Below are 57,671 nucleotides of genomic sequence, written 5' to 3' on the forward strand. Positions count from 1 at the left end.
AGCAGAGGACTGAAAATCCTCGTGTCACTGGTTCGATTCCGGTTCGGGCCACCAGCAAAGAAGTTTGATTTTTATCAAACTTCTTTTTTTTTATACTTTAATATAATATTAAAGTAGAAAAAAAAGAAGGTGGATTTTGATAAATTTTCTTTTTTTTATACCTAAAAGTTAAAAAAAGACAAATAAAGACTATTTAATATATGATATTCTTTTTTTTATCTAAAATTAGCGTATATATGTTTTTGGTAGTAGGATGGTAGTTTTGAAAAATTATGATATTATTAATACTGTTATTACGAGAGAAGAATTACATGTTGGAGGAAACTTATGAAAAAAGGTCGTATAGTTAGTTTAATTATAGTTGTAGCTGTTATTGTTGGGATATCAGTAGTATCAGGATATGAGTATTATAAAAAAACTGATGGAAACAAAATGAATAGTATACAAGCTAGTAAGGTACCGGTAGAAGAAATTACAGTAACGAAAATTCTAAATAGTAAAGAGGTTATTGTTAATGTAACAGGCAATAAAAATATTAATAAGCTTATGATAGCAAAGGTTCTAGAATTAAATGGAATAACAGGTGTTAATGTTGATATTAAAATAAATAGTGAAGCGTATGGTGGAGTTAATGGTAGTGAAGTTTTAAAAGCGTGTGCAAAGAAATTAAATATTAAAGTTACAGCGGAAGATTGCAAACTTGCAAATATTTTAGTTGCAACAAGCACAGGTCTTGATATGCTTGATACTCACGAGAATGTTTATAAAGTGATTAATCTTACAAATGAACATTTTGAAGATCATTATTCAAATCAAGGATTATTTATGGGAGTTCCAGATAGAATACTTAATAAATATAGTCCAAAGATTAAAAATGATGACGGGGCAGATTCATTATATGTACAGATGTGTATATTCTTAAATCAGTATTATACAAATTTAAATAATACAAATAGTACAAGTAGTTCAGATAATACAAATAATTAAAAAATGAAAGCTATACTTTTAGACTAATCATTTAAAGTATAGTTTTTTAGATTTTAAATAGTTAGTCTAAAAGTAGTTGATTTAAAATAAAAAAAGAATTTTAAAAATTTAAAAAAAATGCTTTACAAAATTAGAGAAAGTATGTATACTTATAAAAGTAAGTTCGTCTTACACATGGCCCGATAGCTCAGTCGGTAGAGCAGAGGACTGAAAATCCTCGTGTCACTGGTTCGATTCCGGTTCGGGCCACCACAAAGAAGTTTGATTTTTATCAAACTTCTTTTTTTATACTTTAAAATAGAAAAGATAGGTTGAAATTTAAAGTAAATAAATTAGTTATGATATTTAAATTTTGAGAAAAATGAAGAAAAAGATAGAAAATAATAGATATATATTAGTTAAATTCTTTTAATAGCTATATTTATAAGAAAAGAAACTTTACAAAGTAGTCATATATTTATATAATAAATGAGTAAGTTAGTTCTTACATATGGCCCGATAGCTCAGTCGGTAGAGCAGAGGACTGAAAATCCTCGTGTCACTGGTTCGATTCCGGTTCGGGCCACCAGTAAAGAAGTTTGATTTTTATCAAACTTCTTTTTTTATGCCTAAATATAAATTTATAATTGAAATTATGAGAAATTTTATATATTGTAGATAGTAAGGAAGTTTTATGATGATTCTACGTATAAAGTTTTGTTTTATGCATAAAATTACTTTTATAGAAAACTTTTTTTAAATAATTTAATATGGTATTATATTATTAGTTTAATATAACAGAAAGAAGGAGAATTTTACTATGGAAAATAAAGTTTTAGCAGTAGTTGCTGGAAGAGAAATAACAGAAAATGATATAAACTCAATAATCGCTAAGTATCCTGAGCAGCAAAGAGCAATGTTTGCTAACCCTGATGCAAGAAAAGCTATATTAGAGCAAGCGATAGGATTTGAGCTTATGTTCCACAAAGGACAAGAGCTTAAAATAGATGAAACAGATGTTTATAAAACACAACTTGAAATCTTCAAAAAAGAATTATTAATTCAAAGAACAGTTGAAGATGTATTAGCAAAAGTAGTTCTTACAGATGCAGAAGCAGAAGATTACTACAATAATAATAAAGAAGAATTCCAAGAGCCTGCAAGAGTTGCTGCAAAGCATATCTTAATGGAATCAGAAGATGAAATTAAAGCTGTTAAAGCACAAATAGCTACTGGAGAAGTAACATTTGAAGAAGCTGCAAGAGCTAACTCAACATGTCCTTCAAAAGAGCAAGATGGAAATCTTGGTGAGTTCTCAAGAGGAATGATGGTTCCAGAATTTGAGAATGCTGCTTTCTCATTAGCGGTTGGAGAAGTAAGCGAGCCAGTTCAAACTCAGTTTGGATATCACTTAATCAAAGTTGAGAACAAGATGGAGTCATCAGTTCAAACTTTTGAAGATGTTAAAGAAGCTGTAATGGAAAAATTAATGGTAACAGCACAACAAGATAAATATCTTGGAATATTAACAGAGCTTGAAGCTAAATATGGTGTTGATAGAAAATAATATATTATATATTTAAATATAATATTTAGAAGAAAAAGAGGTGCGAAATATTGCACCTCTTTTTTGCGTTTAAAATAAGAAAATAAATAGACTAGATTTATGACTAGAAAGTCTAAATGTTTAGAGTTTATTAAGGATGCTAATTTTAAAGAATTGAGACCGAGTTTATGTTATAATAACATATGTTAATTTAAAACAAATTAAGTTATTAAAACAGATTAAATGTTAGGTAATGCCTAGGAATATTACTTAGTATTTAACGTTTAAATGATTAGAGGTGAATTTTTTGAGAAAATGGATTGAATTAGAAAAAAGTGTTTTTTCTAATTGGAAAATGATTCTAAACATATCAAAGAAAGAATTCAAGAAAGAATTCGCAGGTTCAAGACTTGGTATTGTTTGGGCTCTTTTAAGACCTATAGCAATGATACTTGTATTCTGGGTAGTATTTGGGATGGTATTCTCAGGTGGTGCACAAGATGGACCACTGCTTCCAAATGGTACATATGAAAAAGTACCTTATTTAGTTTGGCTTGTAGCAGGGTATGTACCATGGATATTTATTTCAGATTACATAGTAGCAGGAGCAAGTTCTATTAGGAATAGTGCTTTCTTAGTTAAAAAAGTTAAGTTTCCAGTACAGATATTACAGAGTATTAGGCTTATGCAAAGTTTTTATACTTTCCTGATATTTCTTGGAATTAACTTTATTATTATGGCGTTTAATGGTTGGCTTGGTAAGATAAACTATTTATTATTGATATATGCAATAATTGTTACAGTTATATTTATGTCAGCACTTGCAAGACTTTTATCAACTTGGGTTGTTATGTCTGTAGATTTTATGCATGCAATAGGAATTTCTATGCAATTTTTATTCTGGCTTAGTCCTGTAATGTGGGCTATGAATCAGATGGTTAAACCAATGATGGCAGGTGATTATGCACAGTATACACACCTTGCAGTAAGTTTGGTTAAGCTAAATCCTTTAACTTATCTAGTTTTAATGTTTAGAGATGCATATCTTGGAACAGACTGGGTTAGTATGGACTTCTTTGGAATGCCAGGATGGACATACACAGTGTATTTCTTTGTTATTACAATTATTTTATTTATAATTGGAACAAGAGTATTTAATAAGTTTAGACCAGAATTTGATGATGTTCTATAAAAGTGAGGTTAAAATATGTCAGTGGTTATAGAGGCCAAAAATCTTACAAAAATGTATAAGATGTATGGCGATCAAAATGAAAAATTATTTTCTTTTAAAAAGAGAAGACATGAAGAGTTTTATGCCTTAAATGGTGTTTCTTTTGAAATAAAGAGTGGAGAGTGTGTTGGGATTATTGGTCATAATGGGGCTGGTAAATCAACACTTCTTAAAATTTTAACAGGAGTTGCTTTTGCAACTACTGGGGAGCTTAATGTTAAAGGTAAAGTTTCATCTTTACTAGAACTTGGTTCTGGATTTAACCCAGAGCTTACAGGGGTAGAAAATATTTATTTTAATGGTACTTTAAATGGTTTAACAACGCAACAAATTGATGCTGTTAAAGATGGTATTATAGAATTTGCTGATATTGGAGATTTTGTATACCAACCAGTTAAGTGTTATTCAAGTGGTATGTTTGCAAGACTTGCATTTGCAGTTGCGATAAACATTGACCCAGATATTCTTATAGTAGATGAAATTTTATCTGTTGGAGATGTAGGTTTCCAAGTTAAGTGTATGGAGAAATTTGAAGAGTTTAAAAATTCAGAAAGAACTATTATCTATGTTTCACATGGACTTGGTACAGTTAAAAAGTTCTGTGATAGAGCTATTTGGCTTCAAAAAGGTGAAGTTATGGATGATGGTAATTCAGTTATTGTTGTTGAAAGGTATTATAATATAAACTTTAATCCTGCAACAATCGAAAACTTAGAGGATGGAGTAAGTGATAAGTTAAAAACTTTAACACTTACAGGTGAAAAAAATGTACTTTCTTATAGAGAAGATTTAAATCTTGAGTTCAATTATGAACTAGTAGAAGAACTCGAAGAGCCAAGAGTTATATTTGAACTTAGAAAAACAGATTATGAACCAGGTACAACAAGAGGTAGTGACCAATTTGTTTGTGCTTTTGATAGTGTGGATAATAGTCTTAATATAAGAGGTATGAAAGGTTCAAATAAATTTAAACTTAATCTTGAGGACATTAGTCTTGTAGCAGGAGTTTACTACCTTGATGTTGTTATAATGAACAAGGCGGAAACTGTATATAGAAAAGTTAATGCTTTTAGCTTTACTATGGAAGATAAATATAGAGGTGAGGGGTTCTTGATTCTAGAGCATTCTTGGAGTTAAGTAATTAGTTAGGAGGATCCTATACGTGGGAGTTGTGTTTGATAATTTTAAAAGAACTATAAAAGAAGAGGGCGTAATCGCTCTTCTTAAAAAAATATGTATGGATATTGGTTATAAGTTTTATTGTTTAAGAACTAGGTCAAGATTTACATACAATAGAAATTATAATAAGTATTATAGAGAATTTACAAGAATACTTAAAGAAGAAAAGTACGAGGCTATAGTTGTTTTTGATTCAAGAGTTGGGTGGAATATTCCACTTTTTCAAAGATCACAACATATGGCAAATGAACTTACAGATAAAGGACTATTATATTTTTACCGTTCATCAGAACAGTTTGATAAGGATATAACTGAGTTCAAAAAACTAAAGGATAGACTACATATAGTTAATATGGCAAACTATGCACTTAATAATGCTATGTTTGATGTTTTAAGAGAACACACAGGACCAAAATTCCTTTCACTATATTCAACAGATGTTTATCTTGATGAGCCTTATATAAAGGATAAATACACAGATGCAGGTTTCCATATTATTTATGAATATATTGATGAGATGTCAGACCAAATTTCAGGCTGGCTTCCAGAATTTGTTTATGCAAGACATCAGCATATTTTAGAAGATACAGAAAACTTTGCAGTTGGTTCAGCAGATAAGCTTATTGAAGAGATAAGAGAAGTTCGTGGTGATGAGAATGTAGCTATGATTACTAATGGAGTTCAGTATAAAGATTGGATTAAACATGAGATTGAAGTTCCAGAAAAGATTAAAAATATAGTTGCAAAAGGTAATCCTATAATGGGATACTTTGGTGCACTTGCAAAGTGGTTTGATTATGAATTATTAAGAGAAGTTGCAGTTCAAAGACCAAATATAGAAATTCTTCTTATTGGATTCTTATATGATGATGAGTTTAAAAAGAGTAAAGTAGAAGAGCTTCCAAACGTTCATTATATTGGAGTTATAGATTATAAAGAGCTTCCAAAGTACGGAAAATTCTTTGATTTATCAATTATTCCATTCCTGCTTAATGATATAACTGAGTCTACAAGTCCGGTTAAATTATTTGAGTATATGGCTATGGCTCATCCTATAGTTACAACTGATATGAGAGAATGTAGAAAATATAAGTCAGTTCTTATAGGAAAAGGTGCTGATGATTTTGTAGCTAAAGTTGATGAAGCACTTAAAATACCAAAAGATAGTGAGTATTATGAGTGGCTTGAAAAAGAAGCTTTAGAAAATACATGGACAGAGAAAGCAGAAGTTCTTTATGAATTAGTAAAGAAAAATATTAAGTAAAAGGTGATTTAATTTTATGAGTATATTAAAATCTATACAAAATTTCTTTAGACCAGTGGCACTTCCTTTATATCACTTAATGAGATCAAGAGGACATGAGAAGCACAAAGATGATTTCTTTAAAGAGATGAAAGAAGTTTTAAATAGCAAAAAATATGATGCAGTAGTTATTTTTGATGTGTACTTTGGGTTTAATGTTAAGATGTTCCAAAGACCACAACATATAGCTTTAAATATGGCTAAGGAGAATATATTATATCTTTACAAAGCATCACCTTATGTAGAGATAGACAAAGAGGTTAAAGTAAGTCAGAAGGTTAAAGATAATTTATACCTTGTGAATACAGATCTTTATTGGTTACAAGAGGGTCTTTTAGATATGATAAAAGAATCTGGAATACCTTGTTTTGGGCAAATATATTCTACAAGTTTTACAGAGTATGATAAGTACATGAAGAAATTTACTGATAGAGGACTTAAAGTTATTTATGAGTATGTTGATGATTTATCAGATGAGATAGCAGGATATAAAATACCTGATTCAGTTAAAAAAGCACATGATGGAATGCTTAAAAATTCTGAGGATGTTTATGTTGTTACAACAGCAACTAAACTTTATGATGAAGTTGTAAGTATAAGAGGAAAGAATAGAGTAGAGCTTGTTACTAATGGTGTTGAGTTTGAACATTTCTCTGATATCAAGTGTAAGGAAGTACCAGAGGAAATTAAAACAATAGTTGAGAGTGATAAAAAAATAATAGGATATTTTGGTGCTCTTGCTAAGTGGTTTGATTATGAGCTTATTACAAAGATGTCAAAGGAGCTTCCAGAGTATGAGATTATGCTTATAGGAATTAACTATGATAAATCTTTAGATAAAAGTGGAATATTAGAACTTTCAAATGTGCATTATTTAGGGACAAGGAATTATACGCAGCTGCCTACATATGCAAAATTCTTTGATGTAGCTACTATACCTTTTGTTATAAATGATATAACAGAGGCAACTAGCCCTGTTAAATTATTTGAGTATATGGCACTAGGTAAGCCAATAGTTACTACTGCACTTCCAGAGTGTAGAAAGTATGAGTCAGCATTAGTTAGTAATTCACATGATGAATTTATAGCTAATATAAAAAAAGCCAGTGAGCTTGAAAATGATGAAAAGTATTTAGAACTTTTAAGAAAAGAAGGACTTGATAATACTTGGAGACAAAAGGCAATAGATATGAAAGAGCTTATTTTAAACTCTTAATTGGAGGTAAGTAGAAATGTCTTATGCAGTTAAAGTAGAACATTTAACTAAAAAATATAAAATATATGGTTCAGGTGCTAGTAAAACATCTATGTTAGTAAATCCTTTTTCAAAGAAGAAACCAGATGAGTTTGTAGCTTTAAATGATGTTTCTTTTGAGATTAATAGAGGTGAGATAGTTGGTATTATAGGTAATAATGGGGCAGGTAAGTCTACATTATTAAAAATATTATCAGGTGTTGCATTTCAAAATGAAGGTGAGGTAGATGTTAAGGGGAGAATATCTTCTTTAATAGAACTTGGTGCAGGATTTAACCCAGAGCTTACTGGGATAAGTAATATATATTTCAATGGAAGTATTATGGGAATGGAGAAGGCAGAAATTGATGCAGTTTTAGATAAGATTATTGATTTTGCTGATATTGGAGATTTTATAAATCAGCCAGTTAAAAACTATTCAAGTGGTATGTATGCAAGACTTGCTTTTGCAGTTGCTATAAATATTAATCCAGATATTCTTATTGTAGATGAAATACTATCTGTTGGGGATGTAGGTTTCCAACAAAAATGTATGGCTAAGTTTGATGAGTTTAAAAAGCAAGGTAGAACTATTATCTATGTTTCTCATGGACTTTCAACAGTTCAAACATATTGCGAGAGGGCTATATGGCTTGAAAAAGGATGTGTGAGGGATATAGGTCCAGCATTTGATATAGTAGAAGACTATTATAGAACTATGATGGATAAAGGTGAAGAGGTAGAAGAAAAGAAGGCTTTTGTTGAACTTTCAAAGATAGAAGTAGCAAATGGAATTGAGGAAGTTTCATATGGTGAAAAAATAGAGTTTAACTTAGAATATGATGTTTTAAGGGATGATATAAAAAGTCCTGGAGTTAGTATAGAACTTAGAAAAGCTTATAGAGAGCCTTGTGAATTTAGACATGTTGACCAATTTATATGCTCAGTTAACAGTAATGTTGATGGAGTTAGTATACCTTGGGAAAAAGGAACTAATAAGATTAAGTTTTCATTTGATGATTTAAGAGTAATAGAGGGACTATACTACCTTGATGTTATTTTTTCAGAGAGTCAGGATTTAGTTTCGCTTAATTCAAATGAAAATGCTATCTCTTTTAAAGTGAATGGTGATAAAAAATCGCAGGGGTTTGTGTTCTTAAAGGATAAATGGGAGGATTAAAATGTTTTTTAATAGTCAAAAAAATAAGATGGAAAAACAACTAGCAGGGGATTTTAAAAATGCAGTTGATAAGGGGTATGAAAACTTAAGTGATGAGGAGAAAATTGCTATAAGTAATCAGCTTCTACAATGTTTTCCACAGGTAACACAGGATCCTCTTTATGGAGATTATAAGGGTGATTTTTCAGAGGGAGTTTTAAGTGGTGAGTTTTATCAAAGATATTTAGATATTATGAAATTACTAGATGGAGCTTTAAATACAGTAATTTATCAAACACAACATGATCAGTTTAGAATGGGAATTGAAAAAATCTTTGATACACAAGATTATGATTCAGTTGTTATATTCCATGCTGGTTTTGGTTGGAATATAGACTTAAAACAAAGACCACAGCATCTTGCAGAGGCTATGGCAGATAAAAAGATACTTTATATTTATAGAGCGAGTATTATTCAAGATGATGATGTATATGCAATTAAAAAGGTTAAGGATAATCTTTATATAGCAAATATTGATATGGCATTACTTAGAGATATATTATTTGAAGTAATGGATGCAAAACAAATCAAGAATAAGTTTGTTCATGTATATGCTACTTGTCTTTATGATGTAACATATAAGGATATAAAGAAATATATGGATAGGGGATTCAAGGTTATATATGACTTTGTTGATGAAATATCAGAAGAGATAAGCGGAGTTGAAGTAACTGAGGAACTTATAGAGGACCATAATAGAATTTTATCTAACACAGAGGATGTTTTAGTAGTTTCAACTGCTGATAAGCTTAAACAACTTGCTGACACGGCTAGAGGGTGTGAAAAATGGAGTGTACTTGCTCAAAATGGTGTAAACCTTAATGACTTTAACAATCTTGGCTCAGAAATCGGTAAAAAGATTAAGAAGATAGTTGAAATGAAAAAGCCTATAATAGGTTACTATGGTGCACTTGCTAGTTGGTTTGATTATAATAAAATGATAAAACTTGCAAAAGAAAGACCAAACTATGAGATTGTTCTTGTAGGAATTGACTATGATAAAACATTAAAGAAAAGTGGACTTCTTGATTTAGAAAATGTTCACTATCTTGGAATTGTTGAATACAAAAATCTTATAAAGCAATATGCTTGTCATTTTGATGTATGTCTTATACCATTTATAAAAAATGAGATAACTGATGCAACTTCACCAGTTAAATTATTTGAATATATGGCACTAGGTAAACCAGTTGTAACAACTGATATAAATGAGTGTAAAAAATATAAGAGCTGTAATATAGCATCAAGTGATGAAGAGTTTGTAGCACAAGTAGATTATGCTCTAACATTACAAGATAATGAAGAGTATAAAAAGCTTCTTAGAAAAGAAGCAGAAGAGAATACTTGGCTTAATAGAGCGCAGGTAATTAAAGATGCAATGATGAATAAATAATAAAAGGCTACACTAGAATTTAATTCTGGTGTAGTTTATTTTATTTATGCACGTGTTAAATAAGCTGTAAGTGCAGCTGTTGATGAGTTAAGAAGTATTAATTCTTCATTAGCAGCATTATAATAAGTTACGGTAAAGTCAAAAAGTCCATCAGAAGTTATTGGACCAGTTATATCAGTAATTAAGTTTATATATGCAACTTTTGTATCATTTATCATAAAGGAATTAGCAAGAGTAACTTCTTCAGAACTTATAGCAGTACCATCGGCAGACATAAGTCTTATGGTTAATTTATGCCCTGTACCAGCTTGGTCAGTACCAATACCAGCAAGCATTTTTGTAGGAGTAGTTGCTGTTGTACCATCGCCTTTTAAAGTTTCATCAATAGAAGCTGTATTTATTATTCCACTAAGAGGTGTTGCTTTAACTAAGGAACCTTGTTTTATATAAATAATATCAGTAGGAAGAAAAGCGGCTGAAAGAGTAATCAATAATTCTCCAGTACTACCATCACCAACTAAAGCATAACTTGAAATCACTAATGGAGCACGTGTTCCAGCAGTTGATTTTTCAATATATAACATATCAGTAAAATCATCATTGGTTAGACCTGTTATAACAATTGGAGCGGTGTTAGTATCATTTAAAAGCAAAAGGTTTATAGTTGTATAGTCACTAGCATAAGAATTAATTTTAATTAACATAAAAAATCTCCTTTAAAGATTATATTTTGAATGTGTTTATTCATTACTATATATTATGTTAACTTTGTATAACTTGTTACGTCTTTAGTAAAGCAGATTAGATACTAAAGCGTTTAGAGTTTAAAATGATGTTAGTTTGAGGTCTATCTGAAACAGTACGTTCCTTAGCTAAAGAAAACACACCTTTACCATTTTTGATTTTTACTTTAAGGAGTAATGATTTAAGTGGGACTACAATATTAGAATCTTTTTCAAGTGATTCTACAATTTCTTCAGATGCTATTACAGAATCAAAAGTTTCATCAGTTACATTTTTAAATTCATTTATTGTAGAACTTTCTGAAACTATTAAATTAACATGAGAACTTTCACCTATATCAAAGCTTTTAATATTAGCATCTATAATGATATTTTGTGTATTTGTAGATTTTAAATTAATAGGTAAGGGGATATTATTTTGTGTATCAATTGAATTTATTTTAAAAAAATCATTTGTATTAGTAATTGGATTAACTGATAAATTAATTACTTTATCAGTTTTATCAGTAGAAGATATTCCAAATGCTATAGATATATTATTATCAGATATTATATCTAAATCATTATTTATAAGGTGTAGAACACCTGAAAAAACAATTTCTTTTTCTTCATTATTATCATTAATCAAATTGATTTTAGCGGTGGTTAAAATAAAATTATCATCAAGGTTAAGGTGGCAATTATTGATGATATTGATTTGGGTTTCAAACTCACCTGAGAGTATAGATAGTGGTGTATCTAGATTTAATGTATCAATCTTAGCATCAATATTTATTAGCTTAGATGTAGTTTGAGATGTTGAGTTAATTTTTTTTAGATTACTATTTTTAAAAGTATAAGTGTTCAATTTCATTCTCCAATCATGATTTCTATTAAATATTCAGCATCAGGTACAGAATTTCCAAGAGAATCAAACAATGTTAGTTCAAATTCTTTTCCATCATTTGTTGATGATAAAAGTTGTATAGTTGAACTAGGGGAAATTCCATTACAAATTGTTATGGGGTAAGGTGGACTTGATAAGGGCGTATTATCAAGAGTTAAAAATGAAAAGTTATAGTTATAACTTTTAAGTTCACTAGGGAGATTTAAGGATAAAGCACTCATATTATTATTAAACTCAAGTAAATTTATTTCATAATAAATATATATAATTCCAGAAAAATGAGTAGTAGAGTCTATAAAAAAATAGAGTGAAGTAGTTAAGGGGAGAGGGGATAAGATAGTTAATGAATAATCTTGATTAGAATTTTCTAATGAAAAATTACTTTGTGGTATTTTTAAGTTATCTATATAAATAGAAAAATCGCTTTTATTCAAAGTAAGATTTTCAGATAGAGAGAATGTGATGAAGTTTGCATCAACTAGTAAGTTTTTAATTTCTATTGTTTTTTTCATTAGAAACCTCCTTATAAAATAATTGTATTTTCAAATTCACAAGTATCAAAGTTAAAAGAATAAGCATCATCAAGTGAGATATATAAAGTTTCACCTTTTAGATTTATAAAATTTATAGTTGCAGTATCAAATATTTTCTTGGTATCTGTATTTTTTATATATAAAGAATCTTGAAATATTGTCTTTTTTCCTAGCGAACCGTAATTAAAAGTTTGATATACCTTGTTAACTAGTAAAGTTGTGGGGAGAACTACTGTTTGTCCAAGTAGTGTCCATGAATTACCTTGATTTGTAGGGTCACAAATTATAGATTCTGAATCACTTGCTATAAGTGTTAGTGGGATTTCTATGCTAGTTATAGGAAGTGTATAGTTATGACTTTTAATTTTATGAAGTGGAATAACTTCAATATATTCAATAGTATCATGGATACTTGATAGAAAATTATCCATTTCAGCTACACATCTTTTTTCTGTTAGACTTACTTTTACATTGTAGGTATCATCAAATTCTGATGCTGAAATTATATTTAAAGGTGTATGAAGAAGTATAAGAACTAAATCATTTATATAAAAAGTAAGCAAAGTATCTTCAATAGAGCTTAAATATTCACTATGATTCAATATAGTAGGTAGAAAAAGTCCTTTTTTTAAGTCTTTCCATAGTGATAATTTACCAAATGTATCAAAGTTATCTTCAAGTAAATAATTGCTGAATTCAATATCTAAAATAGCTATATTAAATTTGTTTGTGCTTGTAGTATCAAGTATTCCACTGATACCATAGAGTGTATTAGAAGTAAGTTTAGTAGTCATTTGAATTGCTTTTAAATTCTTATCAAGAGTATAAGGCTTTTTAGGATTCTTATAGGTAATACTTACAGGGGTAGAGTAGCAGTCAAAATCATATAAATCATAAATAAAAAAATATATTATGTTACCTTTTATATATCTTTCACGCCCTTTAGCATTATATCTTTTGCCTTTTATAGAAAAATAAAAATCATTAGAATCATATCTTTTAATTTCATTACTAAAATCTAGTGCAATTCCTAAAATATCATCTACATATGAAAAAATACTAAGACTTATTGGTGTTGTAGGAAGAAAGTTTTCTATATTTAAGCATTCATCTGTACTTATAGTAATTCCAAGAGCATCAGTAGACTTACAAGTTTGAGTAGTACAAAGATATAAGCTTTCAGAAGCTTTTCTTATGATATCAGATTTAAATTTAAAGATATAAGTATCGGAAGTTTCTTCTTTAATTTCATAAGGTGAGTATGAAGTATTTTCATTTTTGATATAAAAATCACTTGGTATTAGTTTATGATACTTGATTAAGTTATTATTTTTTAGAGTTAGGTTTTTAGATTCATATAATGAAGCTGTACAAAACTCTAAGGAGGTTGAACTATTATGAGTAGTTATTAAAGTAGAACATGAAAAATCATGAATAATATCAGCTACATCAGTTATAAAATAAATATTTTCTTTATCTATATATCCACATTGTATAGTAGCATCTAAAAGTGAGATATTAATATTTTTATATTTGAAAGAAACAAAATCATCACCAAATGAATATATTTCACATGTTAAATTAGAAAGACATACAGTTGAGCAATTATTAGTAATTATAAGACCACTAAGTAAGTAGTTTTTTGTATTTAAAATGCTATGGGGTCCTGTTAAGGTCATAGGCCTATTAAATTTGATATAAATATATTTACTAGTAGTATAGCAAAATTCCACAAAGTGATTCTTCAAAATAAGTAGACCTCCTAAAGTATTCATTATATATAATATTAAGATATAGGTTAATATGTTATAAGATTTTGTGAAAAATATTAAGCACTTTTTACGAAAAAACAAAAAAGAAGAATCTCTAAGATAGAGAAACTTCTTTTGAAATTATATATTAACTAAAAGTTCTGTATAAGATTTTATAAATTTATCAGACTTGTCCATCATTTCTTGTTCGTGGTGAGCAGAGTATTCATCATAAACTCCAATTACCTTAAAGTCACCTTTTTTAGCACCTTCTACAGCCACAGGAATATCTTCAAAGACTATTATATCTTTTGGTTCTACTCCAAGTCTTTGTGCTGAAAGCAGGTAAACATCAGGGAAGTTCTTACCTCTAGAAACTTCACTAGTGATAGTTATACTATCAAAAAGGTCTAAGATACCATTAAATTCAAGTGAAGCTTTTGCAAGTTCTACAGAATTGCTAGTAGCTAGTCCAATTTTTACGCCAGAGCCTTTAAGTTCTGTTAAGAATTCAAAAACCCCTTCTTTAAGTTTTATATCTTTACTATATTTTTCATAAGCCATTTCGTGCCATCTAGCACAAATTTCATCAACTGAAAATTCAAGATTAAATCTATTTTTAAAATATTCAGCTGTACCTCTATAGCTAAGATGATTAATTTCTTCTTTTAATTTTTTTAAGTCAATGTTAGCATGTCCAATTTCTTTTATGTAGTCAATATCTATTTGAACCCATACTCCCATTGAATCAATTAAAGTTCCATCTAAATCAAAAATAGCTGCTTTTATATTATTTATCATAAATCCACCCCCTATTAAATTATTCTAACATAAGTGGATATAGAAATTCTAATGAAATGAATATTAACTTGAATTTAGAACAGATTAACACCTAAATGTAAAATAACTAATATATTATTAGAAGATAGATAGATAACATAATTAAAATAAAATAATTTATAGGTTAAAAATTAGCAAAAAAGTCAATGATTATATAGGAAGAATTTTTAAATTAAGGGGGAGCATAAATGAAAATAGCAATAATAGTAGGAATAGTATGGATAATAGGCATAATGTTCTTTTTAGCATTATTTAAAGCAGCAGCAAGAGGGGACAGGATGTTAGAAGAAGATTTTAAAGAAAAAGAGAATGATGAAGAATAACATATTTTTATAAAAATATATTTTAAATAAAATAAGTATTAATAAAAAGAATTATTTTACTTTACCTTTAATATATTAGACTGATAACAATTTTTAAAGGTTGAGGTAAGATGATAGATGTAATTTTAGATGCTAGTCATGGGGGAGATGATATAGGAATTGTAGGTCTTCTTGGAACTAAGGAAAAAGAATGTACTTTGTACATAGCTAAAGCTTGTAGAAATATATTAGAAGAGAGTGGAATAAGGGTTAAATTAACAAGAGAGAATGATGAGTGGGTTGAAGGTGCTAGAAGAAGTGATGTTGCAAATGAAAGTAATGCTAAATGTTTTGTTAGTATACATCTTAATTCTTCAGATGATAGAAGAGAAAGTGGAGTAGAAGTAGTATCTGCAAATAGCAGTAAAGATGTTTCAAGACTTTCATTTAGTCTTCTTAGTTCACTTAGCAATAGTACAAAGCTTAATAGTAGAGGGACAAAGTATAGTGATTTAATATTATTTAAAGAAGTGCGAATGCCATCAGCTATGGTTAAGGTATGTTTCCTTACAAATCCAAGAGAAGAAAAACTTTTATTAGACCAAAAGTTTAATAAAGAAGTTGCAGAGCTTATTGCAGAAGGAATAATAAAGTATATTTCAAATGAAAATGCTAATATGATAGTTGAGGATGGAGAAGCGGTGGAAAGTTTAATGAGAGAAGAAGAGGTAGAAGAAGTAGTGGAAATTCAAACACAAATAGAAACGTTAACAAATATTATTGGTGGGGAAATCCCAGATAGAAATCAAGCTAAGCAGTGGGCAAAGAACAGGAAGTGTTCAGATGAATTTATAGGACTAGTTGATTTATATTGGAATTTATATGAGAAAAAGGGTGGAGTAAATCCAGCTATTGCTTATTCACAAGCACTTATAGAAACTAATAGGGCAAGTCTTCTTATTGATATAAATGATAATTATTTTAATCCAAGTGGTTTAAAAGAAGATAAGAGTGAGAAATATAAGAAATTTACTTCTTGGAAAGAAGGAGTAGAGGTTCATCTAGATCATTTAGCGTTATATGCAGGTGGAAAAGGATATCCTAATAAGGAAAGCCAAGACCCAAGACATTTCTCTTATCTTTTTGGAGTTTGTAAGTACGTTGAGAACTTATCTGGAAAGTGGAATTCTGACCCAGAGTATGGAATAAACATATTGAAGTTTTATTATGAGATATTAGAAACTCAAACAAAAGATGTTTTTAGAGAAAGCATTGAGAGTATAGATGGATTAAAAACACAAATTAGTGATTTTAAGTCTAAAGTTGTATTGATGGGACGAACTCTTGAAGAGGTGTGTAAAGAGTATAATCAAATTTATAAAAGTTTAGAAGTTTTGAAAGATGAAATTGTAACATTAGAAGTTGATAAAAAAGATTTAGAAAGTAAGAATATAAAACTTAATAAAGATGTAGAAGATCAAAAAAGAGTTTTAAAAGATATTGTTAAAATAATTGGTGGAAGTGTAGAAAAAAAATAAAAAAATAAAAAATCCTAACTTGTAGCGTTTAAGTTAGGATTTTTTTATTAAGAATGTTTCTGCAAATAAAAAAAGAATTGCAATTGCAATTCTTAAATGGTCGGGGTGACAGGGCTTGAACCTGCGACCTCATGCTCCCAAAGCACGCGCGCTCCCATCTGCGCCACACCCCGTTGACATTTATTATTATACTATGAGATAGGGGGAGAAGTCAATAAAAAGTTCATAATTTATTTAAAAAGTTTAATAAGGTCAAATATTATGAATAAATTACGTAGAAATGTATTATAATATAGCTTTGGAGGTGGGGAGAATGAAGTCAATAAGTATAGTTTTAATAATTGCCAGTTTCCTTATGATAGTGATGGGAATATTTTTAATGGCAATGAGCAAAAGATATTCAGGGAGTAATGGAAAAATTTCAAAAGTAAACGGTATTAGTCAAATAGTATTAGGTATTTATGGTACAACACTAGGGATAATATATCAATTTGCATCAATGAGTAAAAATTTAATGCTAATATTATTTATAATAGGAATAGTTGGAATAAATATAGTACAAATTACATATAAAAGAAAAATACAAAAAAGTAGTTAATAGTAAAAAGTAAAAAAAAGTAAAAAGAATTTGAAAGTGAGTCGCAAGTGTTGTATAATATGACATAAAGATTAAGAATTTATTACAAATTTAAAAAATTAAAGTGTTTTATAAGAGAATTCGATAATTTAATTTTTAAGGAAGTCAATTTGTAATCTTAAATCAAAGTATGGGGAGGGACATCCTTTTAAACTTAGGTTAGGGAAAGCTAAAGTTTAGGATGAATTTTAATTATGAAAAAGAAAATAATATCACTAATATTAGCAGGTACCTTTGTAATGGGTACAAGTTATCAAGTATTTGCGACTCCTGTATCAGATGGACAGAAAGAAAAAATTGAAACTACAAGAAATCAATATAATGAACTTAATTCTAAAATTACAAAGCTAGAAAGTGAATTAAACACATTAACAGCTAGTATGAATCCAGTTTTCTTTGCAAAACAAGAGAATGATAAAAAAATAGCTGATGTAAAAGCACAAAGTGCAGAAATTGAGAAACAAATTCCAGAACTTAAAAATCAAATTGCAGAAAAGCAAGAGGCTTTAGGGAAAAGAATGAGTGGAGTTTACAAATCTGGTGGGCAAATGAATTATTTATCAATGCTTTTGACATCAGATAGCATAGGTGATTTCTTAGGGAATATGAATGCTATAAGTACAATAATGCAGTTAGATAATGAAGTTATAAAAGAGATAGAAGCTGATAAAGCAGTTTTAGATACTAAAATAAAAACTCTATCAGATCAAAAGGTGAAATTGGACAAGCTTAATGCTGACAATGAACTTAAGATAAAAGAGTTTAAAGAAATGGAAGCTAAACAAAAAACATTAATGACTGAGTTTGATAAAGAAATGAAAAATCTTAATGTTGACCTTACAGTACTTGAAAGACCTTTAGCTAAGCCTTTAATTGATGTTATCAATAGTTCAAGTAGTACAAAAGAACAACTTCAAAGAGCTGTAGATTCATTAAAAGGGTTAAGGAATCAGATAGTAAGCCCGGTTGTTGATAAAGAAATAGTATCAGCAATAGAGCAAGGAAAAAGTAGAATAGAAGAACTTTCTAGACCGGTTATAGTCCCAGAAATACCAGATGCAGGTGGTGGGAATAGTGGTGGAGGATCAGGCAGTCAGGGAGGCGGTAGCATAGTAACACCACCAGCACCATCTGGAAATGTTGTAGAGGCTGCAATTGCAGAAGCTTATAGACATGTTGGAAAACCTTATGTTCATGGAGCAACAGGACCAAATGCATTTGATTGCTCAGGTTTAACTCAATATGCTTTTAGAGCAGCAGGGGTTGGCTTAAATAGAACTACTGGTGGACAAGTAACTCAAGGTAGTTATGTTCCACAAAATCAACTTAGAAGAGGAGACCTTGTATTTACAGAGGGGTCACCATCAAATCCAAGTCATGTGGGTATTTATCTTGGAAATGGACAAATGCTACATGCTGCAAGACCAGGTGTTGGTGTTGTAGTTGGTTCAATGTATAGATATGTAACAGCTAGAAGAGTAGCTTAAAAATTATATGAATTAAGAGCAGACTAGGGGGAATAGTCTGCTCTTTTTATATTAAATAAAAGTTAGGGTTTTATGGTTTTTAATTAATGAAAAGGTTTTAATAAATAATATGATGGAATTGTAAAATGTGTTACACTATGGCATTATTTTTTAGTATTTTATATAATAGAGGTTAGAGTCTAAGAAAAGTGAGTGTGAACATATGAGTAATACTAAAGAAATGGATATGTCTTTATTAAAAGATGATGAAAGTTTAGATGATTTACAACTAGATGGAATTCATTTAATTCAAAAAAATGATGGGTTTAGATTTGGAGTAGATGCTGTCTTATTAGCTAATTTTGCTAATGTGAAAAATAAACATACAGTAGTTGATTTATGCACAGGTACAGGAATAATACCTTTTATTATTAAAGGAAAAAGAAATCCTAAGAAAATAATTGGTGTTGAGATACAGTCCGAGTTTGCAGAAATGGCAAATAGAAGTAAAATGATAAATGGGTTTGATGATGATATAGAGTTTATAGAAGGAGATTTAAAAGATATAAATCTTATAAAAAAACTTCCAAGGGCAGATGTATTAACAGTAAACCCTCCATATAAGCTTAGAAATGCCGGAATAGTAAATGAAACTGATAAGCTATCAATAGCAAGACATGAAATAATGTGTACACTTGAGGATGTTATAGCCTCATCAAGAAAAATATTAAATGATAATGGTAGAATGTTTATAGTACATAGACCAGAGCGATTAGCAGATATATTTACAATTATGAGAAAATATAAAATAGAACCTAAAAGAGTTCAAATGATTCATCCAAATACTAAAAAAGCAGCTAATATTGTTTTAGTTGAAGGTCAAAGAGATGGAGGGGCATTCTTAAAATGGGAGGCACCACTATTTGTTTATGATGAGAATGGAAATTATTCAGATGAGATAAATAAAATCTATGGAAAATAGATTTTTAGGAGGATTTAATTATGACAGGAACTATTTACTTAGTACCTACACCGATAGGTAATTTAGGAGATATAACACTAAGAGCACTTGAAACTTTAAAAAAGGTTGATATTGTTGCAGCAGAGGATACAAGACAAAGTTTAAAACTTTTAAATCATTTTGAAATTAAGAAGCCTTTAATAAGTTACCATATGCATAATGAACAAGGTAAAGGAAATGAGCTTATCGAAAGAGCAAAAAGGGGAGAAAGTATAGCAGTAGTAAGTGATGCGGGAACTCCAGGAGTTTCTGATCCAGGAGAAGTAATCGTTAAAAAATGTATAGAACATGGTATACATTTTGAAGTTTTACCAGGAGCTACAGCTTTTACTACAGCATTAGTTTATTCAGGTCTTGATACAAGTAAATTTATGTTTAAAGGGTTTTTCCCAAGAGAGAATAAAGATAGAAAAGTATTTTTAGCAGATATAGAATCAAGAACAGAAACTATAATGGTTTATGAATCACCTTATAGAGTTATAGAATCACTTTCAGTAATGAAAGAGGGACTAGGAAATAGAAATGTTGCAGTTTGTAGAGAACTTACAAAGTTATATGAGAGTATCTATAGAGGGACTTTTGAAGAAGCAATAGCATTCTTTGTGGAAAATGCACCAAGAGGGGAATTTGTAATTGTAATTGAAGGGAAAACTAAAGAAGCTATAGAACAAGAAGAAAAGGCAAAATGGGAACATATGACTATAGAAGAGCATATTATTTCTTATATTGAAGCTGGTGAGAAGAAAAAAGATGCAATTAAGTCGGTGGCGAAAGAAAGAAGTATGGCAAAATCTGATGTTTATAAATATTCATTAGACTTATAAAATGGTTAAAGACGTCTAAATTAAAATTTAGATGTCTTTATATTTAATAAAAAAATTTATTTTCAAATAAAAAAAACACCCTAAATTGCGATTAGGGTGTTTTTTCTATCTAAAAATGAAAGTTATTTTTAGATGTTATGTTAAGTTAAAATTATTTCTTTAACTCATCAAGACAGTTTTTACAAATGTTTTTACCTTTGTAGTTAACTACATCTCTTGCATCTCCACAGAAGATACAAGCTGGCTCATATTTCTTTAATATGATTTGCTCACCATCTACATATATTTCTAAAGCATCTTTCTCTGCTATATCTAATGTTCTTCTTAATTCTATAGGAATAACTATTCTTCCTAGTTCATCTACTCTTCTTACTACACCTGTTGATTTCATTGTGTTATATCCTCCTTGCAAACTACATCTTTCGACAAAATATATTTTAATGTTAACAAAATTTACATAATAAGTCAACACTTTTGGAAAAAGAAATTAAAAAAAATGAAAATTCTTACTCCAAATATATTATATATTGAATATACTACCAAAATTTTGAAAAGTCAACACATAAAATGATAAAAAACACTTTTTTTGTAAAAAAAGTAATAAAACTTGTCCCTTTTTTGCTAGTAAATAGATATTTTTCTGGAAAATTGAAGTTATAATGCAGAAAAAACATAGATTGTTCTAATAAAAATAACAAAAAAAGGTAGAAAATTTATTTTTTTAGAAAAAATGGAATTTTAATACTGGAAATTAGGAAGTGAGATTTCCAGTGTGAGTTAATACTGAATTACTTTAAAAGTAAATTTTATAAAATATAAATAGTGCAAGATTAAATACAATGTAATAAAAAAGAGAAAAAAAGGAAAAAATTTAAAATACAAAATAAATTATAAAGTATTTGCGAACTATGCATAAAGACAAAAAAGTTAACTTGTAATGTGATTTTATTTACTATATAATTAGGGTAGTAAGTGATTGAGAGGTGTGAACATGGATTCTAAAAGACTAGATAAGGAATATTTTTTAGATTTGGCAAATGAGATGTCACATAATACAATTGTTCCATATGATGAACTACCAAAGTATGATTTGTTTTTATCACAAGTAATAGATTACTTGAATGATGCATTTTCAGGGGATAATTATACTAATAATATAGTACAAAACTATATTAAGAGTGATATAATTTCTAAACCAGTTGATGGTAAAAAAAGAGGATATACAAAGGATCATTTAGCACAATTAGTGTTATTAAGTTATATGAGACCAGTTTTGACAACAGAGGAAATCAAAAATGTTTTTAGCTTAGCATTTAATGATATCAATAATAGAGAAGATGATATTATTTCTTGGAGAGAGGCTTATAAAATATTTTCAGAGATACAGCAGGAGAGTTTTAGTGACTTTTCATCAGGACCGGTTTATAATGATGAAAAATTAAGTGAAAAAATGAAAGAACTACAGTTAGAGCCAAAAGATGAAGAGAGAATAAGAGTATTTATACTTGTGATGTCTCTTGTAGCACAAGCTAGTGCTATAAAGAATATGGTTCAAAACATAGTGAGTGATTATTCAGAAAAAATTTAATTTAAAAACTTCTTTCAAGTAGCATATGTAGTTGTTATAGAAAGGAGTTTTTTTTATGGAAAATTTAATTGATTTAATTGCTAATGTTGGGTTTCCTATAGCAACAACTATGTATCTTCTTATGAGAATAGAAGTTAAGCTTGATAGACTTAGTGTTAGTATAGAAAAATTATGTAATGTTTTGAATAAAAACTAGAAAAAGCCTGTGACTATTAAATTTGATAGTCACAGGCTTTTTATCTATTCGTTGATAGTTACTGTGTAAGCACAAGTAAACTCTTTATCAACATCAAGATTTATAACATTAGGTTTGTTTTTAAATTCATCATCAAAGTCCTCAAAATCAGCATGTCCAAACCAAGGTTCGATACATAAAAATGGTGCACCTTGTGCAGGAGCCCAAAGTCCTAAGTGAGTAAAGCCAGAAAAATCAAATGATATTGATTTGTTATGCTTGTCTGTTTTTACACTTATTATATCTGAGTTAAGCTTAGAACAATTAAATACTAGAGCATCATCTTTAAATAATTCTTTAGATAAGTTGATTTTAGTTTCATTGTTTAATAATTCTCTAGTATTATGAGTGAATAATCCAGTTGAAGTATTAAGCATCATTAATGGGCTTGATTCTTTTTTTTCAAATTCAAAGTAATAATCACTTAAGTTTTCATTTTCTAGTATAGGACACATATAAGCCGGGTGTGCACCTATAGAAAAGTCTATTTTTTGGTTATCTAAGTTTTTAACATTATAAGTTGTTTTAACTGATTTTCCAATAAGTGTGTGTGTTACAGTTAATAAAAACTTATAAGGGTAAACTTTAAGACTTTCATCTGAGTATTTAAGCTTAAAACTAATACTATTATCAGTTTTATTACTTAGTGTAAATTCAGATGTTCTAGCAAGACCGTGTTGTGGTAATTCAAAAGTTTTACCATCTACTTTATATTTGCCATCTCTAACTTTTCCAACGATAGGGAAAAGTATAGGTGCATGATATTTCCAATATTCAGGATTTCCATTCCATAAGAATTCAGTATTGTCTAATTTTGATTTTATACTGTGCAGCTCACCACCATGTTCATGTGCAGTAATATTTAAGAATTCATTTTCTAAATTATAAAGCATATTTTCATCCCCTTTGATTAATTTCTATAAAAATATTATATAATTTATTCTATTATTTTCAAAGAAAGAATAGAAAATAATAGAAAAACATTTTTTGTGCTTAACAATTAATAGTATGAGCATAATATATGATATATAATATATTTGAAATAAAAGTAGAATAGGAGAAATGATGATAAAAAGAATTTTTCAAAACATTATGATCTTTTTTAATAAGATTATTGAAGATGATATATATGCTCTTGCATCACAGCTTGCATACAATTTAATTCTAGCCTTTTTCCCATTTCTAATATTTTTAATGACACTTATTGGGTTTAGTAACTTAAATAGTGAGGCAGTTTTAGAACTTTTAAAACACATAATGCCACTTGCGGCATATCAACTTATAGAGAGTACTGTAATATCTGTAATTAGTACACAACAAACAGGACTATTATGGGTGAGTATAGTTCTTGCTATATATACTTCTTCTTCAGGATTTTCAGCAGTTATAAGAGGGTTGAATAAGGCGTATGGAATAGAGGAAGATAGGTCATTTATAAAAGTAAAACTCATATCAATAGTATCTGTGCTTATGCTTGCAGTTATAATAATTGCCACATTATTTTTATTTGTATTTAGTAATACAATTACATCAGTAATAGTAAAATATATACCTAATCCAGAAATAATATTAGATGTTTGGGCGATTGCAAAAAATATAGTTTTAATATTTGTAATGGTATTTGGCTTTGTTATAATGTATCAAATGATACCTTCTAGAAGACTAGGGTGGTTAAATGTTATCCCAGGTGCAGCTTTTACAACTGTGGGATGGATAGCAGCATCAGCAGCTTTTGGGTACTATGTAAATAATTTTGGGAATTACTCAAGATTTTATGGTGGACTTGGAGCAGTATTTATTTTTATGACATGGATGTTTTTAACTTCATTTATCTTGATACTTGGTGGTGAGGTTAATGCAGTTTTAGTTGATAAAGAATAAAAATCTTTTTTGAAAATATGAATATAAATTTTTGATATGGCTAAAATTTAGATAAGTTAAATTAGGAGGCGTATCAACATGAATAAAATAGTATTAATGGGAAGATTAGTTAAAGATCCAGAAATTAAAAAAGTAGAAAATGGTGATAAAGTATATACTAAATTTACAATAGCTATCAGAAGAGATTATAAATCACTTGATGGTGAGAGAAAGTCTGATTTTATTCCACTTATAATGTGGGAAAAAAAAGCAGAACTTGCTTGTAAGTTTTTAAGAAAAGGTGACTCAATCACTTTAAGTGGAAGACTTATAACAAGAAATTATGAAGAACCTGATGGTAAAAGAAGATACTTCATGGAAGTTTCAGTTGATGAATTTAGAAAGATAAGTCCTTACAAAAAGTTAGAAGAGAGTTGTTAGTTTAAATAAATAAAAAATCCAGTTATCTAAATTTTAGATGACTGGATTTATTTTTATTTTTTTAATATTTCAGTAGCTATTGCTACACCAAACTCAAAACATTCTTTAAGTTCAGTTTCAGAAGGTTTAAAATTAATATTTAAAGATTCTATAGGCATTTTCATTTTAAGTTCTTTAAGTCTTGATTCAAGTCTTGGAACAGATTCTCCACTCCAACCATAAGAACCAAAAGCACCAGCAATTTTACCACCATGTAAAATAGGGTTAAGTCTTGCAAGTAACATTCTTACAGGCTCAAGCATATCAGCAAGAATAGTTGGTGAACCAACTATAAGTCCATCAGCATTAGAAATTTCAGTAAGTATATGTGTATCATCATGTTCGATAATATTAAATAATTTAACATCTATATCTGCAACTGATTTAACACCTTTAGCAATTTCATTTGCGATAGTTTCTGTATAACCATAAGCAGTAACATAGGGTATAACAACTTTTTTCTTTTCATTTGCTAGAAGAGGCTCACACCATTCTTTATAAATATCTATAATTTCTTTAGGATTTTTTCTAAGTATAGGGCCATGTCCAGGACAAATTACTTTTATATCAAGATGATTAATCTTATTAATTGCTTTTAACATAAATGGTTTAAAGGGTCCCATAATGCAATTAAAATAATATTTTAAAGCTTCCATATAATCATCATGATTTTCTATTAAATCATCAAAGATTTTATCAAATGAATAATGTGCGCCAAATGAATCACAAGTAATAAGCGTTGAGTCCTCTTGAATGTAAGTATAAATTGTATCAGGCCAGTGAAGCATTGGAACGGACATGAATTTTAATGTTTTATCACCAAGTGAAAGAGTGCTACCTTCTTTTACTTCTATATAATCAAAATCTCTGTTTACAATAGCTTTAAGATATTTTATTGCTATTTTAGAAGCAACAACTTTTGCATTTGGTGCAATTTTAAGTAACTTCTCAACAGAACCAGCATGGTCAGGTTCTGTGTGGCTAATAACTATATATGAAATTTCTTCAAGGTTAATTTTTAAATCATTAAGTCTTGCAAGGTATTCATCAAAGAAAGATGCTTTAACAGTTTCAAATATAGCAGTTTTTTCACTACCTTTAACGATATATGAGTTATATGAAGTACCATAAGGTGTATTCATTATAATATCAAACACTCTTAATTTAGGGTCAAGAGCTCCAACCCAGTAAATATTGTTTTTAACTTCTACATAGTTCATAAAATATAGTTATCATAAATAATTATGATAACATCCCCCTCTCTCAATAGAACTTTTTTTATAAAAATAATCATTAGGAAATAATTATTATATATTATATTATATTATAAGTTTTTGTAAACAAATATTAACAAAAGATAATTTTTTTATTAAGAGTTATTTTAAATTTAGATAGAAAGATAAAAATTGGAAGTAAATAGATGCAGTTCGACAAAATATCTAATAAGATGTGAAAAAGATTGTAGGAAGTATATTGATTCGGCAAAAAAGGAGATAAATGTAAAAAAAAGATCTTTTTTTCTTCGGATTTCTTTAACATAGTTTGACAGTATTTTTTTATTTAAAGTGTTATTATAAATATAAATACTAGATTATTTAGTTTTTTGAGGTATTATAGGGGGGAAATAATGAGAATAGTTAAGAGTTTAGTTAATATTTTAAAAGCGGAAGATATAACTTATGAATATAAGTATAGATTAACAGAAACATTATTTAAAAAATCAGCTATGTATGGTATAGAAATAGAAAGAGTTGATTATATTAAAGAAGAAATAGTAAATATAGAGAGAGAATCAATCGATAAAGTATCTAAGGATATAACTAAAGTTGAAAAGTTACATTCTTTAGTGTTCGATAACTTAGTATCACCAATTCATTTAATTGATGTTATAGGTGAATATGTAGATAAATACGTAGAAGAAATGAAGGAAGAAAGGGCTATAGCTTATAATTAGGGTGTAGTATTTAAAGTGAAATGATCATAGGAATAGGAACTGACATAATAGAAATCAATAGAGTAGAAAAAGTTATAAATAGAACAGAAAATTTTTTGAATAGAAATTTTTCAGTAGAAGAAGTCAAGTATTTTAAAAGTAGAAATCTAAAAGTAGAGACAATAGCAGGAGCATTTTCGGCAAAGGAAGCTGTGAGTAAGGCAATGGGAACTGGATTTAGAGGTTTTTCATTATCAGATATAGAAATATTAAGAAATGATATAGGAAAGCCCTTTGTCAAAGTAAGTAGCAAGGTTGATAGTATTATTAAAGAAATGGGGATTATAAATTATATCTTTCATTTAAGTATTTCCCATAGTAAAGAAAATGCTATAGCTTATGTTATTTTAGATGGGGATGCAATTAAAGGTGTCTAGGGTAAGTTTTAAATCTAAGTACATAAAAAAAGAGAATATTTTATAATTAACAGAATGTTAAAAAAGAGCAGATTAAGTGAGAAATAGTATTTTTGTGGAGTTGTTAAAAAAAATGTAAAGTGGGAATTTTAAAGGCTTGTAGAAGAATTTTAACCTGAAAATAAAAAGATTTAATCACTGAATTAATGAAGAGACTAAATACTGATAATAGAGTAGTTAAAGGTATTTTTATAATTTGTAACATAACGGTAACTTTTGGATGTTATAAAGAATGTATGATAGAAAAAAAGGTGAATAGCTTTTTAGGAAAAGTTTATCTTGAGGGATTAGAATACTAAGATTTATGTTAAATAAATCTTAAAAAAGTATTTTTCTATCAGATTTAGATTTGGTAAGTTATTTTACCTAAAAGAAACTTTGAAGATCATAAAGGAAATACCAAGAGATTGTAGTAGGTACGGGCAGAAGAAGTACCATAAATGTAGCAGGTATTTCTAGATAGTCTAGATGTGAAAATATCTCGTAGACTTGTAACTTTATGTTCAGATAGTTATACTCAAAGTATAGTTTCAAGCAAAGCAATAGAGGCTATTAGTTGGGATTATGATTTTGATAAAGAAAGATTTAAGAAAATAATAGAAGCATATAAATGAGCTATAATAGAATCAGGACTTAGAAGTAATGACAGAAATTTAGAAATTTCAACTAGTTTTTAAAAGATATTTCTTATGTAAATAAAAATATAGAAAAAAATTTAAAGAATAAGCAAAGAAATATAACATAATAGTTTTACTTTAAAAACATCATACAATAATAGCTGATGATAAAGAGGTATATATCACTCTAATAGAGGAATATGTAATATTATCAGTGAAAGTTAGAGGTTGTTTAACAGGTATAATATTGTCATTACGTAGGCAGGGAGTCAGTTAGATTGATGCAATTATTAGCAGTTATTAATTGAAGAATATATAGTGTAAGTAAGTGATATTATTGAAATTATATCTAGTTTTATAAAGACGCTTTTAGAAAAAAGGTAAAATTATGTAATAAATAGAATTGGAATAGAATAAGATAGCTAATGTAAAGTTCGTTACATTGGGGGATAATATGAAAAATAAAATTCTAGTATCTATTGTTGTTCTAATTCTAATTGTTGTAGGCTCTTTAGCTTTTTTTACTAGCTACAAAAAAAATAATAGTCCAGACAAAATAGTGAAAGACATTATAATGTCAACAGAATACGAGGTAGATGTTTCATACACTACTAAGAATTCAAGAGGTGAATTTACAGAAGAGGCAAAAATATCTCATGCTAATGATGAGACAAAACTTGTTTTACAAGACAAGGAACAAATTTTTTCTAAGGATAAGATAAAGATAAATTATTTTGAGGGAGACAAGCATTTTTCTGTTGATAGAAGTTATGATGAGTTTTACAGATTCTTTTTAATAAATGAATTGCCACAGTATTTAAAAAGTAATGATGTAAAATATAATCAAGTAGATGACAAGATGGTTATTGATTTTAAAACTAATAGTTTGAACAAGAATTTTTCAGTTGCAAAACTTACAGTTAATTTAAGAGAAAGAGAACCAGAAGAGTTAATTATATATGATGAGACAGGAAAAGATAGGGTTGTTGTAAAATACAGCGGGTTTGTTTCAACATAATTTAAGATTTTAAATTATTATAATACAAATTTTACGAGGTGTTTTTATGGAAAGCATAAGACCTGTTTGGGCAGAAGTTAATTTAGATAATATAAGAAATAATATTAGAGAAATTAAAAAGTTAACAAAAGATAAGGAATTAATAGCTATTGTAAAAGCTGATGCATATGGTCATGGCGCTGTTGATGTTGCTCCAATTCTTATTGAAGAGGGAGCAAGTAAACTAGCAGTAGCTGTGATTACAGAAGCATTAGAATTAAGAACGGCTGGAATAAAAGCTGATATTATGATATTAGGATATACGCCTTTAACATTTAGCGAGAAATTGATAACAGAAAACATAGAGCAGACAGTTTATAGTCTAGAGTATGCAAGAGTTTTATCAAGAGAAGCACTAAAATTAAATACTAAGGCTAAAATACAGTTAGCAATTGATACAGGGATGGGTAGAATTGGTTTTTTACCAGATGAAGACTTAGATGATATCATTAAAGTTTGTTCGCTTCCAGGTCTTGAGGTAGCAGGAATATTCACTCATTTTTCAACAGCTGATGAAGAGGACAAAACATATACAAGAGAACAATTTAAAAAGTTTAAAAATATATGTGATGAACTAGAGCGAAGAGGAATACATATCCCATTAAAGCATAGCTCAAATAGTGCAGCAATAATGGATTTAAATGAGACATACCTTGATGGTGTTAGACCGGGAATTATAACTTATGGGTATTATCCATCAGATGAAGTTCAAGTTGCTAAATTAAAATTAAAACCAGCATTAACGTTAAAAACTAATATAGTACATCTTAAAAAGCTTAAAAAGGATATGTACATAAGCTATGGAAGAGCTTTTAAGACGGAAAAAGAAACTATTATTGCAACTTTACCTATTGGATATGCCGATGGCTATACAAGACTTTTAAATGGTAAAGCAAAAGTTATAATAAAAGGACAATTAGCACCTGTTATAGGCAAAATCTGCATGGATCAATGTATGGTTGATGTTACAAATGTAAAAGGTGTTAAATTAGGGGACGAAGTAATTTTAATTGGTGAAGATAATGGTGTGAAATTTAATGCAGATGATATGGCTCAGTTAATAGGAACTATTAATTATGAGATTATATGTATGTTAAAAAATAGAGTACCAAGAATTTATCTTGAGAATGGAGAAATATCAAAAGTGCGAAATTATTTGTAAAAAAACAAAAAAATTGCAAAATATCTAACAACAAAGGAAGAATTCTTTGACTTTGTGACGAAAATTATAATATAATTGAACATACATAAACTCTTTTTAGAAACATATTACAAAAAGGAGAGGTTCTAATGTCACATAGGCAAAAAAATAAAAATTTAAAAAACTTAGAAAAAACTTTAGAAAAATGTCAATTAAATGATGACATATTAATATCATATAGTATAGAGATGTTAGAGATGATGAAAAAGGGGTATAAAGATATGGGAGATATTAATCTTCAGTATGCCAATGAGGCTAGTACTTCTGATTATAAAGATAATGTATATTATGAGATGTGGCTTTGCGGAGTGTGATATATAAATGACGAATGTAAATGTAAAAAGAGGAGATATCTTTTATGCCGATTTAAGCCCAGTTGTTGGTTCAGAACAAGGAGGGATTAGGCCGGTAATAATAATACAAAATGATATCGGTAATAGATATAGCCCAACTGTTATAGTTGCAGCTATTACATCACAAATAAATAAAGCTAAATTACCTACACATGTTGAAATTTCATCAGAGGAATATGGTCTTAATAGGGATTCAGTAGTTCTTTTAGAGCAAGTGAGAACTTTAGATAAAAGAAGATTGAAGGAGAAAATAGGACATATGACAGATGATGATATGAAGAAGGTTAATAAAGCTTTACTTATTAGTTTGAATTTAGATTTGAAATAAGAAGTTTGTTTTTTAAGCAAGATTATCCAATAAATTGGAAAATCTTGCTTTTATTTTTTTGAAAATAGAGTTAATTAAAGTAAGTTTTTATATTTAGCAGGTAGAAATTTAATAGATTTCCTGCTTTGGGAATAACTTATGTAAAGAATTTCATAAAATTTAAAAATACAAATAGTATAGCTAAAAAATTCATATTATATGTTTATTACCCTTATTTTAGTATTAAAAAATAGCACTTTATTTTAAGAGTTAAATTTTTATCAAGTGTTATTTATTTTCAAAGACTAATAGAGTAGTCTAATAAATATTTATGATATACTAAATGGTGCTAGAAAAGATAAAAAGATAAACACAATAGTTATTTTTTATAGAAAAAGTATGAAGAATATGTTAGAATGAAAAAGGAAAAAATAAAAGTGTTTAAAATAATTTAATAAAGTTATAGGCCTTTAAATTATAAATTACAGATTACTCATAGGAGGGTTAATATGAATAATAAAGTGGAAGAATTAAAGAGCATAGCGACAGTCATAAGAAAGGACATCGTTACTATGTTAACAGAGTCAGCATCAGGGCATCCAGGTGGATCATTATCAGCTGCTGATATATTAACAACATTATATTTTCATGAAATGAATGTAGATCCAAAAAATCCAAAGGATCCAAATAGAGATAGATTCGTTTTATCAAAGGGGCATGCAGCACCTGTTTTATACAGTGCATTAGCAAGAAAAGGTTACTTTGATCCTAAAGAATTATTAACTTTAAGAAAACTTGGATCAAATCTGCAAGGTCACCCTAACATGAATGATGTGTCAGGAATAGATATGTCAACAGGTTCATTAGGTCAAGGGGTTTCAACAGCAGTTGGAATGGCTATAGCAGGAAAGCTTGATAAGAAAGATTATAGAGTTTTCTCAGTGCTTGGAGATGGAGAATTAGAAGAAGGTCAAGTATGGGAAGCAGCAATGTGTGCAGCTCATTATAAATTAGACAATTTAACAATATTCGTTGATTTTAACGGATTACAAATAGATGGAGATATAACAAAAGTTATGAGTCCACTTCCAATAGATAAAAAATTCGAAGCATTTAACTGGCATGTAATAGTTATAGATGGACACAATTTCGAAGAGATAATCGGAGCAATTGAAGAAGCTAAGAAAACTAAGGGTCAACCAACATGTATCGTTTGTAACACAGTTAAAGGTAAAGGTGTTTCATTCATGGAAAATGAAGCCGGATGGCATGGTGCAGCTCCAAGTAAAGAGCAATGTGCACAAGCTATAAAAGAATTAGGAGGGGACAAATAATGGCAAAGATCGCAACAAGAGAAGCTTATGGAAAAGCATTAGTAGAATTAGGAAGCGTTAATGATAAAGTAGTTGTTTTAGATGCTGACCTTTCAAAGTCAACAAAAACAGCTGATTTCTCAAAGCAATTCCCAGAAAGATTCATAAATATGGGTATTGCAGAAGCAAACATGATGTGTGTTGCTGCTGGTATGTCAACTTGTGGGAAAATACCATTTGTAAGTACATTTGCTATGTTTGCAGCAGGTAGAGCTTTTGAGCAAGTTAGAAACTCAATCTGTTACCCAAACTTAAATGTTAAAATATGTGCAACTCATGCTGGATTAACAGTTGGAGAAGATGGTGCATCACATCAAGCAATAGAAGATTTAGCATTAATGAGAGCTATCCCTAATATGACAGTTATCTCACCTTCAGATTCTATTGAAACAGAAGCAGTTATAAAAGCTATTGCTGAATATAATGGCCCTTGTTATGTAAGACTTGGAAGAGTTGGGGTTAATGTAATCAATGATAATGCTGATTATAAGTTTGAAATTGGAAAAGGTATCGAACTTAGAAAAGGTACTGATGTAACAATAGTTGCTACAGGTATCATGGTTGATGAAGCTCTTGCAGCAGAAGCAATCTTAAAAGAAGAAGGTATAAGTGCAAATGTTATAAACATACATACATTAAAACCTTTAGATACAGACTTATTAGTTAAGGCTGCTAAGACAACTAAAACAATAGTTACTGTTGAAGAGCATAACATAATTGGTGGACTTGGTTCAGCTGTTTCAGAAGCAATTTGCGAAGTATTCCCAGTTCCAGTTATTAAAGTTGGAGTTCAAGATACATTCGGAGAAAGTGGTCAGCCAGCAGAATTACTAAAAGCTTATGGATTAACTCCAGAGAAAATAGTAGAAGCTGTTAAAAAAGCTATCTCAATGAAATAGTATATAAAAATTAATATAAATTATGAATATAGCAGTATGGTTTTGACCATACTGTTATATTTTTTTTAACTAATACAAATTTGTATAAATTTAGGTTATAATACAAAGTGCTTGATGGTATTAATTCAAAGGGGGCGATTAGTTTTGAATAAGGATGTTTTTAAAAGATATCTTTTGATAACTGTCGGAGTTATTCTTTTAGCAGTATCTTTACAGTTTTTCTATTATCCAAATAATATAGCAGCAGGCGGAGTTTCAGGACTTGCTTTAATAATTAATAGTTATACAGGTTTAGCACCTGGCATAGTTATGAATATATGCAATGTTGTATTATTTACAATAGCTTTAATATTTATAGGTAAAGAATTTGCAGCAAGAAGTGTTTACGCAGCATTCGGTACATCAATAGCTTTAAGTATTTTGGAAAAGTTATTTCCCAATGTAGTTATAACTACTGATCCAATATTAGCTGTTATTTTTGGTAGTGCTATAGCAGCATTTGGGATTGCAATGGTATTTAATCAAAATTCATCAACTGGTGGAACTGCGATAGTTGCAAAGCTTTTAAATAAATATTTAAAGTTTAATATTGGAAAGTCATTATTAATGGCAGATTGTGTAGTTGTAGTGCTTGCACTATTTGCATTTGGGGTGGAAAAAGGTTTATATGGGATGCTTTCATGCTTTATGATGGGATTTATGATTGATCGAATAATAGAAGGATTTGATGATTGTAAACAACTTATAATTGTTAGTTCAAAGTATGAGGAATTAAAAGAATTTATATTAAATACAGTAGATAGAGGATGCACAAAGATAAATGGAATTGGTGCATACTCAAATGATGAAGTAAGTATTTTGTATGTAGTGGTGAATAGAAAAGAGTTTATTACATTAAAAAATGAAATTAAAAAAATAGATCCAAAAGCCTTTATAACAGTAAGTGATGTGAAAGAGGTTTTAGGTGAGGGATTTACAAATCTTGTCGAAAAATAATAACAAGTTACTTACAAAAAATTTCAACTTTTTCACAAAAGTATGATATAATATTTGAAGAATGAATGAAAATGTAATAAATTATTAATATTTTGATTATGAAAAATACTATACATGAAAAATTGTTAGGAGTGTTTAGATGATAGAATTTAAAAATGTCTCTAAGATTTACAACAAGAATGTAAAAGCGTTAGTCAATGTTGATTTAGAAATTGAATCAGGTGATTTCGTATTCTTAGTTGGACCAAGTGGAGCAGGAAAATCAACATTTATAAAAATGTTACTTAAAGAAGTAGAGCCAACTGCAGGAACGATAATGATGAGTGGAACAGAGCTTGCAGGCGTAAAAAGAAAAGAAATACCGTATTATAGAAGAAAAATAGGAATGATATTCCAAGATTTTAGACTTATACCTACTTTAAATATTTATGAGAATGTAGCTTTTGCAATGAGAGTTGTTGAGTCATCACCAAAGGAAATAAGAAAAAGAGTTCCTATGGTTCTTTCATTAGTTGGATTATCAAATAAATATAAAATGTTCCCAAATGAGCTATCGGGTGGAGAACAGCAAAGAGTTTCAATAGCTAGAGCTATTGTTAACAATCCACAAGTCCTTATTGCGGACGAGCCTACAGGAAACTTAGATCCAGATACATCAGGTGAAATCATGGCATTAATTGATGACATAAATAAGTCTGGAACTACTGTTATAATGGCTACTCATGCAAAAGATATAGTTGATGATATGAGAAGAAGAGTTATTGCTATTGATAAGGGAGTTATTATAAGAGATGAATTAAAAGGAGGATATGAAGATGAAACTAAATAGTTTTTTCTACTTTATCGCAGATGCCTTTAAAAGTTTAAAAAGAAATTTAACTATCAGTATAGCATCAGCTGCTACAGTTTTAACTACATTAGTAGTTTTAGGTGCATTTTTACTGACTGCTATAAATGTAAATTTAGGTGTTCAAGATGTTCAAAATAAAGTTGAGATTAAAGTTTTCTTAAACAATGATATAACTACAGTACAACAAGAAGCAGTGCAAACAAAAATAAAAGCTATTGCGGGTGTTAAAGCTGTTGCGTATGAAACAAAAGCACAAGCTCTTGTTAACTTTAAAGATCAATTTGCTGATGATAAAGAAATATTAGAGGGTTACAATGAAACAAATAACCCTTTGCCAAACTCATTTATTGTAAAACTTGATCAACCAATAGTAGCAGATACTGTTGAAAAATCTCTTACACCAGATGGGAAGCTAATGGCTGGAGTTAACCAAATAGGTAATGACCAAGAAATGATTCAAACAATTACATCATTTGCAAATACAGTTAAATGGGTGGGATTAATTCTATTTGTGGTTCTTATAGGAGTTTCATTATTCTTAATTATTAATACAATTAAGATTACTGTTTATTCAAGAAGAAGAGAAGTAGGAATTATGAAATTTGTTGGAGCGACAGATTGGTTTATAAGATGGCCTTTTGTTATAGAAGGTATTGTAATAGGACTGGTTGGTTCGATATTATCGGTTGCATTAATATATGGAGTATATTCATGGATATTTAGATCAGCTATTCAAGGTGGCGGATTCTATGCAGCAGAATTTATACATCCATCATATATATTAACTACTATGTCATGGCAGTTTATCGGTGCTGGTATTCTGATTGGGGCAATAGGAAGTGTAATCGCATTAAGAAAGTTCTTAGATGTATAATTTAGGAATATAGTATATAATAAGCTTAAAATACTTACAATTAGAAATAAGTGGAAGTATTTTGGGCTTTTTTATATTTAAGGGGTGAATATTTTGAGAGAAAGAGAAAACAAAGCTAGTTACGAAAGAAGAGGGTATACAAAAAATTGGAAAGTTATTTTAATGGTCATAGGATTTTCAGTGCTTTCTATATTGGTAGGTAATAGACTTACAGCTAAGGGACTTATGCCAATTACATCAAATTTAGATGTACAGGGAAGTTTTAAGGAGATAAAAGATATAGAAAAATATTCTAAATTATTTTCTATAAGAGATCAAATTTATCGTTATTATGATGGTGAAATTAATGATGATAAATTGCTTGAAGGAGCAATTAAAGGTATGTCAATGGGACTTGGAGACCCATATACATATTATATGAATAAGGAAGAGTTTGAAGGGTTTATGGAGCAAAATTCTGGTGAATATATGGGTGTTGGAATCAGAATGGGGACTGCGGATAAGAATCTTTTAGTTGTTGAATCATTAGAAGGTGGTCCTGCTTATGCTGCCGGGATTAAGGCAGGTGACATATTAAAAGCAATAAATGGAACGAGTGTAACTGTTGCTGATATGGAGAAAACAGCTTCAATGCTAAAAGGTAAGAAAAAAGAAAATATTAAACTTACTGTTCAAAGAGATGGTAAGGAGTTAAATATAGACGTAATGAGAGATGTAGTTAAAACTATAAATGTTAAAGGTTATATGATGGATGAAGAAGTTGGTTATATTGCTGTTAAAGCATTTGAAGAAAATGTAGCTAAAGACTTTACTGCAAAGCTCGAAGAACTTCAAAATAAAGGGATGCAAGGCCTTGTTTTAGATCTTAGGGGTAACCCAGGTGGTTATATGAGTGAGTGTGTGGGTCTTGCCTCTAACTTTATAGATAAGGGAGAGCCTATAGTAACAACTATTGATAAATATGGTGAAAAAGAGAAGAATCTTTCTAAAGGTGGCATTGCTAAAGATTTGCCATTAGTAGTTTTAATTGATGGAAATTCTGCATCAGCATCTGAGGTAGTTTCAGGAGCTATAAGAGATTATGGTGTTGGAACTTTAATTGGAGAAACTAGTTTTGGTAAAGGGATAGTACAAATTCCAGTATCACAACCAGATGGAAGTGCGCTTAAGATTACTATTTCAAAGTATTATACTCCTAATGGGGAAAATATTCATGGAACTGGAATTAAGCCAGATATTGAAGTTGAATATCCAGAAGAATTAAAGAATAAACCTTACAATAGAGCAGAAGATCCACAGCTTGAGAAAGCTATGGAAGTAATGAAAGACAAAATTAAGTAGAGGGTATTATATGGGATTTTTATATGAGAGTGCATTAGAGTTTTCACAGATTATTATGAAACCAACATATTTAATAGTTTTAATATTAATGGGGTTTCATCTTCATAATAAAAATAAAAATATAAAAAAAGGTCAAAGGTTATTTATAAAAGGTGAGCCAGAAAGAGCTTTAGAGATGACTATGTCATCTCTAGCTCTAGGGCTAGTCTTTGGGTTTATAATTTTAGTAGTTTTTAAAAGTTTAGTTGGTGATGTAGATTTATCAGATGAACTTATTATAATGTTTATGGTATCTATTTTAGGTAGCAATTTAGGGAGTAGATTTATTTGTTTTGCATATTCAGGTAGTGTGATGTGTTTACTTATTTTAATTTTAGGTAGTATTACAAGCGGTATAGGAGTAGCACAAAATTTAATTAATAAATCAATGGATATTGTTATTTTAGTAGGAATATTACATATTGTAGAATCAATTCTTGTATTTTTTGATGGTGGTAAAGGTATGGTTTATTACTATAGAGATAATGGTAAGGAGATTTGTGGGGGATATAAACTTTCACGAAGATGGATTATACCAATAGTATCATTTTTTACTTATGCAGGTTATAGTTCAATGAGTTATAGTACGCCTAAGAAAGAAAAATTAAAGGGTTCAGCTCTGAAGATAAGCATCTACGGAGTTGGAATAATAATTTTAGCTATGGTTTCAAGAGGAGTATATTTATTAGAAATTATGACTGTTTTTATTATGTTTTTAGGACATGAATTTATTACAGGATATAAATTTAATAAAATAAAGAAAAAAGAAATATTTATATCAGATGATGGTATCAGTGTCTTAGATTCTTTAAAACATGGGAAAGCTAAAAAAGCAGGAATTAACCAAGGGGATAAAATAACTCATGTTAATGGTGTAGCTACTAACGATATTAGTTTTTTAGAGAATGTGATAGATACAAGTAGTGATAAACTTATAGATTTAAAGGTCAAAAAATATAATGGAAAAATAGAGCGATATGAATTAGAATTAGAGAGTATAGATGAATTAAGAATAGTTCTTGTTCCGGCAAAAATTCCCTTTAGCACAGAGCAAGTTCAAAAAGAAAACTTAACTTTTAAGGAAGTATTATAGAAAGTAGAAATATAAAAAAATTTAAAGTCAGCTATATGAAAGTATAGTTGGCTTTTTTAGGAGGAAAAAATGGAAGAATTGAAAATACATTCAAAGTTTAAGCCTATGGGAGATCAACCACAGGCAATTGATAGTTTAGTTGATGGATTGAATAAAGGGTTAAAAGCACAAACTTTACTTGGGGTTACAGGTTCTGGTAAAACATTTACTATGGCAAATATTATAGAAAGAACTCAAAAACCAACATTGATACTAGCTCACAATAAAACTTTAGCAGCACAACTTTGTTCTGAGTTTAGAGAGTTTTTCCCTAACAATATAGTTGAGTATTTTGTGTCATATTATGATTACTATCAGCCAGAAGCATATATTGCACATACAGATACATTTATAGAGAAAGATGCCTCAATCAATGATGAAATAGATAAACTTCGTCACTCAGCTACAGCAGCACTTTTAGAGAGAAGAGATGTTATTATAGTAGCTTCAGTTTCTTGCATATATGGGCTTGGTAATCCAGAGGTGTATAAAAGTCTTACTATATCTTTAAGACCAGGAATGATAAAGGATAGAGATGAAGTTATTAGAAAGCTTATAGATATTCAGTATGAGAGAAACGATATAGACTTTTCTAGGGGAACATTTAGAGTTAGAGGAGATATTTTAGATATTATTCCAGCTAATTCATCAGAAATTGGGATTAGGGTAGAATTCTTTGGGGATGAGGTTGAGAGTATTAAAGAGTTTGAAGTTTTAACTGGTAATATAGTTGCTAATAGAAAGCATATTGCTATAACTCCAGCATCCCACTTTGCAGCATCAGAGGAAACTGTTAAAAGATCTATTGGACAAATAGAATCTGAGCTTGAAGAAAGGTTAAAAGAGCTTAATGCACAGGATAAATTATTAGAAGCTCAAAGACTAAAGCAGAGAACTAATTATGATATTGAGATGATAAGAGAAATGGGATATTGTCAGGGTATAGAAAACTATTCAAGAATACTTGATGGTAGAGCACCAGGCACAGCACCAGAAACTCTTATGGACTATTTTCCAGATGATTTTCTTCTGTTTGTAGATGAAAGTCATGTTACATTACCACAGGTTAGGGCAATGTATGGTGGAGATAGGTCAAGAAAACAAAATTTAGTTGATTATGGTTTTAGAATGCCATCTGCAAAAGATAATAGACCATTAAAGTTTGATGAGTTTGAAGCAAAGGTAAATCAGATAGTTTATGTTAGTGCAACACCTGCTGATTATGAGTTAGACCATTCTGATAATATTGCAGAGCAAATTATTAGACCTACAGGACTTTTAGACCCAGTTATTGAGATTAGAGAGTCAAAGAGTCAGGTTGATGATTTGTATGCAGAGGTTCAAAAGGTAATAGCTAAAGGGTTCAGAACTTTAGTTACAACTCTTACTAAGAGGATGTCAGAAGATTTAACTAAGTATCTTAAAGAACTTGGGATTAAGTGTAGTTATATGCACTCAGATATAGATACAGTTGAAAGAATGAAAATTATAAAAGAACTCAGAATGGGAGCAATTGATGTCCTTATAGGTATTAACCTTTTAAGAGAAGGGCTTGATATTCCAGAGGTTGCTCTTGTAGCTATACTTGATGCTGATAAGGAAGGGTTCTTAAGGTCAGAAACTTCACTTGTGCAAACTATAGGTAGAGCGGCAAGAAACTCAGAGAGCAGGGTTATAATGTATGCAAATCATATAACTAAATCTATGGATAAGGCAATGAAAGAAACTGAGAGAAGAAGAGTAATACAGATGGAATACAATGGGAAACATGGTATTACACCAACTACTGTAACTAAAGCTATTAGAAATATACTTGAAGTTTCAGAAGAGGTTGTTGCAGAAGAAAAAACAGTGTATCAGATTGTAAAAGAAACAGCAGCACAGAAAAATATTTCGATAAAAGATTTGATTATAAAGTATGAGAAAGAGATGAAAGAAGCAGCTAAGAATATGCAGTTTGAGAGAGCAGCAGAGCTTAGAGATTTAGTAATAGATTTAAAGAAAAATATAAAATAAAGAAATAGAGATATATTATTTAGATAGTATATCTCTATTTTTTTATAGAAATTTATTTTGTATTTTGAAATGTTAATGATAATTATGGAAATGATAATAGGTGTAAAGTTAAAGTAAATAATAATTTTGTGAGGTGTTTATTTATGAAAAAATTTATAAATGTATTTTGTTTAAGAACTAATGAGAATTTTAAAATTTGCATAGAAAATCAGGGACAAGAGTATGAATTGTTTTATACAGATAAAGCAGAAATTAATAGTAATTTAAAGAGTCTATTAAAATCAGATAAAGCAGAGTTATATATACAAGACCCAGTACTTGGAAAAAGAACTTATTTTGTAGTTAAAATGAATGGCTATGAAGATGAAATATTTGCAGAAAGAAAAATTCCACTAAAAGGAGCTTGTAACTTTAGAGATTTAGGTGGATTTAGAACAAGTGATGAGAGACGAGTTAAATGGGATAAATTTTATAGATCAGATGCGTTAAATATTTTAACTAATGAAGATATAAAATATTTAGAGGATATGGGGCTTAAGGGGATTTTAGATTATAGAGAAATAGCAGAGGCAGAGCAAGAAAAAGACTTAGTTATAAAAGGAACAGAATATTTTAATATACCAGCAATGAAGGGACTAGAAAAGGAAGAACAAAGTATAAAAGGAAATTTTAATATGGAGTTTTTATTTAAAAATTTAGATAAAATTCCACAACTTAAAGATCCAACTATTTTTATGATTAATTCATATGAGTCTATGGCATTTCAAAATAAAGCATTTAAAAAAATGGTGGAAATTATGGAGAATCAGATTGATATTCCATTTGTTCAACACTGTAAATCAGGTAAGGATAGAACTGGAATTGGGTCAGCACTAATATTATTAATGCTTGGAGTTCCAATGGATAAAGTAAGGGAAGACTATTTAGCAAGTAATGGTTATAGAAAAGAGTATAATGAGATGGTTAAAGCTAAATTTGCAGCATTGCTTACAGATGAAAAAAGTAAAAAAATACTCAGTTTTATGACAGAGGTAAAAAGTGAATACTTTGATGCAATATTTGAATTCATAGCAAAAAAATATCCAACTTTAGAAAAATATTTTGAAAAAGAATATGGATTAACAGATGAAAGAGTAAGTGAGTTAAAAGAGGAATATCTCTACTGATTTAATGGTTTCAAATTAAATATATTTAAGTTTAATGGAGGTGGATTTCACCTCCATTTTTATATTTAGGAATATTTTTAAGGAATTTGTAATAAAGATTTCATATACCCCTTTTGAAAATTAGGAATAATTTGAAAAATAATTATTTTAAGAAAATTTAACTAAATTAGATTTAAAAAGGATTTTATGAATAAATTTGATAATAATGGTAAAAGATTATTGATAATGTGGAAATGATTAGAGAAGGAGGTATAATTAGAAAAGAGAGGTTTATGGAAGAGAGGGAGAATTATGAATTTAAAAGAATACAAAGAAATAAAAATAGGTGGAATAATTATAGCAACATTATTGTTTGTAGTGGGAGTTGCTTATTTTGCTGGAGGTGGGCAGATAATGTCTAATAATGATAATAATATAACTATAAAAGATAATGAGAATTTAAAAGAAGATGAAGATAATAAAGAGCCAATAGAGGATATTTTAGATGAGGAAACAGCGAAAGTATTTTCTACAGTTAGAGAAAATAAAAATGATTTAATTGTTTTATGTAATAAAGAGTTTATGCTTGGTGAAGATTACACACCAGATGATTTAGTTGTTCCAAATGTACTGTTAGCATATGATAAAAGTTTTCAACAAAGTCATTTAAGAGAAGAGGGGGCTAAGGCTTTAGAGGTTATGTTTGCAGAGGCAAAGGATGCAGGTCTTGAAGATTTATATCTTGTAAGTGGATATAGATCATATGATTATCAATATGGTCTTTTTAATACATCAATAAAAAATAGAGGAAAAGAACATACAGAGAAATATATGGCAAAACCTGGTCATAGTGAGCATCAGACAGGGCTTACAGCAGATATTTCAACTCAAAGTATGGGACTTACTTTAGAAGAGAATTTTGAAGATACAAAAGAAGGAGAATGGCTTGCAGCAAATGCACATAAATATGGCTATATTTTAAGATATCCAAAAGATAGAGTAGAAACAACAGGCTATGCTTATGAACCTTGGCATTTTAGATATGTTGGAAAGAGTGTTAGTGAGTATATGTATAAAAATAAGCTAGTATTAGAAGACCTACATGAGAGTGTATATGATGGAACAGATGCAGTAGGTTAATATAAAAAAGGATTGTCTGATTTTCAGACAATCCTTTTTTATAACAGTAGATATATATATATTTATAAAAGAAAGAAACCATGAAAATTCATGGTTTCTAAAAAGATTAAAGAAGTTCTTTTCTAAGTTCAGCTGGTGACTTAGGTGAAAGAAGTCCGTAAGGGATATCAAATACTGTTTTAGCACCTGAAACTCCATCTTTTGATAATTTATAAGTTGCTCTAGCATAAGCTACAAGAACACTTGATGTGAATTCAGGATTACTAGCAAGTTCAAGTGAGAATTCAATTTTTTGCTTAGTACCTTCACTTGTTTCTCCAGTTCTTATAACAAATCCACCATGTGGCATACCTTTATGATTTGATTGTAATTCTTCTTCTGTTATGAAGTTAACTTCTGTATCATAATCTGAGAAGTAGTTAGGCATTTCAATGATTTCTTTTTCTATTTTAACTTTATCAGCATTTTCATTTACAACAACATAGCAAAGTCTGAAGTGTTTATCTCTTGTTTCAAACTTAGGATTCTTACCAGCTCTAACGCTTTCTAAAGCTTCTTCTTTAGGGATTGTGTATTGGATAGCGTTTGTAACACCATCAATTCTTCTAAGAGCATCTGAGTGTCCCTGGCTTACACCTTTACCCCAAAATGTGTAATCTGTACCATTAGGTAATACACAACTAGCTAATAATCTATTTAATGAGAATAAACCTGGATCCCAACCAACTGAGATTAATCCAACTTTATTTGATTCTTTAGCTATTTTGTCCATTATCTCAAAGTACTCAGGAATTTTAGCATGAGTATCGAAACTATCTACAGTGTTAAACATTTCAACAACCATAGGTCCTTGCTTAGGAAGGTCTGTTGCAGAACCACCACAAAGGATCATTACATCAATTTCATTTTTATAGTTAGCTATTGTTGATATATGTAGCATTGGTAAACCATTTGCTTCAACTGAGCTAGCATCTCTTCTTGTGAATATTCCTTTAAGTTCCATATCAGGATTAAGTTTTAAGGCATTAACAACACCTTTACCAAGATTACCGTAACCGATAATTCCTATTTTAATTTTATTCATAGTATAACCCTCCTAGAATTAATATTTAATATCATCATTTTATCACAATGAACATTAAATAATAACCATTATGCATAAAATTTCTTGAAATATTAAAAAATACTGCTTTAATGCAAACTTTTTTTAAATTTTATGAAAAAAAAATAAAAATTTTATTTATGAAAAGGTTTTAAAATGTTTTTGTAGAATATATATATTATAAGAGAATAAAAAAATAAAAATTTTAGGGGGTATTAATTTGGAACAAAGAATTTTCCCGAAAATAAATATTAATAATGAGAGTGAGAAAGAAATAGGAAACTTAGTGTTCACTTATGAAAATTGTAAATATCCAGGTGGAGTTAGAAGAGTTAAGAAGAAGAGTATTAAAAATGTAGAAATAGCAAATAAGCATATAGATTTTACAACACAACTAATAATGGTTCATAGAGATAAAGAGGGACATAAACAAAAGTATATGATTGAAGAAAATTTTGATAAAGAATACAATAAAGAAATAAACCTTAATATATTTGATGTAAGCGATTTCGGTGAAATAGAATTTAATGTAGTGAAATCTTAAAATAAAAAAAGTGCCAAACTTTCTATAGTTTGGCACTTTTTATTTTATAAAATTATTTTATCATTGTTGCAAGTGCACCAAGAAGAATTCTAACATCAAATTCCCCTTTATAAATAGGTGTAACTTCTTTATAATCAAGACCAAGTAATGTATAAACTGCTATTTGAGCTGCTCTTATTGAGTAGTCAACTGTAAATACCGTATCATCTGGAATTTCACAATATTGACCTACAAACGCTAAGTTTTTAGATGATTTTGGAACTACAGATGGTCTATCACCAGGTAATCTTGTTAGAAATTGACTTGTGATAAATGGCATAATACAAGGTTTACATATTACAGAAGCAAGTATTTCATCCATATGATCTTCAAAGCCTAAAAGTCCACAAATTTCTTGCATTACTTCTATACCATTACATTCAGTCATTGGCTTGTCTACAAAATTACCTTTTTTATCAGGATGTAATGCATATCCCCAAGCTACTTGTACATCTTCAGATTGATTCATGAAGTATGGTTGTTTTGGAAGTACAACTGATAAGAACCAGTTTGAATCTTTAAATGTAAATTCAGTACCTATACCACCACAATATTCTCTAACTAGGTCAAAGAATAAAGGAGTTTTAAATGTCATAGTAATAGATTCCCAAAGAGATTCATTTACACGAGTATTGAAAACATCAGGGTGTCCAAAACTATCATCAACCTTAGCTATGTTTTCCCATAGATTCCAAGAACCATCAGAATCTTTAGTATTAATAATTGGAGCTTTTTTGTTATCTCCAACACTAAATCCAGCAGTTATTGAACCAATAGTCACTAGAACTAAATCATCTTCATTAATACTTATATTTTTAATAGTACCAGCTTGGTTATATTTAATACCATTAACAACTTTTTTATTACTTTTAATATCAAAACTTAAATCTAGAACTTCAGTTTCCATAGTAAAATTAACACCTTGATCTTTTAGATAGTTAATAGTTGGTAAAATCATAGAATCATATTGGATATATCTTGAGTGTCTAACTCCAGTCATATCTGTAACATGAGGGAATTCATGCATAAATCTGTGAAGATATCTTTTGAATTCAACAGCACTATGCCATGGTTGGAAAGCAAAAGTTGTTGCCCACATATACCAGAAGTTTGATGTAAAGAAGTCAGGAGTAAAAGAATCACATACTCTTGAGTCTTTAAGTTTAAATTCAGGTTGCATAATCATGTTTGTTAATGCTAATTGATCAGCTTTTGAGAGTTCAAATGAATTCACATCCATTCTTTCTGCATTTTCACCTATAAGTCTTACATTTGATCTATTAAATTTAGTTTCTTTATTAAACTTGTTGAAATCATCTAGAACACTCATAGTTCCATCTAATGAAGGAATTCTTGAGAATAGTTCATAAGTACATTCATATGCTTCTTTATCAAACATTCTAGCACCATGAGCTATAAAGCCATCTTCATTATTACCAGCAGCATCCATGCTTCCACCAAGACATTTAAGTTGTTCAAAAATTGTAATGTTTTCTGCAGGGATATGTCCTTCTTGAATGAAGTAAACAGCACTAGCAAGAGAGGCTATTCCACCACCTACTAAGAAAACTTTTTTATTTGTACATTCCATAATAAAACACTTCCTTTAATAAAATATAATTTTATAAGATGCTTTAATAAGTACTTATGTGCTCATTCTAGCACTTATAAATTTAATAACAAAATAGGTAAAATTATGAAATTTATAAGTGGTTTTAAGTATTTTGTAACTTTAAAAAAAAAAAATGTAATTTTATATAGCGAATATTTATTTTTTTCAACGATTAAATATTTTCTGAATAAAGTTTATATATAATTAAAAAGAAAAAACTCATGAAAAATACATGAGTTTTTTTGCTTTGAAAATTCTATGAAAGTTTAGTTATATCAGCATTGTAAGTTCCGTAAAGAGTGCCTTCGCCAATAATGTGACCATCCATTGCATTATATAAATCATTAAGTCCAAAACCAGGTTTAAGATTTAATGTTGAATCTAAAGCATAAATTTTCATAGTGTATTTGTGAGGGAAGTTTACAGGGACCATACCGCCATAATGGAATGCATTAGCACGAGGTACTTGGAAGCCTTTTAAACCAGCAAGGTTTAAAGGATAGCCGTTAGCATAACTATTTACACCCTGAATCATATCTTTAGCTTGTGCTGTACTTGCATTAGCAGGTAATGAAGTTATTGAACTAGAAATATCTGCTGCAATCCAATGAATCCAAGGGAAGCCCATTATTGGAACTGTATCATAATCAATTATTGTTAATGCATAAGTTTTAACTGAAGATGGAGCACCTGACCAATTTAAAGGAATTGATTCAAGTGGCATAGCATCAAGTTTATCCTTAGATGCAGAGCCATATTGTGGATCAATAATACCATTTTTAATACCGGTTGAAGCAAGATCCATTTTAACTATAGGAATATAATTATTAGGGTTAGAATTTGGGAGTGTATTTGAATTAACTTTAGTAGTGGTAGTAGTGGTTGTAGTAGTTGGCTTGGGTGTTGAACAAGAAATACCTGTTATAGATATTAATGCTACTGCTGATAGCAATAAAGCAATAGAAGTTTTTTTGAATAAATTCATATTGGAGACCTCCTTGAAATTTGATTATGTTAATATTGTTTCCTAAAAAAAACAAAATATTAAACAGATATTTAATAAAATTTAAACACTCGTTAGTTTTGTATTAATAACTAAGTGGTACATTTAGTAGTGAAATATAATTAGGAATATAGTGTAGACTACTAAATAGTATTTATAGTATTTTATATAATAATCTAATAGAGGAATCTAACTTTAATGACTAAATAAATAGTTAGAATAATTTTAGTATTAATAGTAGACAATAAGCTTAAATACTAAGATATTGGAGTGTATATAAGATGGAAGTATCAAAAGTAAAAACAGAAGATGGAAAAGAAAGATATTTTGTTGCAGATGATTTAGGTTTACCGATTAAACCGATATTAAAATTTATTAGGTTTAAAGATAATACCAATCATGCGAGAAATACTTTAAGAATGTATTGTCAGCACTTAAAGTTATACTTTGAGTATTTGCAACAAAGAAATCTTGATTTTCAAGATATAACAATAGATGACTTAGCGTTATTTGTTAATTGGCTTCAAAACCCTTATGAGAGCTTAAAGGTTATACCAAGCACTCATATAGAATCAGCAAGAAGTCCAAGAACTATAAATATTATTATAAATACAGTTTTAGCGTTCTATGATTATATTCTTAGACATGAGGAATATAGCAATAATATATCTGATAGACTTAGAAAGTTTATATCTACTCCGAGTAGAAACTTTAAAGGTTTCTTATATGGAATAGCTCACGATCAGAAAAAAGCTACGAGTAATATATTAAAGCTTAAAGTTCCAAAATCAAAACCTAAAATTTTAAATAAAGATGAAATTACAAGACTAATTATAGCCTGTACTAATCTTAGAGATAAGTTTCTATTATCTCTACTCTATGAAACTGGAATAAGAATAGGTGAAGCACTCTCTCTTTGGATTGAGGATATTGATATAAGTGATATGGTCATTGACCTTAAAGATAGAGGTCAACTTGAAAATAACGCTGAAATCAAAACCGTATCAAGTCCGAGAAGAATAGATATATCTCAAAATCTTGCAGATATATTTATGGAGTATATAGCAGAATATCATACGGAAGATGTTGAAACTAACCATATATTTATCAAAATTAGTGGTGATAACAAGCATAAGGCTATGAGCTATATTGATGTTGATAACTTATTTAGAACATTAAAGAAAAAGACGGATATATACGTTACACCACATATGTTTAGACATAGTTCATTAACTTTGCTTAGAATGGCTGGATGGCAACCTGAGCTTTTAAGAATAAGAGCAGGTCATAAAAATATTTATACTACAATGAATACTTATATACATCCTTCTGATGAAGAAATAACGGAAGAGTTCAATCGAACTCAGCCAAATTTAGATTTAGATATATACAAGGATGGTGAAGAATAAGTATGAAAAATTTACAGAGGATAAATAGCAACCAGCAAAGTAAATATAATGAAATAATTGAGTATCTTAATCAAGATAATGGATATTGGTTAGAAAATGATATTTGGGATTTTACAGAAAAGTTTTTTATAGGCAATAAGATATATAATTCAAGATATATCAATTTTACTTCATTCAAAAATGACATTATTAAAAATGAAGTAAAATATTATATTCTTTTTAGTTTTAAAGAAAAACATCTAACATCAGTATCTATGTTAGAAGCAAGTTACCGATTAAATCCTATGGGAGATTTTTTTGATAAATACTATAAAAACATAAGCACTTTAAATTCTTTAGATGACGATTGCATGATTAAATGGAATAGTTTTTTAATCAAAAATATTGTAAGTTCAGAAGCAAGTTTGCAAGTATGTAAAAGTAAAATGGTATCTCTATTAGATTTTATCAAAGATTTCCATGATGATAGAGAAGAAACTGAAAAAGATACATGGTGTTCAAAGAATATTAAAGGTGTAAAGAAAAGTGCGACATCCGATAGAACAGCAACATCCTTAAATTTTATAGAAATACCATTATATTATAGAGAAGTAGTTAAAAGATATTTCAGGTCTTTTATTACTAAAAAAAGTTGGATGACTTGTTGCAATACACTTAAATATTTAAAATATTTCTTCAATTATTTTTACTCAAATGGATATACAGATAGTTTTATTGAAACTTTAAATAGAAATGATATAGAAAAATACTTATATTATATTAATAACGATAGAAATGGTAAAAATGCGACAGAAAATTCTAAATATATAAGTTTTGTGAGAACCTTTTTAGAATATATACAAATGGCTCAATATGATAAAGCACCAAAGAAAGAAGTATCATTTTTAATATTTCAAGATGATATTCCTAAAAGGGAAAGAGTTCAAGATGAAATGAACAGAACTAAGTTTGTTCCAGAACCTATATTGAAGCAATTAGATAATAATATTATGGATTTAGATAGACCGCAGTTTATACCTGTTTATATTTTACTTCGTGAAACGGGATGGCGTGGCACTGATATATTAAATCTTAGATATGATAATTGTTTAGAAAAAATATGGAATAACAAGGAGCAAACTTATAATTATTATCTTTGTGGTGAAATAACTAAAACAGGTATAGCACAGCTTAAAATACCAATAAGAGATAAAGTTGATGAAATGGTGCAAAAAGCTATTGATAAAGCTAAAAAACTTAGTACAGAAGAGAATAATCATAAGAAGTATTTATTTAACACTCATGAAGGTAAGTTAAAAGGAAAACCATTAAATAAAAGCTCTTTGCTTAATACTCTTAAAAGATTAATAGTTCAAAAAGATATTAGAAATATTAATGGTGAGCTATATCATTTCAGACTTCATTCTTTAAGACATACAAGGGCTAAAGAATATGTAGAACAAGGTATGGGTATAAGTATTATACAACAAATTTTAGGACATCAAAGCCTACAAATGACAGTTCATTATGCAACTGTTTCGGAAAACGTCTTATACGAGAAATGGAAGAATACAGAGGACTTAGAGTTATTTAAGGTTAATACTGAAACTAATGAGCTTATAGAAGTTGATACAACAACAGATAGAGGCGAAGCCTTAGTCAGATATGAGTATGTTAAAAAGAATTTAGATGCAGTTAGAGTTCCATTTGGAGTATGTTTTAAATCATCTAAGTTACCATGTAAACAACAAATGAATCATTGCCTAAATTGTGCAAGTTTCTGTACGACAACCGAAAATATTCCTGAATATGAGGAAGAAATTGAAAAAGTTAAATCTCAAATTCAGATAAGTAAGCGTTGTGGTCGTGACGTTTGGGCAGAAAAAAATGAAATGTATTTAGATACTTTAGAAAAAATGCTTACAAAAGTTAAGGAACAAAAAATTGTTCATAAGAATGGTAAGTCAAGGGAGGAACAATAATGGCTGGAAGTACAAAAGGTTTAAAAGAATATGCAAAAAACAAATCTAAAATGACCATAGAAAAGGTAGATAAGGCTATAAGAGAACTCTCTTTGAATGAACAGAAAATTAACTTTAATAGTGTTTCAGAGCTTAGTGGAGTATCTAAAACATTCCTCTATAACAACGAGGAAATCAAAAGAAGAATCGAGGAGCTTCGTCAGAAGCAAACCAGTAGAAGTATGAACCAAAGAGCTAAATATGATAAAACTTCAAAATCAAAAGATATTATCATTATGGCAAAGGACAAAAAAATTAAAGAATTAGAGTTAGAGAATAAAAAGCTCAAAGAACAATTAAAGGTTCTTCGAGGCAAACTCTATGAACAAATTTAGACTATATTGCTTATATGTAGTCTATGTATAAAATATTATAAATACAGTATTAAGTGGATTAGACCACTTGATATAATTAGGAGTTGTGACATAAATGAATTGCTTTAATAATAAAGAGACAGTAGAGAAGTTTTTAAAGAGACATAAAAATTATGATGGTAGAGTAGCATTAATTTTAAGAAGTTATTTAAAAAAAGGTGCAAGTGTTTTGAACATTGGTTTAAATAATGGTAAGGATTTTGATATTTTAAAACAAACATATGAAGTTGTAGGTGTGGATAATTCAGAAATTTTTATAGATATATATAAAGAAAATAATAAACAAGCACAAATTTATAAGGTTGATGATATTAAACTTGATATAAATAAAAAATTTGATTGTATATTTTCAAATAAGTTAATTAATCAATTTACATTAGAAGAGCTTAAAGAGTCATTAAAAAATCAAGCAAAGTTACTAGACAGTGGTGGGAAAGTATTTCATTTTTTCTGTGATGGTGAAGGGGAAATTCTTTTAGGTGGTGTGATGCTTAATATGTATAATGAAGAAGTATTAAGAGAAGTAATACCAAAAGAGTTTGAAATAATTAAATTTAGTAAGTATTTATTGGATAATAGATTTACATATGTTGTACTTAAGAAAAAATAAGGAAGTTTAAAGATGAAGAAGGATAAGAACTTTTTCATCTTTTTTTATGGAAAAAAATAATATTAATTAAAAATCTGAAAATGACAATTATTTTTAGGTAGGAATATTTCAAAAAAAATTGACACAATTTTAATACAGTTCTAAAATGATAATAACTAACTTTTGTTTTAAATATTGAATACTTAGAATGATAAAGACTGTTTGTCAGTTTTTAAATGTAACATAAGGAGAACTTATCATGAAAGATAAAATTATAGTTAAAGGTGCAAAGGTACATAATCTTAAAAATGTAGATTTAGAAATACCAAGAGATAAACTAGTTGTATTTACAGGGCTTTCAGGTTCAGGAAAATCATCATTAGCATTTGATACGCTATATGCTGAAGGGCAAAGACGATATGTAGAATCACTATCATCATATGCTAGACAGTTTTTAGGACAAATGAATAAACCAGAAGTTGAGTCTATTGAGGGATTATCACCAGCGATATCAATAGATCAAAAAACAACTTCAAGAAATCCAAGATCAACAGTTGGTACAGTTACAGAGATATATGATTATTTAAGACTATTATATGCTAGAGTAGGAAAACCACATTGTCCTAAATGTGGAAAAGAAATAAGTCAGCAATCAATAGACCAAATAGTTGATAAAATATTAGAACTTGATGAAAAAACAAAAATTCAACTTCTAGCACCAATTGTTAGAGGAAGAAAGGGAACTCACGAGAAGGTTCTAGAGAGCATAAAGAAAAATGGATTTGTTAGAGCTAGAATTGATGGGGGAATTTATGATTTAACAGAAGAAGAAATTAATTTGGAAAAGAATAAAAAACATAATATAGAGGCTGTCATAGATAGACTTGTAGTTAAAGAAGGGATTGAAAGAAGACTTTCAGATTCACTAGAAATAGCATTAAAGTTAGCAGAAGGATTAGTTATAGTAAATATAATTGGTGGAGGAGATACTTTATATAGTGAGCATTTTGCTTGTGCAGATTGTGGAATAAGTATAGAAGAACTTGCACCAAGAATGTTTTCATTTAACTCACCTTTTGGAAAATGTGATTATTGTGATGGTCTAGGAACTCTTTTAGAGATTGATGAAAAATTAGTTGTTCCTGATAAAAGTCTATCACTAAAAAATGGAGCTATAAGTAGCTGGGGAGATGGTAGATTTAAAGATGATTCTTGGACATTTGCAATTCTTACAGCACTTATTAAAAAATTTAATTTTACTTTAGAAACTCCATTTGGAGAACTTAGTAAAGAAGTTCAAAATGCTATTCTCTATGGAGTAGATGAAAAGCTAGTTGTTACATATACAAAAGAAGGTGTAACAAAAGATTATAATCATTCTTTTGAAGGTGAAGTAAATAGTTTAAGAAGAAGATATATGGAATCAAATTCAGATTATATTAAGCAAGAAATTGAAAACTATATGAGTGATAATAAATGTCCTAAATGTAGAGGTGCAAGATTAAAACCAGAAAGTCTAGCGGTTACAGTTGGAGATATAAGTATAAATGATTTCACAAAACTTTCAATAAGAGATGAATTAGAGTTTGTAAATGGAATTGATTTTTCAGAAAAGGATAAAATAATTAGTGAGCAGATAATTAAGGAAATTAAATCAAGATTAAGTTTTCTTATTAATGTAGGTTTAGATTATTTAGACCTTGCAAGAACTGCTGGGACACTATCTGGTGGTGAGTCACAAAGAATTAGACTTGCTACGCAAATAGGTTCACAACTTATGGGAGTTCTTTATATTTTAGATGAACCTTCAATTGGATTGCATCAAAGAGATAATGACAAATTAATAGAGACATTACAGGGTCTTAGAGATGTAGGAAATACATTAATAGTTGTAGAGCATGATGAGGATACAATGAAAGCTGCTGATTATATTGTTGATATTGGACCTGGTGCAGGTGAGCATGGTGGGGAAATAATTGCTGCCGGGACATTAGAAGATATAATGGCCAATAAAAATTCGCTTACAGGACAATATTTAACTGGTGAAAAATTTATAGAGTTACCAACTGAGAGAAAAGAAGGTAATGGAAACTTTATCACAGTTAAGGGTGCTAAAGAAAATAATCTTAAGAATATAAGTGTTGATTTCCCACTAGGAATTCTTACAATGGTAACAGGGGTATCTGGTTCAGGGAAAAGTACTCTTGTAAATGAGATTCTTTATAAAGGACTTGCATCAAAGATGAATAAGAGATCAAAACTTATACCAGGAGAATACAAAGAACTAAAAGGGCTTGAATATATTGATAAAATTATAGAAATAGACCAAAGTCCGATAGGAAGAACTCCAAGAAGTAACTCGGCAACTTATACAGGAACTTTTGATGTTATAAGAGATTTATTCTCTCAAACAACAGATGCGAAAATGAAGGGGTATAAGCCTGGAAGATTTTCATTTAATGTAAAAGGTGGTAGATGTGAAGCTTGTAGTGGTGATGGAATTATAAAAATAGAAATGCAATTCCTATCAGATGTTTATGTTCCGTGTGAAATATGTAAAAGTAAGCGATATAATAGAGAGACTTTAGATGTTAAATATAAAGGGAAAAATATTTCAGAAGTTTTAAATTTAACAGTAGAGGATGCTTTAGAATTCTTTGAAAATATTCCGAGAATTCATAAGAAATTACAAACATTAATGGATGTTGGACTTGGTTATATAAAACTTGGGCAACCATCAACACAATTATCAGGTGGTGAAGCTCAAAGAATTAAGCTAGCATTTGAATTATCTAAAAGAAGTACAGGAAAAACATTGTATATTTTAGATGAGCCTACAACTGGTCTTCATATAGATGATGTAAACAAACTTATTAAGATCTTACAACGACTTGTAGAGGGTGGAAATACAGTTGTTGTAATAGAGCATAACTTAGATATGATTAAGTGTGCCGATCATATAATAGACCTTGGTCCAGAAGGTGGAGATAAAGGTGGTACAATTGTAGCAACAGGAACTCCAGAAAAAATTATAATGGTTCCAGAGTCATATACTGGTAAGTATTTAAAAAAATATCTTAAGTAAAATAAAGAAGTTATAAAAGGTGTATCTTCAAATGGGGAATGAAGGATTTATGAAAAAACCAACTATTCGTTTAGGATGTGTGATTGTTTTAGAATGTCAGTAAAATTCGCTATTTAGTAACAGATACACCTTTATTTGCCTTTTTAATTAAAAAAATGGAAAAGAAGTTGTCATTTTATTGATAAATAAATATTAAAGATATAAAGGTGTAATTTTTTTAGTGTATAATCAGTATATAATATAAGACTATTGTAATCAGAGTACAAATAAAAAAATGTAGAGGTGACATTATGGATTTAAATAAGTTAATGGGTTTTGCTTTTAACATATTTTTTGTGATTATGCTTTTACTTATCATATTCTATTCACTTAGAATAATGTCTAAAGATGTAGGCAACAAAGATAAGAAAAAAGAAAATCTGAATAAGGCAGATAAACCTGTAAATAAGGTTAAATCAGAACCTAAAAAGAGGACAGAAAAGCCAGTTGGCAAAATTTCAACAGAAGAAAAAAGCTCATATGGATTAGAAGTTGTATCAACTATGACAGAAGGCAGATTAAAAACTGGAACTGTTATCCCTATGAAAAACATAACAACATTAGGAAGAAAGGAAGAGAATTCTATAATACTCAATGATAAATTTGTATCATCTAATCATGCAAGAATTTACGTTAAAGACAATAATATTATTTTAGAGGACTTAAATAGTACAAATGGAACATTTGTAAATGAACAAAAAGTTGCAGGTAAAATAAGAGTTGGAGTAAATGACAGCATTAGATTAGGAAGTACAGTATTTAAAATTATAGGATAATTGAGGTGGAAGCATGAATACTGTTAAGTATGAAAGAAGACTATTAAGACTTGTATATTTACTTTGCATAGGTTTATTCACAAACTTAGCATTGTTACAAACTCCAGTAGATAAAATGGCATTTGTAATGGCATTTGTAATTATAGTAGTAATAGGCTTTTCACACTATATCATAAGGAAATTCTATCCAGATGGAGATAAGTATATATTCATACTTGCATCCGTCTTGGCAGTAATAGGAATGGCGATATTATATTCTATGAATATAGAAACAGCTGTAAAACAACTAGTTTGGTTCTGTATAGGTATAACAGCCTATATGCTAATAGTTATTATAGTGCCAAAGTTTAGAAATTTTGCAAGATATAAAAATATTTATATGATAGGTACAATTGTATTTATGTCTTTAGCAGAAATATTTGGTACTAATATCAATGGAGCTAAAAACTGGATTAAACTTGGAAGTTTTACATTCCAACCATCAGAGATAGGAAAATTATTTATTATCCTATATCTAGCATCTGTTTTAATGAATTATCAAGCGAAGAAAAAACTGAAAGATGATTTAAAACAACTTGTTGAACCAGGAATTATAGTAGCGCTATCAATAGGATTTATGGTACTTCAGAGTGACCTTGGATCAGCACTATTATTCTTTATATTATCAATAACAATGTTATACATGGCAACTTCAAATAAGAAGTATATAATAGTTGGACTAATATTGTTCATATTGGGAGCTGTAGTAGCAACATTTTTATTCGCCCACGTAAAAGAGAGGGTGGTAATATGGTTAAATGTTTGGGAGTATGCACAAACACAAAGTTATCAAATAGTACAAGGATTCTATTCAATTGCATCAGGTGGACCATTTGGTCAAGGTCTTGGTCAAGGGATAACAGGATTTATCCCGTTTGTTGACACTGACTTTATCTATTCAGCTATTTGTCAAGAATTTGGAATGATATTTTCAATAGGAATGTTATTCTTATACTTCTTAATATTCTATAGAGGGATGAGAGCTGCACTTCGTACTGAAGATAAATTTGCGAGACTTTGTGGAGTAGGATTTAGTACGCTTATAGTAGTACAGGTTCTAGTTATAATAGGTGGGATATTTACAATAATACCTCTTACGGGTATTACACTGCCACTTGTAAGTTATGGTGGAACATCAATGCTTACAATGTTCTTTGCTCTAGGATGCTTACAAAAGATATCAGAGGAGGGAAGTAACTAGATGGCTGATAATAATGAAAATAAAAACACTAATAGAAAAGATAAAGGTGGGTTCTTTGATAAGTTCAAATCGAATAAAAAAGAAACAACACCAGGAAATAAAGATATAAATAATGGTGGAGAAAATAGTGATAAAATACAAAATCCAAGAAAAAACATCAAAGTTATCATGGGAGTTTATTTAGTATTATTATTAGGATTAATAGGATATATAACATATTTCTATTTATTTAAAGCACCAGAAATAAACAAAATGCCAGCAAATGCTATTACTATGACTAAGGCTAGTAAAGTAGTAAGAGGTAGTATTTTGGATGCGGAAAATCAACCAATTGCAAAAAGTGAAAGAGTGGATGCATTTAATCAAAAGAGAATTTATCCTTATGGAGATTTATATTCTGCAGCGATAGGATATGCAAGTACAAGATATGGTACAACAGGTATGGAGTCAATTTATAATACACAATTAACTACATATGATGGATTATCACTTTCAGAGTATATTAAAACTTATGGATTAAAGAAAGCCTTTGCAAATAGAGGTAAGAATCTAGCTCCAGAAAAAGGAAATAGTATTATTACAACTCTTAATACACCACTTCAAAAAGTAGCATGGGAAGCACTTGGAGATAATGAGGGTGCGGTAGTAGCTATGGAGCCTAAAACTGGGGCAATATTAGCTATGGTTTCTAAACCAACATTTGATCCTAATGATTTAGCAGCTGAGATGAAACAGGTTGGAGCTGATGAAGCTATAGGAAAACCTAATAAATCATTACTTAATCAGGCAACTCATGACCCAACAGCACCTGGTTCAGTATTTAAGACTGTAACAATAAGTTCAGCTCTTGAAAATATTCCAGGAATTCAAAATAGAGTATTTGATGATAAAGGAAGTATTAAAATAGGAAATTATACACTTCCAAATGAAAATTTCAGAGCTTTTGGTGAGATATCACTTGCTAGGGCATTATCAGTTTCAAGTAATGTTGTATTTGGTACTATTGGTATGGAACTTGGAAATACAGCGCTTAAAAGTACAGCTGAAGCTTATGGCTTCAATAAAGGAGTTCCTACAAATGGATTCTATACAGGGACTAGTAATTTCCCTACATTACAAACTTATGATAAAGGTTCTATGGCACAAAGTGCTATTGGGCAAGGAGCTACTACAGCAACTCCATTCCAAATGGCATTAGTTGTTTCAACTATAGCTAATGGTGGAGTAATGATGGAACCTACTATGGTTCATCAAATTATAAATAGTAGAGGGGAAGTTGTACAAAATTTCCCACCTAAAGAGTTGAAAAGAGTTATAAGTGCGCAGAATGCGGCT

The 57,671-nt window shown here is 29.2% G+C and carries 56 protein-coding genes and 3 tRNA genes (1 of these 59 running past the window's edge); 47 read left to right on the top strand and 12 right to left on the bottom strand.

The features are described 5' to 3' along the window. Positions 1–327: 327 nt before the first annotated feature. The 10 genes from Q0V24_RS07545 to Q0V24_RS07590 all read left to right on the top strand — a co-directional run bounded on the left by Q0V24_RS07545 (position 328) and on the right by Q0V24_RS07590 (position 10,071). Positions 328–987, top strand: coding sequence for a hypothetical protein (locus Q0V24_RS07545; protein WP_297520056.1), 660 nt, complete (start codon positions 328–330; stop codon positions 985–987). Positions 988–1,163: 176 nt separating this feature from the next. Then, positions 1,164–1,239 (top strand) — tRNA-Phe (locus Q0V24_RS07550). 240 nt (positions 1,240–1,479) lie between these two features. Next, positions 1,480–1,555: transfer RNA gene (locus Q0V24_RS07555), tRNA-Phe, on the top strand. A gap of 231 nt (positions 1,556–1,786) precedes the next feature. Continuing rightward, entirely contained in the window at positions 1,787–2,533 is a 747-nt protein-coding gene (locus tag Q0V24_RS07560; protein WP_297520058.1) for a peptidylprolyl isomerase, read from the top strand. Between the two features lie 277 nt (positions 2,534–2,810). Further along, positions 2,811–3,704 (top strand): ABC transporter permease, encoded by an 894-nt coding sequence (locus Q0V24_RS07565; protein ID WP_297520060.1) that lies wholly within the window; start codon positions 2,811–2,813, stop codon positions 3,702–3,704. A 15-nt stretch (positions 3,705–3,719) separates the two neighbouring features. Continuing rightward, complete coding sequence (locus tag Q0V24_RS07570) at positions 3,720–4,880, top strand: ABC transporter ATP-binding protein (protein WP_297520062.1); 1,161 nt, start codon at positions 3,720–3,722, stop codon at positions 4,878–4,880. A 25-nt stretch (positions 4,881–4,905) separates the two neighbouring features. After that, positions 4,906–6,186: a glycosyltransferase gene (locus tag Q0V24_RS07575; RefSeq protein ID WP_297520064.1), complete on the top strand. Its 1,281-nt coding sequence runs from the start codon at positions 4,906–4,908 to the stop codon at positions 6,184–6,186. A gap of 16 nt (positions 6,187–6,202) precedes the next feature. Continuing rightward, positions 6,203–7,441, top strand: coding sequence for a glycosyltransferase (locus Q0V24_RS07580; RefSeq protein WP_297520066.1), 1,239 nt, complete (start codon positions 6,203–6,205; stop codon positions 7,439–7,441). Between the two features lie 16 nt (positions 7,442–7,457). Continuing rightward, positions 7,458–8,639 (top strand): ABC transporter ATP-binding protein, encoded by a 1,182-nt coding sequence (locus Q0V24_RS07585; RefSeq protein WP_297520068.1) that lies wholly within the window; start codon positions 7,458–7,460, stop codon positions 8,637–8,639. Position 8,640: 1 nt separating this feature from the next. Then, positions 8,641–10,071, top strand: coding sequence for a glycosyltransferase (locus tag Q0V24_RS07590; protein WP_297520070.1), 1,431 nt, complete (start codon positions 8,641–8,643; stop codon positions 10,069–10,071). Positions 10,072–10,115: 44 nt separating this feature from the next. Here the strand turns inward: Q0V24_RS07590 and Q0V24_RS07595 are convergent, their stop codons facing one another. The 5 genes from Q0V24_RS07595 to Q0V24_RS07615 all read right to left on the bottom strand — a co-directional run bounded on the left by Q0V24_RS07595 (position 10,116) and on the right by Q0V24_RS07615 (position 14,785). After that, positions 10,116–10,775: a hypothetical protein gene (locus Q0V24_RS07595; RefSeq protein ID WP_297520072.1), complete on the bottom strand. Its 660-nt coding sequence runs from the start codon at positions 10,773–10,775 to the stop codon at positions 10,116–10,118. 97 nt (positions 10,776–10,872) lie between these two features. Next, entirely contained in the window at positions 10,873–11,661 is a 789-nt protein-coding gene (locus tag Q0V24_RS07600) for a hypothetical protein (RefSeq protein ID WP_297520074.1), read from the bottom strand. 2 nt (positions 11,662–11,663) lie between these two features. Continuing rightward, positions 11,664–12,212: a hypothetical protein gene (locus Q0V24_RS07605; protein ID WP_297520076.1), complete on the bottom strand. Its 549-nt coding sequence runs from the start codon at positions 12,210–12,212 to the stop codon at positions 11,664–11,666. Positions 12,213–12,223: 11 nt separating this feature from the next. Further along, positions 12,224–13,981, bottom strand: coding sequence for a hypothetical protein (locus Q0V24_RS07610; RefSeq protein WP_297520078.1), 1,758 nt, complete (start codon positions 13,979–13,981; stop codon positions 12,224–12,226). 144 nt (positions 13,982–14,125) lie between these two features. Next, positions 14,126–14,785 (bottom strand): HAD family phosphatase, encoded by a 660-nt coding sequence (locus Q0V24_RS07615; RefSeq protein WP_297520080.1) that lies wholly within the window; start codon positions 14,783–14,785, stop codon positions 14,126–14,128. 227 nt (positions 14,786–15,012) lie between these two features. On the opposite strand from Q0V24_RS07615, the gene Q0V24_RS07620 reads away from it, so the two are divergent. After that, positions 15,013–15,147 (top strand): hypothetical protein, encoded by a 135-nt coding sequence (locus tag Q0V24_RS07620; RefSeq protein ID WP_297520082.1) that lies wholly within the window; start codon positions 15,013–15,015, stop codon positions 15,145–15,147. 110 nt (positions 15,148–15,257) lie between these two features. Beyond that, the gene (locus Q0V24_RS07625; protein WP_297520084.1) at positions 15,258–16,664 is read left to right on the top strand and encodes an N-acetylmuramoyl-L-alanine amidase; all 1,407 of its coding nucleotides are present in this window, start codon (positions 15,258–15,260) and stop codon (positions 16,662–16,664) included. 97 nt (positions 16,665–16,761) lie between these two features. On the opposite strand, the gene Q0V24_RS07630 is transcribed toward Q0V24_RS07625, so the two are convergent. Continuing rightward, positions 16,762–16,837 (bottom strand) — tRNA-Pro (locus Q0V24_RS07630). Positions 16,838–16,977: 140 nt separating this feature from the next. Between Q0V24_RS07630 and Q0V24_RS07635 the strand changes: the two genes are divergently transcribed. The 4 genes from Q0V24_RS07635 (at position 16,978) to rsmI (ending at position 20,612) form a co-directional block, all read left to right on the top strand. Then, entirely contained in the window at positions 16,978–17,262 is a 285-nt protein-coding gene (locus Q0V24_RS07635) for a hypothetical protein (RefSeq protein ID WP_297520086.1), read from the top strand. 233 nt (positions 17,263–17,495) lie between these two features. Next, the gene (locus Q0V24_RS07640; protein WP_297520088.1) at positions 17,496–18,788 is read left to right on the top strand and encodes a C40 family peptidase; all 1,293 of its coding nucleotides are present in this window, start codon (positions 17,496–17,498) and stop codon (positions 18,786–18,788) included. A 202-nt stretch (positions 18,789–18,990) separates the two neighbouring features. Continuing rightward, positions 18,991–19,749: a tRNA1(Val) (adenine(37)-N6)-methyltransferase gene (locus Q0V24_RS07645; RefSeq protein WP_297520090.1), complete on the top strand. Its 759-nt coding sequence runs from the start codon at positions 18,991–18,993 to the stop codon at positions 19,747–19,749. A 20-nt stretch (positions 19,750–19,769) separates the two neighbouring features. Then, positions 19,770–20,612: a 16S rRNA (cytidine(1402)-2'-O)-methyltransferase gene (rsmI, locus tag Q0V24_RS07650; protein WP_297520092.1), complete on the top strand. Its 843-nt coding sequence runs from the start codon at positions 19,770–19,772 to the stop codon at positions 20,610–20,612. A gap of 151 nt (positions 20,613–20,763) precedes the next feature. Here the strand turns inward: rsmI and Q0V24_RS07655 are convergent, their stop codons facing one another. Continuing rightward, the gene (locus Q0V24_RS07655; protein WP_055069345.1) at positions 20,764–21,003 is read right to left on the bottom strand and encodes an AbrB/MazE/SpoVT family DNA-binding domain-containing protein; all 240 of its coding nucleotides are present in this window, start codon (positions 21,001–21,003) and stop codon (positions 20,764–20,766) included. Positions 21,004–21,603: 600 nt separating this feature from the next. Between Q0V24_RS07655 and Q0V24_RS07660 the strand changes: the two genes are divergently transcribed. Both Q0V24_RS07660 and Q0V24_RS07665 read left to right on the top strand, forming a co-directional pair. Then, positions 21,604–22,200, top strand: a complete 597-nt coding sequence (locus Q0V24_RS07660) for a DUF1836 domain-containing protein (RefSeq protein ID WP_297520096.1) — start codon at positions 21,604–21,606, stop codon at positions 22,198–22,200. A 55-nt stretch (positions 22,201–22,255) separates the two neighbouring features. Next, positions 22,256–22,396, top strand: coding sequence for a YvrJ family protein (locus tag Q0V24_RS07665; RefSeq protein ID WP_297520098.1), 141 nt, complete (start codon positions 22,256–22,258; stop codon positions 22,394–22,396). 44 nt (positions 22,397–22,440) lie between these two features. Here the strand turns inward: Q0V24_RS07665 and Q0V24_RS07670 are convergent, their stop codons facing one another. Further along, positions 22,441–23,328 (bottom strand): aldose 1-epimerase family protein, encoded by an 888-nt coding sequence (locus tag Q0V24_RS07670; protein WP_297520100.1) that lies wholly within the window; start codon positions 23,326–23,328, stop codon positions 22,441–22,443. 199 nt (positions 23,329–23,527) lie between these two features. Here Q0V24_RS07670 and Q0V24_RS07675 point away from each other — a divergent pair, with 199 nt between their 5' ends. Next, positions 23,528–24,316, top strand: coding sequence for a YihY/virulence factor BrkB family protein (locus Q0V24_RS07675; protein ID WP_297520102.1), 789 nt, complete (start codon positions 23,528–23,530; stop codon positions 24,314–24,316). Between the two features lie 78 nt (positions 24,317–24,394). Continuing rightward, the gene (locus Q0V24_RS07680) at positions 24,395–24,736 is read left to right on the top strand and encodes a single-stranded DNA-binding protein (protein WP_297520104.1); all 342 of its coding nucleotides are present in this window, start codon (positions 24,395–24,397) and stop codon (positions 24,734–24,736) included. 53 nt (positions 24,737–24,789) lie between these two features. Here the strand turns inward: Q0V24_RS07680 and Q0V24_RS07685 are convergent, their stop codons facing one another. After that, positions 24,790–25,995 (bottom strand): FprA family A-type flavoprotein, encoded by a 1,206-nt coding sequence (locus tag Q0V24_RS07685; RefSeq protein ID WP_297520106.1) that lies wholly within the window; start codon positions 25,993–25,995, stop codon positions 24,790–24,792. A gap of 407 nt (positions 25,996–26,402) precedes the next feature. Between Q0V24_RS07685 and Q0V24_RS07690 the strand changes: the two genes are divergently transcribed. The 18 genes from Q0V24_RS07690 (at position 26,403) to Q0V24_RS07775 (ending at position 42,524) form a co-directional block, all read left to right on the top strand. After that, the gene (locus Q0V24_RS07690) at positions 26,403–26,729 is read left to right on the top strand and encodes a DUF6514 family protein (protein WP_297520108.1); all 327 of its coding nucleotides are present in this window, start codon (positions 26,403–26,405) and stop codon (positions 26,727–26,729) included. 20 nt (positions 26,730–26,749) lie between these two features. Then, entirely contained in the window at positions 26,750–27,145 is a 396-nt protein-coding gene (acpS, locus tag Q0V24_RS07695) for a holo-ACP synthase (protein WP_297520110.1), read from the top strand. Positions 27,146–27,330: 185 nt separating this feature from the next. Then, positions 27,331–27,483: a hypothetical protein gene (locus tag Q0V24_RS07700; protein WP_297520113.1), complete on the top strand. Its 153-nt coding sequence runs from the start codon at positions 27,331–27,333 to the stop codon at positions 27,481–27,483. A gap of 171 nt (positions 27,484–27,654) precedes the next feature. After that, positions 27,655–27,798: a hypothetical protein gene (locus Q0V24_RS07705; protein ID WP_297520115.1), complete on the top strand. Its 144-nt coding sequence runs from the start codon at positions 27,655–27,657 to the stop codon at positions 27,796–27,798. Positions 27,799–28,255: 457 nt separating this feature from the next. Further along, positions 28,256–28,819 carry a germination lipoprotein GerS-related protein gene (locus Q0V24_RS07710; protein ID WP_297520117.1) on the top strand — a complete coding sequence of 188 codons (564 nt, stop codon included), beginning with the start codon at positions 28,256–28,258 and terminating at the stop codon, positions 28,817–28,819. A gap of 46 nt (positions 28,820–28,865) precedes the next feature. Further along, positions 28,866–30,020 (top strand): alanine racemase, encoded by a 1,155-nt coding sequence (alr, locus tag Q0V24_RS07715; protein WP_297520119.1) that lies wholly within the window; start codon positions 28,866–28,868, stop codon positions 30,018–30,020. A 128-nt stretch (positions 30,021–30,148) separates the two neighbouring features. Beyond that, positions 30,149–30,373 (top strand): hypothetical protein, encoded by a 225-nt coding sequence (locus tag Q0V24_RS07720; RefSeq protein WP_297520121.1) that lies wholly within the window; start codon positions 30,149–30,151, stop codon positions 30,371–30,373. Positions 30,374–30,380: 7 nt separating this feature from the next. Next, positions 30,381–30,740 (top strand): type II toxin-antitoxin system PemK/MazF family toxin, encoded by a 360-nt coding sequence (locus tag Q0V24_RS07725; protein ID WP_297520123.1) that lies wholly within the window; start codon positions 30,381–30,383, stop codon positions 30,738–30,740. A 488-nt stretch (positions 30,741–31,228) separates the two neighbouring features. Next, positions 31,229–32,053, top strand: a complete 825-nt coding sequence (locus tag Q0V24_RS07730; RefSeq protein ID WP_297520125.1) for a transketolase — start codon at positions 31,229–31,231, stop codon at positions 32,051–32,053. Next, positions 32,050–32,991, top strand: a complete 942-nt coding sequence (locus Q0V24_RS07735; protein ID WP_297520200.1) for a transketolase family protein — start codon at positions 32,050–32,052, stop codon at positions 32,989–32,991. Before Q0V24_RS07730 ends, Q0V24_RS07735 begins: the two co-directional genes overlap by 4 nt. A 144-nt stretch (positions 32,992–33,135) precedes the next feature. Then, complete coding sequence (locus Q0V24_RS07740) at positions 33,136–33,987, top strand: YitT family protein (RefSeq protein WP_297520127.1); 852 nt, start codon at positions 33,136–33,138, stop codon at positions 33,985–33,987. Between the two features lie 139 nt (positions 33,988–34,126). Further along, positions 34,127–34,816, top strand: coding sequence for a cell division ATP-binding protein FtsE (gene ftsE, locus Q0V24_RS07745; RefSeq protein ID WP_297520129.1), 690 nt, complete (start codon positions 34,127–34,129; stop codon positions 34,814–34,816). Beyond that, positions 34,803–35,711: a permease-like cell division protein FtsX gene (gene ftsX, locus Q0V24_RS07750; protein ID WP_297520131.1), complete on the top strand. Its 909-nt coding sequence runs from the start codon at positions 34,803–34,805 to the stop codon at positions 35,709–35,711. The genes ftsE and ftsX overlap by 14 nt, the downstream gene beginning before the upstream one ends. Before the next feature lie 93 nt (positions 35,712–35,804). Beyond that, a complete protein-coding gene (locus Q0V24_RS07755; protein WP_297520133.1) occupies positions 35,805–37,052 on the top strand; it encodes a S41 family peptidase in 1,248 nt (415 codons plus the stop codon). A gap of 10 nt (positions 37,053–37,062) precedes the next feature. Then, a complete protein-coding gene (locus tag Q0V24_RS07760) occupies positions 37,063–38,184 on the top strand; it encodes a PDZ domain-containing protein (protein ID WP_297520135.1) in 1,122 nt (373 codons plus the stop codon). Between the two features lie 69 nt (positions 38,185–38,253). After that, entirely contained in the window at positions 38,254–40,239 is a 1,986-nt protein-coding gene (gene uvrB, locus Q0V24_RS07765; RefSeq protein ID WP_297520137.1) for an excinuclease ABC subunit UvrB, read from the top strand. A 143-nt stretch (positions 40,240–40,382) separates the two neighbouring features. Then, complete coding sequence (locus tag Q0V24_RS07770; RefSeq protein WP_297520139.1) at positions 40,383–41,405, top strand: tyrosine-protein phosphatase; 1,023 nt, start codon at positions 40,383–40,385, stop codon at positions 41,403–41,405. Between the two features lie 291 nt (positions 41,406–41,696). Beyond that, positions 41,697–42,524, top strand: a complete 828-nt coding sequence (locus Q0V24_RS07775; RefSeq protein ID WP_297520140.1) for a M15 family metallopeptidase — start codon at positions 41,697–41,699, stop codon at positions 42,522–42,524. A 106-nt stretch (positions 42,525–42,630) separates the two neighbouring features. Here Q0V24_RS07775 and Q0V24_RS07780 read toward each other — a convergent pair whose 3' ends face one another. After that, complete coding sequence (locus tag Q0V24_RS07780; protein WP_297520142.1) at positions 42,631–43,608, bottom strand: diaminopimelate dehydrogenase; 978 nt, start codon at positions 43,606–43,608, stop codon at positions 42,631–42,633. A gap of 238 nt (positions 43,609–43,846) precedes the next feature. Between Q0V24_RS07780 and Q0V24_RS07785 the strand changes: the two genes are divergently transcribed. Further along, on the top strand, positions 43,847–44,170 hold the full coding sequence (locus Q0V24_RS07785; RefSeq protein ID WP_297520145.1) for a hypothetical protein: 324 nt from the start codon (positions 43,847–43,849) through the stop codon (positions 44,168–44,170). Between the two features lie 52 nt (positions 44,171–44,222). Here the strand turns inward: Q0V24_RS07785 and Q0V24_RS07790 are convergent, their stop codons facing one another. Continuing rightward, a complete protein-coding gene (locus Q0V24_RS07790; protein ID WP_297520147.1) occupies positions 44,223–45,800 on the bottom strand; it encodes an oleate hydratase in 1,578 nt (525 codons plus the stop codon). 277 nt (positions 45,801–46,077) lie between these two features. Continuing rightward, entirely contained in the window at positions 46,078–46,806 is a 729-nt protein-coding gene (locus Q0V24_RS07795; RefSeq protein ID WP_297520149.1) for a YbhB/YbcL family Raf kinase inhibitor-like protein, read from the bottom strand. A 299-nt stretch (positions 46,807–47,105) separates the two neighbouring features. Between Q0V24_RS07795 and Q0V24_RS07800 the strand changes: the two genes are divergently transcribed. The 8 genes from Q0V24_RS07800 to Q0V24_RS07835 form a co-directional block, all read left to right on the top strand. Then, positions 47,106–48,233 (top strand): tyrosine-type recombinase/integrase, encoded by a 1,128-nt coding sequence (locus tag Q0V24_RS07800; protein WP_297520151.1) that lies wholly within the window; start codon positions 47,106–47,108, stop codon positions 48,231–48,233. Between the two features lie 2 nt (positions 48,234–48,235). Beyond that, entirely contained in the window at positions 48,236–50,194 is a 1,959-nt protein-coding gene (locus Q0V24_RS07805) for a tyrosine-type recombinase/integrase (RefSeq protein WP_297520153.1), read from the top strand. Then, a complete protein-coding gene (locus Q0V24_RS07810) occupies positions 50,194–50,568 on the top strand; it encodes a DUF6262 family protein (RefSeq protein ID WP_297520155.1) in 375 nt (124 codons plus the stop codon). The genes Q0V24_RS07805 and Q0V24_RS07810 overlap by 1 nt, the downstream gene beginning before the upstream one ends. Positions 50,569–50,662: 94 nt before the next feature. Continuing rightward, entirely contained in the window at positions 50,663–51,217 is a 555-nt protein-coding gene (locus Q0V24_RS07815) for a class I SAM-dependent methyltransferase (protein WP_297520157.1), read from the top strand. A 238-nt stretch (positions 51,218–51,455) separates the two neighbouring features. Beyond that, entirely contained in the window at positions 51,456–54,281 is a 2,826-nt protein-coding gene (gene uvrA, locus Q0V24_RS07820) for an excinuclease ABC subunit UvrA (protein WP_297520159.1), read from the top strand. Between the two features lie 290 nt (positions 54,282–54,571). Then, entirely contained in the window at positions 54,572–55,096 is a 525-nt protein-coding gene (locus Q0V24_RS07825; protein WP_297520162.1) for an FHA domain-containing protein, read from the top strand. Positions 55,097–55,109: 13 nt separating this feature from the next. Beyond that, positions 55,110–56,336 carry an FtsW/RodA/SpoVE family cell cycle protein gene (locus Q0V24_RS07830; RefSeq protein ID WP_297520164.1) on the top strand — a complete coding sequence of 409 codons (1,227 nt, stop codon included), beginning with the start codon at positions 55,110–55,112 and terminating at the stop codon, positions 56,334–56,336. Further along, positions 56,337–57,671, top strand: the 5' portion of a protein-coding gene (locus Q0V24_RS07835) for a penicillin-binding protein 2 (protein WP_297520167.1). 297 nt of this gene lie beyond the right edge of the window; 1,335 of the gene's 1,632 nt are visible here — the first part of the coding sequence; its start codon is at positions 56,337–56,339; the stop codon falls past the right edge of the window. It abuts the gene before it with no gap.

The sequence above is a fragment of the uncultured Clostridium sp. genome (genome assembly GCF_947039605.1).
GTDB lineage: Bacteria > Bacillota > Clostridia > Clostridiales > Clostridiaceae > Sarcina.

What these genes read in the sequence shown, in the direction of transcription:
- Q0V24_RS07545 (WP_297520056.1), top strand. Translation starts at nt 328, where the DNA reads ATGAAAAAAGGTCGTATAGTTAGTTTAATTATAGTTGTAGCTGTTATT.
- Q0V24_RS07560 (WP_297520058.1), top strand. Translation starts at nt 1,787, where the DNA reads ATGGAAAATAAAGTTTTAGCAGTAGTTGCTGGAAGAGAAATAACAGAA.
- Q0V24_RS07570 (WP_297520062.1), top strand. Translation starts at nt 3,720, where the DNA reads ATGTCAGTGGTTATAGAGGCCAAAAATCTTACAAAAATGTATAAGATG.
- Q0V24_RS07580 (WP_297520066.1), top strand. Translation starts at nt 6,203, where the DNA reads ATGAGTATATTAAAATCTATACAAAATTTCTTTAGACCAGTGGCACTT.
- Q0V24_RS07585 (WP_297520068.1), top strand. Translation starts at nt 7,458, where the DNA reads ATGTCTTATGCAGTTAAAGTAGAACATTTAACTAAAAAATATAAAATA.
- Q0V24_RS07590 (WP_297520070.1), top strand. Translation starts at nt 8,641, where the DNA reads ATGTTTTTTAATAGTCAAAAAAATAAGATGGAAAAACAACTAGCAGGG.
- Q0V24_RS07595 (WP_297520072.1), bottom strand. Translation starts at nt 10,775, where the DNA reads ATGTTAATTAAAATTAATTCTTATGCTAGTGACTATACAACTATAAAC.
- Q0V24_RS07605 (WP_297520076.1), bottom strand. Translation starts at nt 12,212, where the DNA reads ATGAAAAAAACAATAGAAATTAAAAACTTACTAGTTGATGCAAACTTC.
- Q0V24_RS07615 (WP_297520080.1), bottom strand. Translation starts at nt 14,785, where the DNA reads ATGATAAATAATATAAAAGCAGCTATTTTTGATTTAGATGGAACTTTA.
- Q0V24_RS07620 (WP_297520082.1), top strand. Translation starts at nt 15,013, where the DNA reads ATGAAAATAGCAATAATAGTAGGAATAGTATGGATAATAGGCATAATG.
- Q0V24_RS07625 (WP_297520084.1), top strand. Translation starts at nt 15,258, where the DNA reads ATGATAGATGTAATTTTAGATGCTAGTCATGGGGGAGATGATATAGGA.
- Q0V24_RS07635 (WP_297520086.1), top strand. Translation starts at nt 16,978, where the DNA reads ATGAAGTCAATAAGTATAGTTTTAATAATTGCCAGTTTCCTTATGATA.
- Q0V24_RS07640 (WP_297520088.1), top strand. Translation starts at nt 17,496, where the DNA reads ATGAAAAAGAAAATAATATCACTAATATTAGCAGGTACCTTTGTAATG.
- Q0V24_RS07645 (WP_297520090.1), top strand. Translation starts at nt 18,991, where the DNA reads ATGAGTAATACTAAAGAAATGGATATGTCTTTATTAAAAGATGATGAA.
- rsmI (WP_297520092.1), top strand. Translation starts at nt 19,770, where the DNA reads ATGACAGGAACTATTTACTTAGTACCTACACCGATAGGTAATTTAGGA.
- Q0V24_RS07655 (WP_055069345.1), bottom strand. Translation starts at nt 21,003, where the DNA reads ATGAAATCAACAGGTGTAGTAAGAAGAGTAGATGAACTAGGAAGAATA.
- Q0V24_RS07660 (WP_297520096.1), top strand. Translation starts at nt 21,604, where the DNA reads ATGGATTCTAAAAGACTAGATAAGGAATATTTTTTAGATTTGGCAAAT.
- Q0V24_RS07665 (WP_297520098.1), top strand. Translation starts at nt 22,256, where the DNA reads ATGGAAAATTTAATTGATTTAATTGCTAATGTTGGGTTTCCTATAGCA.
- Q0V24_RS07670 (WP_297520100.1), bottom strand. Translation starts at nt 23,328, where the DNA reads ATGCTTTATAATTTAGAAAATGAATTCTTAAATATTACTGCACATGAA.
- Q0V24_RS07675 (WP_297520102.1), top strand. Translation starts at nt 23,528, where the DNA reads ATGATCTTTTTTAATAAGATTATTGAAGATGATATATATGCTCTTGCA.
- Q0V24_RS07680 (WP_297520104.1), top strand. Translation starts at nt 24,395, where the DNA reads ATGAATAAAATAGTATTAATGGGAAGATTAGTTAAAGATCCAGAAATT.
- Q0V24_RS07685 (WP_297520106.1), bottom strand. Translation starts at nt 25,995, where the DNA reads ATGAACTATGTAGAAGTTAAAAACAATATTTACTGGGTTGGAGCTCTT.
- Q0V24_RS07690 (WP_297520108.1), top strand. Translation starts at nt 26,403, where the DNA reads ATGAGAATAGTTAAGAGTTTAGTTAATATTTTAAAAGCGGAAGATATA.
- acpS (WP_297520110.1), top strand. Translation starts at nt 26,750, where the DNA reads ATGATCATAGGAATAGGAACTGACATAATAGAAATCAATAGAGTAGAA.
- Q0V24_RS07700 (WP_297520113.1), top strand. Translation starts at nt 27,331, where the DNA reads ATGAAGAGACTAAATACTGATAATAGAGTAGTTAAAGGTATTTTTATA.
- Q0V24_RS07710 (WP_297520117.1), top strand. Translation starts at nt 28,256, where the DNA reads ATGAAAAATAAAATTCTAGTATCTATTGTTGTTCTAATTCTAATTGTT.
- alr (WP_297520119.1), top strand. Translation starts at nt 28,866, where the DNA reads ATGGAAAGCATAAGACCTGTTTGGGCAGAAGTTAATTTAGATAATATA.
- Q0V24_RS07720 (WP_297520121.1), top strand. Translation starts at nt 30,149, where the DNA reads ATGTCACATAGGCAAAAAAATAAAAATTTAAAAAACTTAGAAAAAACT.
- Q0V24_RS07725 (WP_297520123.1), top strand. Translation starts at nt 30,381, where the DNA reads ATGACGAATGTAAATGTAAAAAGAGGAGATATCTTTTATGCCGATTTA.
- Q0V24_RS07730 (WP_297520125.1), top strand. Translation starts at nt 31,229, where the DNA reads ATGAATAATAAAGTGGAAGAATTAAAGAGCATAGCGACAGTCATAAGA.
- ftsE (WP_297520129.1), top strand. Translation starts at nt 34,127, where the DNA reads ATGATAGAATTTAAAAATGTCTCTAAGATTTACAACAAGAATGTAAAA.
- ftsX (WP_297520131.1), top strand. Translation starts at nt 34,803, where the DNA reads ATGAAACTAAATAGTTTTTTCTACTTTATCGCAGATGCCTTTAAAAGT.
- Q0V24_RS07760 (WP_297520135.1), top strand. Translation starts at nt 37,063, where the DNA reads ATGGGATTTTTATATGAGAGTGCATTAGAGTTTTCACAGATTATTATG.
- uvrB (WP_297520137.1), top strand. Translation starts at nt 38,254, where the DNA reads ATGGAAGAATTGAAAATACATTCAAAGTTTAAGCCTATGGGAGATCAA.
- Q0V24_RS07770 (WP_297520139.1), top strand. Translation starts at nt 40,383, where the DNA reads ATGAAAAAATTTATAAATGTATTTTGTTTAAGAACTAATGAGAATTTT.
- Q0V24_RS07775 (WP_297520140.1), top strand. Translation starts at nt 41,697, where the DNA reads ATGAATTTAAAAGAATACAAAGAAATAAAAATAGGTGGAATAATTATA.
- Q0V24_RS07780 (WP_297520142.1), bottom strand. Translation starts at nt 43,608, where the DNA reads ATGAATAAAATTAAAATAGGAATTATCGGTTACGGTAATCTTGGTAAA.
- Q0V24_RS07790 (WP_297520147.1), bottom strand. Translation starts at nt 45,800, where the DNA reads ATGGAATGTACAAATAAAAAAGTTTTCTTAGTAGGTGGTGGAATAGCC.
- Q0V24_RS07795 (WP_297520149.1), bottom strand. Translation starts at nt 46,806, where the DNA reads ATGAATTTATTCAAAAAAACTTCTATTGCTTTATTGCTATCAGCAGTA.
- Q0V24_RS07800 (WP_297520151.1), top strand. Translation starts at nt 47,106, where the DNA reads ATGGAAGTATCAAAAGTAAAAACAGAAGATGGAAAAGAAAGATATTTT.
- Q0V24_RS07805 (WP_297520153.1), top strand. Translation starts at nt 48,236, where the DNA reads ATGAAAAATTTACAGAGGATAAATAGCAACCAGCAAAGTAAATATAAT.
- Q0V24_RS07810 (WP_297520155.1), top strand. Translation starts at nt 50,194, where the DNA reads ATGGCTGGAAGTACAAAAGGTTTAAAAGAATATGCAAAAAACAAATCT.
- Q0V24_RS07815 (WP_297520157.1), top strand. Translation starts at nt 50,663, where the DNA reads ATGAATTGCTTTAATAATAAAGAGACAGTAGAGAAGTTTTTAAAGAGA.
- uvrA (WP_297520159.1), top strand. Translation starts at nt 51,456, where the DNA reads ATGAAAGATAAAATTATAGTTAAAGGTGCAAAGGTACATAATCTTAAA.
- Q0V24_RS07825 (WP_297520162.1), top strand. Translation starts at nt 54,572, where the DNA reads ATGGATTTAAATAAGTTAATGGGTTTTGCTTTTAACATATTTTTTGTG.
- Q0V24_RS07830 (WP_297520164.1), top strand. Translation starts at nt 55,110, where the DNA reads ATGAATACTGTTAAGTATGAAAGAAGACTATTAAGACTTGTATATTTA.